The sequence below is a fragment of the Roseovarius sp. JB2-10 genome, from assembly GCF_055693585.1.
Genome location: NZ_CM146337.1, coordinates 1,365,197 through 1,422,867 on the forward strand (window position 1 = coordinate 1,365,197; position 57,671 = coordinate 1,422,867).

48 protein-coding genes, 2 pseudogenes and 2 riboswitches (2 of these 52 running past the window's edge) are annotated in these 57,671 nt (G+C 57.4%); of the genes and pseudogenes, 20 read left to right on the top strand and 30 right to left on the bottom strand.

The window, feature by feature from the left end:
* The 5 genes from ACZ1HJ_RS06830 to ACZ1HJ_RS06850 all read right to left on the bottom strand — a co-directional run.
* Positions 1–1,051, bottom strand: partial view of an ATP-binding protein gene (locus ACZ1HJ_RS06830; protein ID WP_472721561.1) — the 5' portion only. It extends 1,253 nt beyond the left edge of the window; only the first 1,051 of its 2,304 coding nucleotides appear in the window; its start codon is at positions 1,049–1,051; its stop codon lies beyond the left edge, outside the window.
* Positions 1,052–1,057: 6 nt separating this feature from the next.
* The gene (locus ACZ1HJ_RS06835) at positions 1,058–1,807 is read right to left on the bottom strand and encodes a substrate-binding periplasmic protein (RefSeq protein WP_472721562.1); all 750 of its coding nucleotides are present in this window, start codon (positions 1,805–1,807) and stop codon (positions 1,058–1,060) included.
* A gap of 241 nt (positions 1,808–2,048) precedes the next feature.
* Positions 2,049–2,369 (bottom strand): c-type cytochrome, encoded by a 321-nt coding sequence (locus ACZ1HJ_RS06840; protein ID WP_472721563.1) that lies wholly within the window; start codon positions 2,367–2,369, stop codon positions 2,049–2,051.
* A gap of 59 nt (positions 2,370–2,428) precedes the next feature.
* Positions 2,429–3,667, bottom strand: a complete 1,239-nt coding sequence (locus ACZ1HJ_RS06845; protein ID WP_472721564.1) for a PQQ-dependent sugar dehydrogenase — start codon at positions 3,665–3,667, stop codon at positions 2,429–2,431.
* A 322-nt stretch (positions 3,668–3,989) separates the two neighbouring features.
* Positions 3,990–4,910, bottom strand: a complete 921-nt coding sequence (locus ACZ1HJ_RS06850) for a LysR family transcriptional regulator (protein WP_472721565.1) — start codon at positions 4,908–4,910, stop codon at positions 3,990–3,992.
* Between the two features lie 203 nt (positions 4,911–5,113).
* Between ACZ1HJ_RS06850 and ACZ1HJ_RS06855 the strand changes: the two genes are divergently transcribed.
* Positions 5,114–6,781 carry a BCCT family transporter gene (locus ACZ1HJ_RS06855; RefSeq protein WP_472721566.1) on the top strand — a complete coding sequence of 556 codons (1,668 nt, stop codon included), beginning with the start codon at positions 5,114–5,116 and terminating at the stop codon, positions 6,779–6,781.
* An 85-nt stretch (positions 6,782–6,866) separates the two neighbouring features.
* Here ACZ1HJ_RS06855 and ACZ1HJ_RS06860 read toward each other — a convergent pair whose 3' ends face one another.
* The 5 genes from ACZ1HJ_RS06860 to ACZ1HJ_RS06880 all read right to left on the bottom strand — a co-directional run bounded on the left by ACZ1HJ_RS06860 (position 6,867) and on the right by ACZ1HJ_RS06880 (position 11,189).
* Positions 6,867–7,448: a hypothetical protein gene (locus ACZ1HJ_RS06860; RefSeq protein ID WP_472721567.1), complete on the bottom strand. Its 582-nt coding sequence runs from the start codon at positions 7,446–7,448 to the stop codon at positions 6,867–6,869.
* 81 nt (positions 7,449–7,529) lie between these two features.
* Positions 7,530–8,930 (bottom strand): selenium-binding protein SBP56-related protein, encoded by a 1,401-nt coding sequence (locus tag ACZ1HJ_RS06865; RefSeq protein WP_472721568.1) that lies wholly within the window; start codon positions 8,928–8,930, stop codon positions 7,530–7,532.
* A 216-nt stretch (positions 8,931–9,146) separates the two neighbouring features.
* Entirely contained in the window at positions 9,147–9,623 is a 477-nt protein-coding gene (locus ACZ1HJ_RS06870; protein WP_472721569.1) for a lectin MOA-related protein, read from the bottom strand.
* Entirely contained in the window at positions 9,616–10,797 is a 1,182-nt protein-coding gene (locus tag ACZ1HJ_RS06875) for a hypothetical protein (RefSeq protein WP_472721570.1), read from the bottom strand. Before ACZ1HJ_RS06875 ends, ACZ1HJ_RS06870 begins: the two co-directional genes overlap by 8 nt.
* Entirely contained in the window at positions 10,794–11,189 is a 396-nt protein-coding gene (locus tag ACZ1HJ_RS06880; protein ID WP_472721571.1) for a hypothetical protein, read from the bottom strand. The genes ACZ1HJ_RS06875 and ACZ1HJ_RS06880 overlap by 4 nt, the downstream gene beginning before the upstream one ends.
* Before the next feature lie 466 nt (positions 11,190–11,655).
* On the opposite strand from ACZ1HJ_RS06880, the gene ACZ1HJ_RS06885 reads away from it, so the two are divergent.
* The 11 genes from ACZ1HJ_RS06885 (at position 11,656) to ACZ1HJ_RS06935 (ending at position 29,730) form a co-directional block, all read left to right on the top strand.
* Positions 11,656–12,795 carry an SAM-dependent methyltransferase gene (locus tag ACZ1HJ_RS06885; RefSeq protein WP_472721572.1) on the top strand — a complete coding sequence of 380 codons (1,140 nt, stop codon included), beginning with the start codon at positions 11,656–11,658 and terminating at the stop codon, positions 12,793–12,795.
* Positions 12,792–13,499: a 4'-phosphopantetheinyl transferase family protein gene (locus ACZ1HJ_RS06890; protein ID WP_472721573.1), complete on the top strand. Its 708-nt coding sequence runs from the start codon at positions 12,792–12,794 to the stop codon at positions 13,497–13,499. Before ACZ1HJ_RS06885 ends, ACZ1HJ_RS06890 begins: the two co-directional genes overlap by 4 nt.
* A 391-nt stretch (positions 13,500–13,890) precedes the next feature.
* Positions 13,891–18,090 (top strand): amino acid adenylation domain-containing protein, encoded by a 4,200-nt coding sequence (locus ACZ1HJ_RS06895; RefSeq protein WP_472721574.1) that lies wholly within the window; start codon positions 13,891–13,893, stop codon positions 18,088–18,090.
* A complete protein-coding gene (locus ACZ1HJ_RS06900; protein ID WP_472721575.1) occupies positions 18,083–21,784 on the top strand; it encodes a non-ribosomal peptide synthetase in 3,702 nt (1,233 codons plus the stop codon). The genes ACZ1HJ_RS06895 and ACZ1HJ_RS06900 overlap by 8 nt, the downstream gene beginning before the upstream one ends.
* Positions 21,785–21,870: 86 nt before the next feature.
* On the top strand, positions 21,871–22,812 hold the full coding sequence (locus ACZ1HJ_RS06905; RefSeq protein ID WP_472721576.1) for a tetratricopeptide repeat protein: 942 nt from the start codon (positions 21,871–21,873) through the stop codon (positions 22,810–22,812).
* 104 nt (positions 22,813–22,916) lie between these two features.
* Positions 22,917–24,122 (top strand): HupE/UreJ family protein, encoded by a 1,206-nt coding sequence (locus ACZ1HJ_RS06910; protein WP_472721577.1) that lies wholly within the window; start codon positions 22,917–22,919, stop codon positions 24,120–24,122.
* Positions 24,119–25,603, top strand: coding sequence for a class I adenylate-forming enzyme family protein (locus ACZ1HJ_RS06915; protein WP_472721578.1), 1,485 nt, complete (start codon positions 24,119–24,121; stop codon positions 25,601–25,603). Before ACZ1HJ_RS06910 ends, ACZ1HJ_RS06915 begins: the two co-directional genes overlap by 4 nt.
* A 117-nt stretch (positions 25,604–25,720) precedes the next feature.
* Positions 25,721–25,849, top strand: coding sequence for a hypothetical protein (locus tag ACZ1HJ_RS06920; RefSeq protein ID WP_472721579.1), 129 nt, complete (start codon positions 25,721–25,723; stop codon positions 25,847–25,849).
* A gap of 14 nt (positions 25,850–25,863) precedes the next feature.
* Positions 25,864–27,018, top strand: coding sequence for an acyl-CoA dehydrogenase family protein (locus ACZ1HJ_RS06925; protein WP_472721580.1), 1,155 nt, complete (start codon positions 25,864–25,866; stop codon positions 27,016–27,018).
* Positions 27,019–27,205: 187 nt separating this feature from the next.
* The gene (locus ACZ1HJ_RS06930; protein ID WP_472721581.1) at positions 27,206–27,718 is read left to right on the top strand and encodes a hypothetical protein; all 513 of its coding nucleotides are present in this window, start codon (positions 27,206–27,208) and stop codon (positions 27,716–27,718) included.
* An 8-nt stretch (positions 27,719–27,726) separates the two neighbouring features.
* On the top strand, positions 27,727–29,730 hold the full coding sequence (locus ACZ1HJ_RS06935; protein WP_472721582.1) for a putative bifunctional diguanylate cyclase/phosphodiesterase: 2,004 nt from the start codon (positions 27,727–27,729) through the stop codon (positions 29,728–29,730).
* A 93-nt stretch (positions 29,731–29,823) separates the two neighbouring features.
* Here the strand turns inward: ACZ1HJ_RS06935 and cobF are convergent, their stop codons facing one another.
* The 7 genes from cobF to cbiE all read right to left on the bottom strand — a co-directional run bounded on the left by cobF (position 29,824) and on the right by cbiE (position 35,991).
* Complete coding sequence (gene cobF / locus ACZ1HJ_RS06940) at positions 29,824–30,579, bottom strand: precorrin-6A synthase (deacetylating) (protein WP_472722172.1); 756 nt, start codon at positions 30,577–30,579, stop codon at positions 29,824–29,826.
* Positions 30,580–30,641: 62 nt separating this feature from the next.
* Positions 30,642–31,319, bottom strand: a complete 678-nt coding sequence (locus ACZ1HJ_RS06945) for an energy-coupling factor ABC transporter permease (protein ID WP_472721583.1) — start codon at positions 31,317–31,319, stop codon at positions 30,642–30,644.
* Between the two features lie 73 nt (positions 31,320–31,392).
* Positions 31,393–31,604, bottom strand: a riboswitch (cobalamin riboswitch).
* A 17-nt stretch (positions 31,605–31,621) separates the two neighbouring features.
* Positions 31,622–32,347: a uroporphyrinogen-III C-methyltransferase gene (cobA, locus tag ACZ1HJ_RS06950; protein WP_472721584.1), complete on the bottom strand. Its 726-nt coding sequence runs from the start codon at positions 32,345–32,347 to the stop codon at positions 31,622–31,624.
* Positions 32,344–33,657, bottom strand: coding sequence for a cobyrinate a,c-diamide synthase (locus tag ACZ1HJ_RS06955; RefSeq protein WP_472721585.1), 1,314 nt, complete (start codon positions 33,655–33,657; stop codon positions 32,344–32,346). The genes cobA and ACZ1HJ_RS06955 overlap by 4 nt, the downstream gene beginning before the upstream one ends.
* Entirely contained in the window at positions 33,654–34,439 is a 786-nt protein-coding gene (cobM, locus tag ACZ1HJ_RS06960) for a precorrin-4 C(11)-methyltransferase (protein WP_472721586.1), read from the bottom strand. Before cobM ends, ACZ1HJ_RS06955 begins: the two co-directional genes overlap by 4 nt.
* A complete protein-coding gene (locus tag ACZ1HJ_RS06965) occupies positions 34,436–34,849 on the bottom strand; it encodes a cobalamin biosynthesis protein (protein WP_472721587.1) in 414 nt (137 codons plus the stop codon). The genes cobM and ACZ1HJ_RS06965 overlap by 4 nt, the downstream gene beginning before the upstream one ends.
* Positions 34,804–35,991 (bottom strand): precorrin-6y C5,15-methyltransferase (decarboxylating) subunit CbiE, encoded by a 1,188-nt coding sequence (cbiE, locus tag ACZ1HJ_RS06970; RefSeq protein ID WP_472721588.1) that lies wholly within the window; start codon positions 35,989–35,991, stop codon positions 34,804–34,806. The genes ACZ1HJ_RS06965 and cbiE overlap by 46 nt, the downstream gene beginning before the upstream one ends.
* Here cbiE and ACZ1HJ_RS06975 point away from each other — a divergent pair.
* A complete protein-coding gene (locus ACZ1HJ_RS06975) occupies positions 35,990–36,739 on the top strand; it encodes a cobalt-precorrin-6A reductase (RefSeq protein WP_472721589.1) in 750 nt (249 codons plus the stop codon). The genes cbiE and ACZ1HJ_RS06975 overlap by 2 nt on opposite strands.
* Here ACZ1HJ_RS06975 and cobJ read toward each other — a convergent pair.
* From cobJ to ACZ1HJ_RS07010, 7 genes are read right to left on the bottom strand one after another with little or no spacing between them, the layout of a single operon-like run.
* The gene (gene cobJ, locus ACZ1HJ_RS06980) at positions 36,715–37,452 is read right to left on the bottom strand and encodes a precorrin-3B C(17)-methyltransferase (RefSeq protein ID WP_472721590.1); all 738 of its coding nucleotides are present in this window, start codon (positions 37,450–37,452) and stop codon (positions 36,715–36,717) included. The two genes, ACZ1HJ_RS06975 and cobJ, sit on opposite strands and share 25 nt — an antisense overlap.
* Complete coding sequence (gene cobI, locus ACZ1HJ_RS06985) at positions 37,449–38,165, bottom strand: precorrin-2 C(20)-methyltransferase (RefSeq protein ID WP_472721591.1); 717 nt, start codon at positions 38,163–38,165, stop codon at positions 37,449–37,451. Before cobI ends, cobJ begins: the two co-directional genes overlap by 4 nt.
* 2 nt (positions 38,166–38,167) lie before the next feature.
* On the bottom strand, positions 38,168–38,797 hold the full coding sequence (locus ACZ1HJ_RS06990; RefSeq protein ID WP_472721592.1) for a precorrin-8X methylmutase: 630 nt from the start codon (positions 38,795–38,797) through the stop codon (positions 38,168–38,170).
* On the bottom strand, positions 38,797–39,930 hold the full coding sequence (cobG, locus tag ACZ1HJ_RS06995) for a precorrin-3B synthase (protein WP_472721593.1): 1,134 nt from the start codon (positions 39,928–39,930) through the stop codon (positions 38,797–38,799). Before cobG ends, ACZ1HJ_RS06990 begins: the two co-directional genes overlap by 1 nt.
* Positions 39,927–43,172, bottom strand: a complete 3,246-nt coding sequence (gene cobN / locus ACZ1HJ_RS07000) for a cobaltochelatase subunit CobN (protein WP_472721594.1) — start codon at positions 43,170–43,172, stop codon at positions 39,927–39,929. Before cobN ends, cobG begins: the two co-directional genes overlap by 4 nt.
* Before the next feature lie 3 nt (positions 43,173–43,175).
* Entirely contained in the window at positions 43,176–44,210 is a 1,035-nt protein-coding gene (gene cobW, locus ACZ1HJ_RS07005) for a cobalamin biosynthesis protein CobW (protein WP_472721595.1), read from the bottom strand.
* Positions 44,211–44,214: 4 nt separating this feature from the next.
* Complete coding sequence (locus ACZ1HJ_RS07010; RefSeq protein ID WP_472721596.1) at positions 44,215–44,595, bottom strand: DUF1636 family protein; 381 nt, start codon at positions 44,593–44,595, stop codon at positions 44,215–44,217.
* A gap of 86 nt (positions 44,596–44,681) precedes the next feature.
* Positions 44,682–44,903: riboswitch (cobalamin riboswitch) on the bottom strand.
* Between the two features lie 36 nt (positions 44,904–44,939).
* Between ACZ1HJ_RS07010 and cobO the strand changes: the two genes are divergently transcribed.
* Positions 44,940–45,560 carry a cob(I)yrinic acid a,c-diamide adenosyltransferase gene (gene cobO / locus ACZ1HJ_RS07015; protein WP_472721597.1) on the top strand — a complete coding sequence of 207 codons (621 nt, stop codon included), beginning with the start codon at positions 44,940–44,942 and terminating at the stop codon, positions 45,558–45,560.
* Between the two features lie 271 nt (positions 45,561–45,831).
* Here cobO and ACZ1HJ_RS07020 read toward each other — a convergent pair whose 3' ends face one another.
* Together ACZ1HJ_RS07020 and parE are read right to left on the bottom strand one after the other, a co-directional pair.
* On the bottom strand, positions 45,832–46,536 hold the full coding sequence (locus ACZ1HJ_RS07020) for a DUF4145 domain-containing protein (RefSeq protein WP_472721598.1): 705 nt from the start codon (positions 46,534–46,536) through the stop codon (positions 45,832–45,834).
* Positions 46,529–48,487: a DNA topoisomerase IV subunit B gene (gene parE / locus ACZ1HJ_RS07025; protein ID WP_472721599.1), complete on the bottom strand. Its 1,959-nt coding sequence runs from the start codon at positions 48,485–48,487 to the stop codon at positions 46,529–46,531. The genes ACZ1HJ_RS07020 and parE overlap by 8 nt, the downstream gene beginning before the upstream one ends.
* 122 nt (positions 48,488–48,609) lie before the next feature.
* Between parE and ACZ1HJ_RS07030 the strand changes: the two genes are divergently transcribed.
* The gene (locus ACZ1HJ_RS07030) at positions 48,610–49,275 is read left to right on the top strand and encodes a DNA-3-methyladenine glycosylase I (protein WP_472721600.1); all 666 of its coding nucleotides are present in this window, start codon (positions 48,610–48,612) and stop codon (positions 49,273–49,275) included.
* 22 nt (positions 49,276–49,297) lie between these two features.
* Here the strand turns inward: ACZ1HJ_RS07030 and ACZ1HJ_RS07035 are convergent, their stop codons facing one another.
* On the bottom strand, positions 49,298–50,236 hold the full coding sequence (locus tag ACZ1HJ_RS07035; protein ID WP_472721601.1) for a glucokinase: 939 nt from the start codon (positions 50,234–50,236) through the stop codon (positions 49,298–49,300).
* Positions 50,229–50,999 carry an HpcH/HpaI aldolase family protein gene (locus ACZ1HJ_RS07040; RefSeq protein WP_472721602.1) on the bottom strand — a complete coding sequence of 257 codons (771 nt, stop codon included), beginning with the start codon at positions 50,997–50,999 and terminating at the stop codon, positions 50,229–50,231. Before ACZ1HJ_RS07040 ends, ACZ1HJ_RS07035 begins: the two co-directional genes overlap by 8 nt.
* Before the next feature lie 114 nt (positions 51,000–51,113).
* On the opposite strand from ACZ1HJ_RS07040, the gene ACZ1HJ_RS07045 reads away from it, so the two are divergent.
* From ACZ1HJ_RS07045 to ACZ1HJ_RS07055, 3 genes are all read left to right on the top strand, one after another.
* Complete coding sequence (locus ACZ1HJ_RS07045; protein WP_472721603.1) at positions 51,114–51,674, top strand: DUF2585 domain-containing protein; 561 nt, start codon at positions 51,114–51,116, stop codon at positions 51,672–51,674.
* Between the two features lie 42 nt (positions 51,675–51,716).
* The gene (locus tag ACZ1HJ_RS07050; RefSeq protein WP_472721604.1) at positions 51,717–52,586 is read left to right on the top strand and encodes a DMT family transporter; all 870 of its coding nucleotides are present in this window, start codon (positions 51,717–51,719) and stop codon (positions 52,584–52,586) included.
* Positions 52,587–52,701: 115 nt separating this feature from the next.
* Complete coding sequence (locus ACZ1HJ_RS07055) at positions 52,702–53,076, top strand: hypothetical protein (RefSeq protein WP_472721605.1); 375 nt, start codon at positions 52,702–52,704, stop codon at positions 53,074–53,076.
* 16 nt (positions 53,077–53,092) lie between these two features.
* Here the strand turns inward: ACZ1HJ_RS07055 and ACZ1HJ_RS07060 are convergent.
* Positions 53,093–53,711 (bottom strand): annotated as a pseudogene (locus ACZ1HJ_RS07060) (MlaC/ttg2D family ABC transporter substrate-binding protein).
* A complete protein-coding gene (locus ACZ1HJ_RS07065; RefSeq protein WP_472721606.1) occupies positions 53,689–54,396 on the bottom strand; it encodes an MlaA family lipoprotein in 708 nt (235 codons plus the stop codon). Before ACZ1HJ_RS07065 ends, ACZ1HJ_RS07060 begins: the two are co-directional and overlap by 23 nt.
* Before the next feature lie 272 nt (positions 54,397–54,668).
* On the opposite strand from ACZ1HJ_RS07065, the pseudogene ACZ1HJ_RS07070 reads away from it, so the two are divergent.
* A pseudogene (locus tag ACZ1HJ_RS07070) lies at positions 54,669–56,403 on the top strand (type I secretion system permease/ATPase).
* Positions 56,400–57,671, top strand: the 5' portion of a protein-coding gene (locus tag ACZ1HJ_RS07075) for an HlyD family type I secretion periplasmic adaptor subunit (RefSeq protein ID WP_472721607.1). Its footprint extends 36 nt past the window's final position; the window shows 1,272 of its 1,308 coding nt (coding positions 1–1,272); the start codon lies at positions 56,400–56,402; its stop codon lies off the right edge, out of view. The pseudogene ACZ1HJ_RS07070 and the gene ACZ1HJ_RS07075 overlap by 4 nt, the downstream one beginning before the upstream one ends.

The window sequence follows — 57,671 nt, forward strand, 5'->3', positions numbered from 1 at the left end:
CGTCATCCAAAACGATCACGCATCGCAGGTCGCTGGACGGGTCTTCGACCAGAGCACTCGACACCCGCACATACCGGTTTTCCTGGGGGTCGTCTTTCGTCATCAAATGGGTCTCGCCAGTCAGGACCTGCCCGGCCAGCGCCCGATTCACAGGATCGGAAGACGCATCAAGTGGATGCATGTCGACGACATCCAGGAACTTGATGGCCTCCGGCCACGGAAAGGGGGCCTTTTCCGACTTCCCGCCCAACATATGTCGGGCCGCGGGATTGATAACCTTCACGATGCCGTTTTGGTCAAGGCCGATGATACCATTCATTGCGGTGTCGAGTACGGCGCGCAGTTGCACCGAAGTGGCCCGCAGATCAGCGGTGATATCGAGGTTATGAGACCGCGTTGCATTGATCGCATCCGAAATCGCATCAAGATCATCAGGCGACGTGCTTGGCTCTCTGTTCAGCACAAGCGCTCTTTCACTGGTAAGCCAGTCGGGCTTGGACACATAGGGGGAGATGTCCCGTAAATGGCGGCTGACGAGGCGCGAAAAGATCGCCAGAATGGCGATCGACGCGAAACATGTCTTGGCCATGTTCGACAAAAAGACATCCAGTGCTTGCGCATAAAGACTGGACCAGATCCGTGCCCGGCTGAGGCCCAATTCAAGTGTGCCAAGCAACGAAACGCCGAGCACCGGGTCGTCATGCGTCAGCTCAATGGAGGAAAACTGCAACTGCTCGTCGGGATTGTAAGGGCCCAGTTCCCAGACTTCCCCAGTCTCGGCGACAAGCTTCACAGACGCAATGTCCAAGCCGGCGACGATACCATCCAAAATCTGGCCAACTTGCTGCACATCAAATGACCACAACGCGGCGCTGAGGCTTTTTTCGAACCCCTGCTGTACCTGCGTCGTTATCGCCTGCAGGGCTTCATCTTGCCGCTGGAAATTCAGATAAAGTTGCACGGAGGTTGCAATCAAAGACAACACCGCATTGAAGAGCAACACCCAGAGCAGGAGCTTTATCGCCAGGCGGTTGTTCCACAGGTTCGTCATGGATACCTAGTTCACTTCATGTTTTCGAAGCAGGGCATCCAAACTGCCATCTGCCTGCATGTCCAACAAAGCGGCGTCGAAGGCGGCTTTAATGTCCGCATGGTCAGATCTCTTGCGGGACACGGCCATATGGATTTCCTGATCTGTCAGCGCGGGTTCAAGAAATTCGATGCGCTCCAACAATCTGGGATCACCGGTCCGGATGGCATGAGTCAGAACATGCGTGCTGTCCAATGTCAGATCAACGCGACCGGCTGCAACCATCTGAACGCCTTGCAAGGCAGTGGTCACCTCAAATTTGTCCAGAAAATCGGCTGTGTCGAAGGTCGGTTCATACAAGAAACCGGCGCCAACTGCGATTTTGTAGGGGCGTAGCGAGTCGAGCCCGTCAAATTCGATGGCATCCCCTTTTTTGCGCACGAATTGAACCTGCGTTTGAAAAAAGGGGATGGAATAGAGCAATGATTTTTGCATTTCCGGGTCGAGGAACAAACTTGTGACAACATCGAATTCGCCGGCTTTCGCACCACTGACGACGCGCGACCATGGTAAAATGGCGGTTTGCACATCGTAACCGGCGCGCTCGAGTACGGCCCGTGTGACGTCGAGCGATATACCTTTGCCCGGCAGGTCAGAGCCTGAAAAGGGGGGCCATTCATCCGCGACGACAAGCAATTTTTCATTCGCTATTGCGGGGTGACAAAAGAAGGTGAATAAAGCCAGAAGACAGGCGAACCATTTGGTGTCTGAGGACATAAATGCTCACCCTTTTCAGCTGCATATTCTAGCGAAAGATTATGCACCTAATCCAGAACGTGTTCAAGTCTGGGTTGTTAAGAATTACTGTATGTAATGCATACCGTGTGCGATTTCGCGTCGGCTTTTGAGGCTCTAAATTGTAAGCGGTGTTTGAATTGTAGCAATGCCGGTGACAGATGTCCCTGCAACCATCCATGCGTCTGCACACATTTTGGCAAAGGATTTACAGGCCTGCAGATTATTCTTCGGGTGGTGTTACCGTAACCGTGAATGCCGCATACCATGCCGCAACATCTTTGATGTCCTCATCCGACAGCGGTTGGGCAATCAACGTCATTCTGCGGTCTTCCCGGGCGCCGGACTGAAAGTCCTTCATGCTCTTTTCAAGGTAAAACGCAGACTGTCCAGCCAGGTTCGGCATTTCCGGATCGTTCGCGATACCCTGCTTGCCATGGCAAACCGAACACTGCTTGGCAATCTGCTTGCCGCGATCAAGATCGGCCGCAATACTCGAAGCGGGTGCGGCAAAAAACAATGGAACAATGGTCAGAAAGCGCAACACGCATCATCCTCCAGGGGTAAGACCGGCCAAGCTGTCACACGGCCGGTCTGTTTTGCTTATTGTGAATAGGTGATCCGATAGATCGCATTGGCGAAGTCATCCGACACCAAAATCGATCCATCTTTCAGCTGTGCGACATCTACTGGCCGCCCATCATATTCACCATTCTCGTTGAGCCAGCCCTCGGCAAAGGGCTCGGTTGTGGCATTGCCTTCCTCGTCGATGAAGGTGACCATGACACGTCCACCCACAGGCTCGGTACGGTTCCACGATCCATGCTGGGCCGAGAAAATGGCGTTTTTGTACTTCGCCGGGAACATTTTGCCCGAGTAGAATGTCATTCCAAGATCAGCCGCGTGCGCCACTGTTTCAGAGGCGGGCATGACCACGTCAACCGGCACTTCTTGTCCTGCATACTCGTTCGTGCGGGTTGAGCCGCCCCCATACCACGGATGACCAAAATGTTGCCCCATCTCGGTCTGGCGGTTGATCTCACCCACTGGGATGTCGTCCCCCATGCCGTCAACCTGATTATCTGTCCACCACAGCTCACCGGTTTCTGGATGGAAATCATGTCCAACCGAATTACGAACGCCGTAGGTATATACTTCGCGTCCCGAACCATCCCGGTTCATCCGGATGATGCCGCCAATGCCGACCTCGTTGTAGAGGTCCAGCTTTTCAGGGGGTGCCACGTTAAACGGCTGGCCCAATGAGATGTAAAGTTTGTCATCAGGGCCGACTTTGACCACCCGGGCGGTGTGGTTGTAGCTCTCTTCCTCAACCGGGATGAGGGTGCCTTCAGGTACAATTGGCACCGCCACAACATCAGGACTTTCATGGAAGAACTCCGCCGCCGGGTACATCATCACGCGGTTGCGTTCCGCGATGAACAAAAAGCCGTCCTTCGAAAAGGCCACGCCATTGGGCACATCGAATTCCAGTGACGGCGCAAAGTCTTTGACCTCATCGGCCATCTTGTCCCGGTTGCGATCCATCACAGACCAGACTTTGTTTTTCTTCGTGCCAACAAACAACACGGTTCCCTGCGGAGCCATGGCCATATGGCGGGCGTCAGGGACCAGCGCATAGAGGTCAATGCTGAACCCTTCTGGCATGGTGATGTTTGCCAGTGTCGCGCGAATGGCATCCGCCGCGGGGTCGCTTTGGTCCACATAGGTGTGATCAGTTGTGCCGGTGACCTTGAATGCCCCCAGTTTCTCTAGGTTGGATTGGCTCCATGTTGGAGACGCGATGAGCGCGCTCGCTGCCACAGTCCATAAGAACTTTTTCATTTTTTCCCTCCTGTTTCTGGCTTCCAAATGAGCCCGCATCTTTCAGAGGCTGGTTTTGAAAACCGATTTCTCTCCCTGGAATGTAGCCACCCCAATACGATCGCACCGACAACAGGCGTAGACGCCACACAAAGAGCGCCCCGTTCGCGAGGGCGCGCTGACATGGTCCAAAGGCAGCTTCAATTCATAAGTGTAGTTGAGGCTAGGTGATCTTTTTCAGGTTCAGGTAGTACAGGAATACTACGATCATGTTTCGGACTAAGACTTTAGTTGCAGGCATCTTGCGCCCATGCACCCGTTGTGCGCTGGCCCCACGAACGTCTCAAACGGCATGCGCCTCGCGTAGTCTGTTCAGAAATTCAAGGGTTTTTCGGTCGGGCTTGGGTTGCTTTCGTGTGATGGCGGCAAAGGTACTTTGATAGCTCGTCTGTTCCGGAAGAACGGGTTTTACCTTGCCTTTCGACAAGAACGTCTCGGCAACATGGTCCGCCAGAAAACCCAGATACCGCCCTGATTGTATCAACAACGACAACGCCTCTTCTTCTTGCACGCGGGCCGCCCGGCGCAGGCCCAGGTTTTGCCCGGCTTTCATGTTGGGAGAATTGAACCCGAAACCGGCATATTTGTAAGCCCGCAGGTCAGTGTCTTTGTGGAGCCTGGTTGGTGCGTCAAACAGCGGATGGTCTTCGCCACAATAGAGCGTCATCTTCTCATCATAGAGCGTGGTGTAGCTGAGCGACGAAGATTGCCGATGGACTGGTACGACGCCAATGTCGATTGAGCCATCGACCACCCGGGCCTCCAAAGTGTTGGGGGGCAGCAGGGCAATCTCCAGCGAAACCTCGGGCGCTGTAAGGTCGAATTGTCGGATGGCCTCGTGAAGGCGGGCGTTTGGATTGGTGGTAGATTGATCAAAAATCCCCAATCTCAGCGTACCGGTCAGCGTGTGATGGATATCGTCAACTTCGGATTGGAACCCATCCAGTGAGGCCAGCAACCGGTAGGAGGCATCAAGAACTTTGGCCCCTTCGGATGTCAGTGAAAAACCGGCCGGCCCGCGGTTGCAGAGCTTGAGCCCGAGGCGCAATTCAAGGTCTGCAATGTGCCGCGAAATTGTAGACCGGCCAATGTTGAGTTCCAATTCAGAGGCGGCAAATCCCCCACATTCGGTCACCGCCACAAAGATGCGGATCAGGCGAATATCGATATCGCCCAGGCTTTTGAGGAGTGCACGTTTTACCAACCAAAGTTTCCTTTTTATGAAACTATACTCTTAATTGTTTCGTCTTATCAAACCAAACTGAGGCTCTAGGCTGTGCGTGGGACGGAAGTCCGCGCTGTAGGGCGGCGCGGCACCAAAAAGGGCAAAAGCCCCACAACAAATCTGTTTGGACGCCACACTCGCGACGTGCCGGACCAAATGGGTTACCAACGAGGAGACGCTTTATGGCGATCAAACCCCCCTTATCAGACTTGCCGATCAAGACCGCGGATAGCGGTTTTTATCGCGGGTTCAGCCTCGACGTGACCGTCGTGAGTAAGATCATTATCAGCGCATTGGTTGTGTGGTGTATTTATGATCCGACAGAAGCTGGCCGGATCTTGGGTGTCTGGAACGAGATCATCCTGAGGAACTTTGCCGCATGGTATATCTGGACTGTTACGCTGTTTGTGATGGTCTGTATCGGGCTTGCAATCTGGCCAACGGCTGGACGATTAAACCTGGGTCAGGACGGCGAAAAGCCTGAGTTTTCAAACTTTTCCTGGTTCTCGATGATGTTTGGCGCCGGTATCGGCGTGGGCATGCTGACTTGGGCCGTGGCTGAACCGGTCGCGCATTTCGGCAATAACCCCGAGGTGATCCAAGGCATCACAAATCCCAAGGATGCTGACAATGTGCGGATGGCCTACAAGTGGTCGTTCCTGCACTGGGGTCTGGGGGCCTGGGCGTGCTATGCGATTGCCGGTCTGGCGCTGGCCTTCTTCAGCTACCGCCGCGGCCTGCCACTCACGATCCGGTCTTCGCTGACGCCGCTCTTCGGCAAATCGCTCTCCGGTAAACTGGGTCACCTGATCGACATCGTTGCTGTGGTTGCCACCATCCTTGGTGTGGCACAAACACTGGGCTTTGGGGTTGAACAATTCGTTGCGGGTCTCACCCGAATCGGTATCGGCGGATTGGCAGATGCTGATGGCGCGGTGACGACGATGGGCGTGATTGTGGCACTTCTTGTCATCATGGGCGCGTCGACACTGTCTGCTCTGTCCGGTGTTGGCAAAGGCATCAAATGGTTGTCGAACATCAATATGGTGCTCAGTATCTTCCTGCTGTCATTCTTTATCATCTTCGGCGCGACCTTCTTTGGTGGCAAGGCGATGATCCTTGGATTGTGGGACTACCTGATTGCGCTGCCTGAGCTCAGCTTCAACGTCTGGCAATCAGATGGTGTTGAAGGTTCCGAATCCTTCCTGTTGGCACAATGGCAAGGCTGGTGGCCGGTATTCTACTGGGCCTGGTGGATCGCATTTGCACCATTCGTGGGCCTCTTCCTGGCGCGCATCTCACGGGGACGTTCGATCCGTGAATTCGTCCTGGGCGCCATGATTGTGCCGTCGCTGATGTGCTTCGTCTGGTTTGCATGGGCCGGTGGAACAGCGATCGATCTGGAACTGAACGGCGACGCCAACGGTGTCATCTTTGATGCGGCCAACGGCGACAAGATCTTCGCCATGACCGAGTTCATGCTGGCACCGATCGCACAATTCTTGGCCTGGGCTATGGCTGTTGTGATCGTGGTGCTTCTGATGACGTTCCTTGTGACCTCAGCGGACTCCGCCGTTCTGATCGTGAACACGATCAACGCGGCCGGTGACGAAGGTCCAAAGGCCCGCCCCCATATCATCTTCTGGGGTGCGGCTCTGGGTCTGGTGGTCGGCGGATTGCTGATCTCAGGCGGGACAGGAGCCATTCAGACCGCAATGGTGATCGGCGCGTTGCCCTTCTCCTTTGTGATGGTGCTGATGTGCGTCGCGCTGATCAAGGCGATCTGGAACGATGGACGCCGCGAAGCTGCCGGGGTTCCGACCCTGTCCCCGGCGCCCGCTGCTGAGTAGAGGTGTCGCGACCTCTATGACGAAAGACCCCGGCTTCTGGCTGGGGTCTTTTTTCGTGTCACTTGGGAAATTTGCGTGCCAGTTTTCAATGCAGGCTGAGCAGGGCGACACCACCCACAATTATCAAACTAAACGCCCATACGATGTCCAGGTTGAACCATCCTTTGGACAGGAACTTGAGCCCAAGCCAATGGTAAACGCCAACAGCCAACGCGCCACCGGTTGCGGTCATAGCGAGCGTATGGACGACGGCAACCACCAGCGCGATCCCAGCATTGCTCTGCATCAGGTCAAAGGCGGCGGCGTGTCCTGTGTCCGTTTCCAATGTGCCGCAAATGCCCAGATAGATGGGCACCAGCATGAAGCCCGCACCGTGGGCCATGGCCGCCAGAAATGACCATAGCGCCAGCCGCGATGGCGGCACGCGGGCCAGGAACCGGGGATGGCGACGGTTGATCAGCAGGTAGATCCCAAGGGCGATGACCAGAGCCGCGGCTGCAATCTGAATCTCCCGCTGCCATTCGACCAAAAAGAGCAGCGCGGCAAAGGGCAACAGGATCGCCGTCATGGCCAGCAAGTGACCCCCCGCAAGCGCCAGAAGAGCTTTGTAGAGGCTGCCGTAATTGCGTTCCATCAGTGCCGATGAAACCGCTAGCGGCCAACCCATCCCTGGGTTAATGCCGTGATAGATGCCAGACGCGACAACGGCCCACCAAAGGGCCGCTGTTGTGCTTAAGTCTGCCACGCGTCAGACGGACGGGTAGCAGAAGCTGTCTGTGGAACAATCACCGCCTTCAAGCCGGATTTGGTGGCTGCGGTATCCTTCAGGAAAATCGACCCAGAAGTCTTTGTCGAGCGTTAGCCCGCCCTTCGCGCCCACATTGGCCATAACCATCGCAGCGCCCCGATCGCCGGGATAAAACTGGTCGTCCCATGTGGAATAGAGCGAGTTGGTCCAGTAGACCCGTTTGCCGTCGCGGCTGATCTCGACCATCTGCGGGCCATAGCCGAATTCGCGGCCATTGGGGTGTTTGTGTTTGGCGACAATCCCGCCAATTTCCACCTTGCCCGCCAGTTTGGGGTTCATCGGATCGGAGACATCGTATTGGTGCATCTCGCCCAAGCCCCAACACGCCACGTACAGGAATTGATCATCAAGGCTCAGATCGATATCCGTGACAAGCGGCGGGACAGCCTCAAAACCCTGAAGGAGCGGAGGTAGATCCTCTTTCGCCGCAGGAACCGGATCAATAGTCACGGTCTTCTTGGCCTCGAACGTGCCGTCAGCATTGCGCCACCACGTGAAAATCGCACCCTGCAGATTGGTTGTGTCCACCACAACACCACAGAAGCCATATTCCTTGGCCGGGTCATGCGCCGGGCGGATTTCAAGCGCCATCTGGTGGTTTTCGCCCAGATCAATCGTCTGCATGTTCTTACGTCCGCGCAAATCCCAGAAATGGATCGAATGGCCATATTTGTTGGACAGCAAATCCTCGGGGACAACACCATTTTCAAACTGCGGCGGCAGGCCCCATTCAGAGCTGACCATGTAGTCACGCGGCAGGTTCCACCAGAAATCGTAATGTTTGTCCTGTGCACCGCGATCCATCTCGTACCGCCCCAGAATATCAAAGGTCTCACAATCCATGATGAAAATACCGGGAGGGCCGTCTGTGCCATCCTTGCCGCCGCCGCCAAGGGTCGAAACGTAAATCCCTTCGGGGCCACAGTGAATGGTATGCGGGCGTGAATAGCCGGTTTTGGCAAACAGCTCTTCGGGTTCAATGATCTTGTGGATCTTGGCCTTCAACGGCTCTTTCACGTCGATCACATAGATTCGGCTGGATCGGATGCCCGGAATAATCAGGTAGCGTCGTTCCAGAAAGGCATGGCCCGTGAGTGGTGACAATGCAGAGGAACACGCGTTCCATCCGAAATGGTGAAATTCATCGCCCTTGTTGGGCATGAAGAGGCTATGCACAATCTCGCCATAGGTCTTCGATTTGGGATCAACATCAACAACCGCCAGGCCATCGGGTTGAGAGCCATCGGGGCTCAACATCAACGTGAAAGCCAGCGTTTCTGCCGGGGCCTCCATGGCCAGTTTCGGTGTGGCGTGAAAAGTCGGGTCTGGTCTTAAATTCATTTTGCGTCCTCCCTGAGGCTTCTGGTGTTGGGTTTTCTAAGCCTCCACCAGAAAAGCTTGCACAGATTCAAATGTCAGACAATTGAATTTTTTCGTCCTTTAGGGGCTCTTGACAGAACGGCATTCTGAAAATTTACGATTCGACAGGATATGTTTTCGCTTCGTTTGCGTTTCGACTGGCAACTGCCAACCTCAGCGGTCAGGTGGCCTGAAGCGTTACACCATCAAGAGGTTCACGCGGTCCCGTTGCTGGTGGAACCGGCGTATGGCTTCATCAATCGTTTTTTCTGCCACGAATTGCGGTTCAATCCAGTAGAGACGGCTGTCGTCCAGAATGACCCAGTTCAGAGCATGGTAGAGCCCGTTGCCAAAGCCGGCAAAGACACCCCAGCTGATGCCGGCAGCAATTGGCGCAGCATTGGGTCGCGCTTTTTGATACCACTTCGCCGTCAGGCCTTTGAAAATGAAAGAATAATCGTCGCAGTCAAACTTGCCGTCCGTTGTGTAGGCGCTGGCAGGCGGCATATCAGCCTTTACCTTTTTGACGACCTCCTCGAACAACTCGGGACTGGGCAATTCCATTTCCGGATCAGACGCCTGAACCAATGGCGACGTCAACCCGGAACCGGGCACGGTCGAGATAAAATCACGTGCGTATTTCGCCAGCGCTTGGTTCGAGATGAACTTACCCATCTTCTGAGGAGAAGACAGGACAGTCACCACCTTCGCAGGCCTGTTTTCCATCTTCCGTCAAAGTCGCCGCCGCAGGTGAGCTTGAGATCGCAGGCGAGAACGGATCCACGTCGCTCCCGGTGGTCTCCAACACGACCTGCCGGTAGCTGGCAAGCGCCTTGAGGTATTCCGCCTGAGCGTTCAGCAAATCGACCGACCCCTGCAACTCACTCTTCTTGACGCCCAACAGGCCCTGTATGGCCTCTCCTGTGCCGCTCAAAACCGCATCAATGATCTGGATCGGAAGAAGAGCTGCCGCCGCAATTTCGCTCGGCTTGGACATGTCGACTTTTTGCAGGGAGCCACCCGCAAAGGTCAAAACCGTATTGCGTTTTACAAAGGCCGAGCGTTCCAGATCGATCCCTTCGATCTGATGCGGGTCAGGAACCTTGACGACAAAATCGGTGACGTTACCGGAATGGGGTTCTTCAAAGCTTACCGTGACGCTTGTTAGTGGCCGGTAGCAAACTGAATGATTGCAGGCAAAGCTGTGCGTTACTGGCCGGGGCGGCGGGTAAATGCGCAGGTTCATGTAGCGGCCCAGTCGGTTCTGGGCCCGCTTGACGCTGTGCACATCTGTCGGATCAAAGGATAGTTGAACCACTTCATGCACCGGCTCGGTATGTGGTCGGTCTGATTCCAATAGTCGGTTGCCGCCTCCGCCGGGCGTATTACCGAGACCTTGCGTCAGACGTGCGATCTTTGCCGCTGCCTTTGCAAAATTCACCAAGGCCAGACCGCTCTGATCGTCGGTGGCGATGGTGACTGAGGATAGCAATTGATCCGTGAATTCGAAATCCAGATCGTCATTCGAAAACCGGGAAGGCGAATAGTTCAGCGTGTACCTGAAGGCACTGCTGGAATCGGGCACGATTGACTGCGGGGTATCTGCGGGGCTGACCTTGAAATGGGTGGCTTCGCTGAAATGCAGGTTGTCAGCGAGGATTTTGAAGTTCAGGTGCTTGCGTGGCAGAGAATACGTTCCTTGAAAGTTCGTCCGCTTTTGCACCCCGTTTTGCGATGCAAAGGAGGCACCCGCCTGATTGCTTTCAACCACTGTGCATCCGGTCAGGAAAAGGCCCATAAATGCAGCGAGGAGCGTTTTTCCAACGGCTGGATGGCGCTGAGTTGTCATTTGTTTGCCCCTTTCGTGTAGCTTTCGATTACGGGATCATCGGTGTCTGCGGAAAAAGGGGCTTCGTTGCCAAAGTCGGGTTCGCCGATCAGATTGGATTCTCTATGCACGGTTTCCGCGTTGGCGCCGGGCGTCGGCGGGTTTTCGGGATAACCGGTGCTTCGATTGCCAAACCAGAACCCTGCGATGCTGGCCGAAAGTGTGGACAAGCCGGAGAAAACGCCAAGCGCAAGCTCTGGTTTCTGGTATCCCACCAGCAAAACGAATGTCAGGATAACGGCCGTCGTGCAGTATACGAAGACGACGAAATAGGTGACGACAATCCGCACATTGCTCTTACGCACCCTTTGGCGCGTGGCCATTCTGGGGCCATATGCTTCGTTTTCGTCCATAAATGTATTCCAATACAAAATTCGGAATGAAAAATCGAAATAGCTAACAAAATTAAGGTGGTAGTTTTGGTGTCAAATTTTCAAAATGCAACATTTTCGGCATTTTGAGAGCGCGATACACCCTATGCGAGTGCTTTTGCGGTTACGGTTCATCACCGGCTCACGAGAAAAACCAGCGTCCTGAAAGAGCTAAAACGCGTCTGTAATCAAAGAGAAAATGCGGATTTATTCTGGTGCGTCGCTGATTTCCGTTGAGATACGCAGGTACAAAACAGCACGCCACACGTGGCGCGGCAGGTTTGTCTTTGGTCCGGCGACCGGCCGCCGAATCGACAGAAGAGAGGCAGGCAAACGACAGGGTTGAACTGCCTGCACAAACGACCACGGCTTGTTTATTCAATTGACGCCGTCATCATTTGGAACATTTGATGCGCGTTACCGATTAACGAATGGAAAGTGGGGGCCAATGGGACGTGAGAAGACAGCAGATATCGCTGACTTTCTGGCAACCGTTGGTTTAGGTACATCAGGCCCCATTGATGACCAGTCGTTGGATCACGCCCTGTGCTCGGCCATTTCTGACCAAAACCTTGATCCATTGCTGGCTCATTTGCGGGAAAGGACGGCGGATCTCACTGTCGCGGGGCAGGCAAAGATTGCAGAGGCTGAGCAAGCCTTAGCGCGGATCCGGCAGGACAATGTTGCGTGCAGTGATGAACTCATCGCGGCGTTTGCATCGGCGGGTGTGTCGGCAAAATTGACCGAAGCTTCTGTTCAGTTTCAAGCCCTGCGGGTGATGCTTGCGCCCAAGGATGTTCCGGCGGCGATTGACGTTGCGCGGGCCAAAGGGTTCGTCTTGGCAGAGAATTTCAGTCAAGGGGCTGCGGCCGCCATGGCGCGTTTCGAAAATCAGGTCGTGCTGATGCGCCGCGATGCAACGACGGTTCGTCTGACACTTACATGGCGTGATGCGACCACGAAGCGCCGGATGCCCGCAAAGTTCCGTCCCAAACTCACGGACTATAGTTATTTAGCATTGCCGCGCGGGCTCTGGTGGCTCTATCCGATGGTGAAACCCATCCGACTGCTGGCTGATAAACTCGGCGCTGGTCGCCGTGCCGACGCGCTTGATGCCTATCTGGCCACTGTCAATCTGGGCACGCCCCTTTCGCTGGTGCAGCCTCTCTTTGACGCGGTTGAACTTGGTCCAGAGGACGTGATCGTTGATGTGGGATGTGGCGATGGCCGTGTTCTGATCGAGGCCGTTCGGGCCACAGGGTGCCGTGCCGTGGGGATCGAGCGCAATATACCTCTTGCATCGCGCGCTGCTGCCGCAGCGAGTGCGGAAGGCCTGTCTGACCGCATCGATATCCTGCCACGATTGGCCGGGCCCGCGGACCTGGCAAAAGCAACAGTTGTTTTCCTCTTTCAACCGCCCGCAGTTCTGCCCGGTTTGTTGTCTTTGGTTTTGTCGAGCCGGCCTGACAATTGTCGCATTTTGGTGCATGAGCAGGCTGGTTTGAAACTACCCCAGCAACCGGATGTATCTGTGCCCGTGTTTGCAGAAAACGCGGTGACCGTTGCACATCTGTGGCGGTCAAAATGAGCAGTGCCGTCGACCCGAATGAGAGAGCTGCGGCAATTGAGCAGTGCCTGCGCACCCTGCTGCCCTCGTTTGTTGAGGTAATCGCGGCACCTGTTGCTGATCACACCAACGATCTTTTTCCGTCGGAACAAGACGCCATTGCCCGTGCGGTGGATACGCGGTGCAATGATTTCTCCACCGGGCGCATTTTGGCCCGCAGGCTAATGGCGCGTCTTGATATCGATCCTGTTGCCGTGCCGCCAGACGATCAACGGCGGCCATGTTGGCCCCAAAGCCTTGTGGGCAGCATCACACATAGTTCCGGAATATGTGCTGTTGCCTTGTCCCGCAGACCAGAATGTGCAGCGATCGGTATAGATATCGAACGGACGTCCAAAATCCCTGAAAATATCCTTCATTCGATTGCACCCGCAGAGGAGCTTGAACAGCTACGTGGGACAATGCCGGATGACATGCTCACGGCAATTTTGTTTTCCGCGCGCGAGGCTGTCTACAAAGCCTACAACCCTGTGACAGATGCGTTTCTGGCGCACCGCGAAGTTTACATGCAATTGGACGATCCGCATTTCACGGCGACGTTGCAAACCGCTGATGCTCCCCGCTTCTTGGGTGGGGATACGATCGAGGGCGCGTACGCCTGTACATCGTCCATGGTGGTATCCGCGGTTGCATATCCGGCATGTAAGTTTCCGGAAAGTGGATAGAGTTGATCATCACGCCTTTCCGTTTCGATTTGGGAAACTTAGGTCGGCAGGCCAATTTAATTTTAGTTCCAACGTAACCGCCTGTTAAATCAATAAAAATACGAGTTTATTGGGCTGTATTGGCGTGGAATACCACGTTGTTAGCGCTGCCAAATTTGCCTTGGTTAACGTGCGACATATAACCAACTAAGTCGGCTTCGTGAGAGCTTAAAGGTATGTTGTTTAACCCGGTGGTAGCCCACACATGGCGCGTTGTAGAAAAATCAGTCGAAAAAGCGACGCGCAGTGTGGTGGGTGATTTTGGTATTATAGGACCAGAACCGACAGGTGCTGTGGTTGTGCTGTCTCACGCATGCGCGGGCGAGCGTGAAGGGGGAGTATGGCATAGGTGATGGGTTTTGATCACCAGAGAAACGCCGGGGAACCTGTAGCGGTTTCACACGCCCAACGGATGATTTGGGCGGGCAATCAAATTGACCCTAGTGTCCCCATCTACAATACGGCATGGCGGTTCGATCTGCGCCAACGCATTGATCCTCAAAAGTTTGAAACGGCGTTCGAAACCGTTGCAGCACAATGCGATGGGCTGCGTCTAATCGTTCAGCTTGGAGCAGATGGGGAGCCCTTGCTGGTGGATACCGGCAAAATAGCAGGACGCCACGAAACGATACTGCTCTCCTCCGATGCCGACGCGTCGCGGTGGATTGAAAGCGCGGTTAAACGGCCCTTTGATCTTGCGCAAGCCACCCTGCACAGTGCGCTGATCCGTGTCGCGGATGATCACTGGATTTGGTACCTGAACCAGCATCACATCGTAACGGACGCAAGTTCTGGCAGCTTGGTCTTTCAGGCCATGGCACGCGCTTATGCCGGCGACGATCTGGGTGATTTGCCGCCCTATGTTGACCACGTGCGCAGAGAAGCTGGCAGAGTTAACGCGGACAATGCGGCCCATTGGAAACACGCTTCTCAGACACCTGTGCCGCATCCTCGCCTTTACGGACGTACCATCAATGGAACGGATGCGGCCGCGGATGTGCAATCCGTTTACTTGGACCCGGCGCGCCTGGAGCGCCTTAACACGTTGCTCTCATCGCCTGGCTTCAATGCGCTGAGCCGTCAGCAAGCGGTTTTCAACTTCTTTACAACCGTTTTGGCCGCGTGGATGCACCGCGTGTCGGGCGAAAAACAGATACCGATTGGCGTTGTTGGTCATGGCCGTTCAGGCCCCGCTGCGCGACAAACCGTTGGATGTTTTATCGAACTTTTCCCGATGCATCTGGAACTGCCGGAGGGGATTTCTTTCAAGACCGCCCACAAGCATGTTGTTGAAAAATCCCTGTCCCTTTTGCGCCGGGCAACGCCGGGCACAAGCGCGCCGCGGGGTTTGACGCAGTTCAATACGGTGATCAACATCATGCCGCCCCGGTTCGAGGATTGGATGGGCACGCCGGTCACTGTCAGTTGGGTGAACACCGGATTTATCGATCAGCGCCATGCCTTCAGGCTCAACGTAATGGAACTGTCCGAAGAGGCTGGCATAACACTGGCCCTCGCATTCAACACGTCTGTGTTTGATGCCTACCAAAGGGCAGCCGCGGAACGACATCTGCTGACGATCATGGATGCGTTTCTGGATGATCCGGAACAGGCAATTGACCGGGTTTCACTGGGTGCACCCACGGATGCCGCAACGGCGTTGGTCAATTCACATCCCGATGAAACCCCAACCGCACCTGAGGATGTAATAGTAGCCTTTGAAAACCACCTGCGCCGTGATGGTTCTCAGATCGCCATTCGCGACGGCGCGCGGGACGTATCACGCGCGGAATTGGCAACGCGGATGGACGCGATTGCTACGGCGTTGGCGGCCGAGGGCATCCAGCCGGGCGATCGGATCGGTGTCCAGATGACCAGATCTGTGGATTTGGTTGCCAGTGTCTTGGGCGTCTTGAAACTGGGCTGCAGTTTTGTCTTGCTTGACCCATCGCAGACAGCGGCCCGTCGCGCAAAGATCAAGGAACAGGCGGATCTGAGCCTTGTGCTTTTTGAGGCTGACGTCGCTGATGACCCTATGGCGGAAGAAGCGACCCTAGACGTTTCGGAAGTTGCTCCAAAAGCGGGCGCTGCACCTTCTGCAGATCCGACAAACCATCCGGCCTATGTGATGTTCACGTCGGGCTCCACTGGTGTGCCCAAAGGCGTTGTGGTCGGCAGGTCTGCACTTGCCCGATACGCGCAATGGGCGCAGGTCACGTTTGCCGGTCCGGATCCGGCGACATGGGCGTTACACTCCGCAATTGGTTTTGATCTGACACTCACATCGATTTTTGCGCCATTGGTCAGCGGTGGCACGATTGCGATCTACCGCGAGCAGGGGGCCGCCGGACATTTGTCTGTACTGGACGTTTTCCGGGACAATTCTGTTGATGTTGTCAAGCTGACCCCCGCCCATTTGCGGCTGGTGGTAGAAATGCCATTGGCTCCGGGCAACATCCGATCTCTTGTATTGGGTGGTGAAGCATTGCCCGTGGAGCTGTGTGCAAAGGCCGAGGCAAAACTGGGCGCGCATGTGCAGATATATAACGAATACGGGCCAACCGAAGCCACCGTGGGCTGCATGGTACACAGGTTTGATCCTGCCCAAGACACCGCCTTGAACGTGCCGATAGGACGCCCGGCAGTGGACACGTCGATCTATGTGCTGGATCACGGCCTGTCGCCGGTCGCTGACAACGTGGAAGGTGATCTCTACATTGCCGGGCCTGACAGACTTGCGGAAGGGTACCTCAACCGGCCCGATGAAACAGAACGCGTTTTCATCAATAACCCGTTTGCCGCCGGGAAAATGTACCGCAGCGGCGATATTGCAACGGTTCGGCCAGACGGGACGGTGCTCTACCATGGCAGAGCGGATGATCAGCTCAAGATCAGCGGTGTTCGGATCGAGCCTGCTGAAATCGAAGCTGCAGTGCAAGACATCGACGGGGTTGAGCATTGCACGGTCCAGCTCTTTGATCCGGAGATTGCCGGTCGGATGTTGTGCAAGACGTGCGGGGTGCCGCGATCATTGCCCAACATTACATTTGTGGGTGACGATCTGTGCAAGACATGCGCCGATTTCGAAGACGTCCGCACCAAGGTCGATGCTTACTTCGGTGATCTTGATGAGCTCCGCCATATTCTGGCCAGCCGCGCAAAGGATCGCACCGGTCCCTATGACTGTGTGATGCTGCTATCCGGCGGCAAGGACAGCACATATGCGCTCAGCAAACTATCGAACATCACCAGCCGTGTGCTTGCCGCGACATTGGACAATGGTTTCATTTCGGATGAGGCCAAAAGGAACATCGAAATCATCACTCAACGGCTGGGCATTGATCATCGCTTTGTCAGCACGCCCGCGATGAACGAGATTTTTGTTGATAGTCTCAAACGTCATGCCAATGTCTGCAATGGCTGCTTCAAAACCATCTACACACTCTCGCTACATCTGGCCAAGGAAGTTGGCGCGCCGACCGTTGTGACGGGCCTGTCGCGCGGGCAACTCTTCGAGACGCGCCTTGCCCCGGAGCTTTTTGACGACCCGGCCGATGCCCGCGCCCGCGTCGACGATATGGTGTTGGCCGCGCGCCGCAGCTATCACCAGTTTCCCGATGCCGCGTCGCGTGCACTGAATGGGGATTTATTCGATCAGGGCGATGTTCTGAAGGACATCTCCTTTGTCGATTTCTACCGGTATTGCGATGTGTCCGTCAGCGAGGTGTACCAGCACTTGGAAGGGGCGGTCGGATGGTCGCGCCCGATGGATACTGGCCGATCCACGAACTGTCTGATCAACGACGTCGGTATCCAGGTGCATAAGATCAGACGTGGTCATCACAATTACGCACTGCCCTATAGCTGGGATGTGCGTCTGGGCCACAAAACTCGCGATGAAGCTGTCGACGAGTTGGATGATGAGATCGATGCCGCGCGCGTCGACGAAATCCTTGCGCAAATTGGCTTTGACGAGCCGGTCGAACAGGGTGCGGTCGCCGGGCCGCAACTTGTGCTCTACTACACGGCGCGATCGGATGTCGGGGCTGCTGACATACGCCGCAAATTGCTGGGTGTCTTGCCGCGCGAAATGGTACCAAAGCACCTGTGTCAGATGGATGACATTCCTCTGACGGCAAATGGCAAAATCGACAAAAATGCCCTGCCGTCGCCAGACGTGGCGCAAGATGTCGTTGATGTCTCGGCCGCGCCAACCGATCGGGCAATGTCAGACTTGGAAAGCAGGCTGGTCGAAATCTGGCGGCGCGTTCTGGCAAAACCGTCGATCAGCGCCGATTGTAATTTCTACGATGTGGGCGGCGACTCGCTTGGTGCGATCCAGATTGCGACGCAATGCGTCAAAGCCGGATTGTTCGTCACGCCGCAAGACATCTTTCAACACCAAAGTGTTGCGCGCGTTGCACAGGAAATCGACGCGCGTACCCAAAATCCAAAGGTCACAGCCCCGGCAAATGAAGCAAGACGGCCCGCACTGAGCGGTCGCAACAAGGCCCGCCTTGAGGCGCTGTTTGGGAAGAAGTCCGATGGATGACAGCACTCTGAACCTTGAAGGTGTCGATGATGCATTCGTACTGAATGCCTCGCAGCAAGGTATGCTTTATCATTCCGAAGCGGAGCCCGGCACAGGTGTGTATGTTGGCGTTCTGGACTGTGTGCTTCCGGACGACGTTGATCTGGTCAAATTCAAGCAGGCCTGGGCGCATGTGGTGGCACGTCACGACGCGTTACGCAGTCTGTTTGTCTGGCATGGCGTCGATGATCCGCTGCAAGTCGTTCGATCGGAGTGCACCATCGTGTGGGAGGTCATTGACGAACCCTTGCCCGAATTGGATGGCGCGCTTGAGCGTGGGTTTGTTGAAAAACTGCGTCAAGATGGCATTGATCTTTCGACCGCCCCAACCATGCGGTTTATCCTGGGCAAGCTTGCATCGGGCAAACAGTGTTTTCTCTGGGTGTGCCACCACGCTTTGATCGATGACTGGTCGCAGGCGTTGGTGCTCGAGGAGGTACAGGATACCTATCATCTGCTCATGGCGGGTCAGGTGCCGGCGGATGAGAGCAGCTTCGCCATCGGAAGCTTTGCGGATTGGATTGCGGCCCGTGATGCGGATGACGACGAAGCCTTCTGGCGCAATATATTTGCAGGGTTCTCCAATCCTACTCGGCTCCAGTTAGACCGAAGCGCCAGCGCAGCGCCGGTCGATACCCTGCACGGTGAGATCAACCGTGTTTTGGACAAATCAGCGTCGGATGCGTTGCGAGAGGCTGCGACGCAGCATCGTGTAACCCTTGCAGCCGTGGCAACGGGTGTCTGGTCGGAGGTGTTGCATCGCCTGACGGGCGAACCTGATCTTGCCTTTGGCATTGCGGCCACACAACGCCCTTCTGATTTGCAGGATGCCGACCGGGCAATCGGAAACTTTGTGACAACCATGCCAGCTCGGGTTGAAATCAACCGCTTCGAAAATCTGGCTGCATTGATCACCGCGAGTCACGAGACAGTCCAAGACGCGCAGCCGCGCAGCAGCATTGCCTTGTCGCGTCTGCAGGACATTCTGAAACTGCCGCAAGACAGCCCGATGATCGATACAATCCTGTCGATCAAACAGGATGCCATGGCGCGTCTGGACCAAGCCGGGGATACGCTGTTTCAATCCCCCACGATCCAGTTCAAAAGCAATTTCCCCTTGGCTGTGGTCGTACTGCCCGGCGATCGCATCGGCCTGCGGGTCATCTATGATCCGGGGGTCTACGGAGCTGAAGCGGCCGAGCATGTCATCTCAGCCTTCGAAAATGCACTAAAGGCCGCCCATGACGCGATGGGCGCACCACCCGGCAGCGTGCCGATCATGTCGCCCGAAGCAGAAGCCCAAGCCATTCAGGGCATGACGTGCCAAACACCTTTACCGGCTTTCGCGGGCATCCTTGACAGCATCAAAAAGCAGGCCGTGTCGCAGCCTGACAAACCCGCGATCGTGGCCCAAGGGCAGACCCTGACATTTGCCGAGTTGTGGAACCGCGCCCAGAACCTTGCGCATCACTTGCGGTCTCAGGGTTTGGGGCGTGGTGATCGGGTTGGTGTGTATCTGGATCGCTCCGGTGACGTGCCTTTGGCCATGCTTGGGGTTTTGTTGGCGGGTGCTGCCTATGTACCGTTCGATGCCGCCTTCCCGGAAACCCGTCTGGAACGGATGATTGAGACCGCTCAACTTTCGGCCATCGTGACCAAGCGTGATCATTTCGGACGGTTGGCGGGGCAATCCAAGCACCTGATAGAGTTGGATGAAGCGTCTTCCCGTAGAGGCACCGATGAACTTCTGCCGGAGATCGATGAGGCTGATATTGCCTATGTGATGTTCACCTCCGGCTCAACCGGGGCACCCAAGGGTGTTGTGGTGTCGCATGCCAATCTGAGTGCTTCAACGGCGGCGCGTTTCAGTTGGTATGACAGCACGCCGGAGCGGTACTTGCTGTTGTCGTCACACGCTTTCGACAGCTCGGTCGTCGGGCTCTACTGGACACTTTGCGCAGGCGGGACGCTTTTCGTTGCGGATCACGATGAAGCCCGCGACGTGGGGGCCCTGAAGGATATCATTCAGGACAACGAGATCACGCATTTCCTGTGCCTTCCTTCGCTCTACCGTCTTCTTCTGGAGACATGTGCAGATGCCCTGACATCACTCCGGACGATTATCGTTGCCGGTGAAGAAGTCACGCCGGACTTGGTCAATATGCATGCTGTGCACGGGCTGCAGGCAGACCTGGTGAATGAATATGGACCTACGGAGGCCACCGTTTGGTGCGCTGCGGCACGCCTTACCGATGTCACCGCTGATGGAACCGTGCCAATTGGCGGCGCCATCCCGGGCGGGCATCTTTACCTGCGTGATACGGAAGGTCGCCCTGTCCCAGATGGGGTCAGCGCCGAGTTGCTGGTGGGCGGTCCTTGTGTGGCTCAGGGGTACTTCGACCTGCCGGAAGAGACACAAGCGCGCTTTGTGGATGACCCGGTTGTTCCCGGCCAGAAAGTATATCGCACCGGTGATCTGGTGCGGCGGCGATCAGATGGGCAGTTGGAGTATGTCGGCCGCGTTGATGAACAGATCAAACTGCGCGGGTACCGGGTGGAGCTTTCGGAGATCGAAGCGCTTTTGACTGGCAGGCCAGATATCCGCGATGCTGTGGTTGCAGCCAAAGGGGCGGGCATGGCGGCGCGATTGGTGGCCTATGTCGTTTCCAAAGAGGACGGCGCTCTCAGCCCCGATGTGCTGACAGGTTTTTGCAGGTGCGCCCTGCCGGATTTCATGGTGCCCGCACAATTTGTGCAGATCGCTGACCTGCCACGCACACCCAATGGCAAGGTTGACCGCAACGCATTACCTGACCCGCAGGAACCGGTCCGAGGTGGGGAATTTGTAAAAGCATCCACACCAACAGAGTCTGTTCTGTCCGAGCTTTGGCGCCAGGTCTTGTGGCTCGACCGCGAAGTGGGCGTGCATGACGATTTCCATGATCTTGGGGGGCATTCCCTGTTGGTCATGCGACTGGTGAATGAAATCGAGCAAACTTTCGACCTGCGCCTGCCACTTGCCAGTCTGGGCCGTCTGACCACCGTGGCAGAGCAGGCGGTGCTGATCGAAAAAATTCGGCGTGATGCCGATACGGATGAGGGCCCAATCGCACCCAGTTCTGGTGCGGTGCCCAGTGTGCTGGCGGGTCTGGACGCAGAAGAAGAACGTAAACTCACTACTCTGACGTCGAACTGGAGTGCACCTGCCGCCCGCGAGGGTTCCAAAATCCGCGTGCTGAATGCACAAGGATCAAAGCCACCGCTGTTTTTCTGCTTTCTGACTGAATTTTCGTTCATTCAAATGGCGGAATATCTGGGGAAAGATCAGCCGCTTTATGGCATCCGGGCCGCAAATGCGGTGGTGCCGATGACGGGTGAAGACGCGTACGAAGCCAATATGCGCCGCGCCGCGATCAGCTACTTGCCTGAGATCATCGAACTTGCCGGCGATCAACCGATCATGCTGGGAGGGTATTGCCAGGGTGCAACGATTGCGATGCACCTGGCCGCGTTGCTCACCGCACTGGGGCGACATGTGGCAACGGTGATCGTGATCGAAAAAACACCCCCGTCAGATACCCCGGCCATGTCGATATCATCTTCACCAAAGACAGTTTTCTCAATCCCTATCTGGAATTCGAACAGCCTGAACTGATCTGGTCACGCCGCTACGGCTCACACCAGTTTCAGATTATTCCCGGGGATTATGGCAAGGTTTTTGTACCCCCTTTTGCGATGGGTTTGTCTGTTGCGCTGAACGAATGCCTTGAGCGGGCACATCAAGCGGCAGGTGTTGCGTTGCCGCGCAAGGGTCAGGCCGTGTCATGGGGCGCTGTGGATGTGCCGGGGCATTTGGGGATCGGTCAAGTATTTGACCTTGATGTGAATTTTCAGAATGACGGTGCGTGGACATGGCACCCGACGACTGAAAGCGGTTTGCGTGTGCGCGCGGATTGGTGCGCCGTTGACAGCACCGAAGACACGATGGCGCCGGTTCATGCGGCACTTGACCAACCTGTTGGACCGGGCGCAAGCGCCACAGCGCGCCTGAAACTGCAGACGCCGACACGCCCTGGATCCTACCGATTGGAAATCGACATGGTCGAAGAAGGCATTGCGCGGTTTTCCAAAATAGGCTGCCCGAAATTTACCGCACTATGTACGGTTTCAGAACAAACCGATGCGCTGCCTGAACAGCCGGAGCAGATGGATGCTCGAATAGATGACGCGGCAAAGGCGTGGTTGAAACAGGCTGCGGATCTGTCCGATCTGACGCGCACGACGTTGCGGCGCGACGGAATATCCGGCAACCGCATTCCCGATCAGGCGACCGATCAGATCAAGGCAAGAACGTCTGAAATCATGCGTGAAATCGGAGCACTCCGTTTTCGTCAAAATGACTTGGCAGCAGCCGAGCGCGAGTTTGCATCGGCTTTGGCGCTGGATGCCACAGATACAGAAAGCCTGTTGGCGCTGGCCCGGATCAATCTGGAAAAAGGGCGGATGCTCAAAGCGTATCGGTTGGCCCGCCGCGCACAAAACGCAGGCTCGTCCGACGCTGCCACGATGGTGTCGGTCATGTTTACGCCGCACGGCATAGCCCGCGCTCTCAAACGTCGCGTCCGGTCCAAGTTGGGCATGACCACCGGGCGGATCAGCAAAAAGCGGAGGGTTTTGAAATGAACCACTGTGACACGTCTTTGCTGCCGAACCGGCGAAATATGAAACACCCCCATCAACGCGGCAAAACTGCCGCTAAATCACTGTACCAAAGGAAAGTTTTAGATATGAACCTTACCTTGATTTACCGATTTCTCTTTACGGCGATCCTCTCGTTTTTCTTGGCATCGCCGTCCATGGCGCATCGTTCGAACGAAAGCTATGTCTATTTCGATGTGACCGACGATTCACTGTCGGGCCGCTTCGAAGTCACGCTAAAAGACCTCGATGCGGTTCTGGGCATAGACGCGAATGGCAATGGAACCGTTGAAGAAGCGGAATTCATCGCGGAAAAAGACCGGATTTTCTCGTATCTCTCAGAGCGCCTGTCGGTCACCCATGAGGGTCAAAATCTGCAGTTGGAAGCGGGTTCGGTGGAAACTCTGGATGCGGGATGGATTGGTGTATTCGGGCAAATTGGATTCAATGTTCTGGGTCTTACCTCGGTACCGGAAGAGATTTCGATCAAATATGATCCACTCACGGAAATCGATTCAAACCACGCTGGCCTGATCCTGATCGGCAGCAACACCCGCGTCGGTATCGAAGAAAATGAATCGTATGTCTCGCTGACCTTTACCCCGGGTGATGACCCCAAGATGCTGTCACTGGTTGGAGAACCCTGGCTGAATGTTTTTGTGGATTTCGTCATTCACGGCATTTGGCATATCTGGCTTGGGTTCGACCACGTGGTCTTTCTTGTGACGTTGCTCTTGCCATCGGTCATGATGGCGCAAAGTCGCAAATGGGTGCCCGAAGAAGCGTTCCGCAGTTCCTTCTGGAACGTTGCAAAAATCGTCACGGTTTTCACGCTCAGCCACTCGGTGACCTTGACCCTCGCGGGGCTCGGTATCTTGCAGATGCCCGTGGCACTGGTTGAGGCAATTATCGCAGCCTCGATCATTGCTGTCGCGGTGATGAACATGTTCCCGAGCGTGCACCGCCACATGTTGTGGATCGTGTTCGTCTTTGGTCTTTTCCACGGATTTGGGTTTGCCAACGTTCTGGAACCACTTGCGCTTGATCCAAGCCGCAAGGTGGTAGGTATTGCGGCCTTCAACATAGGAGTTGAAATTGGGCAATTGGCCATTGTTCTGGTGGCATTCCCGCTTCTCTGGATGGTGCGGCGTTGGGCGCTTTATCCCTTCATGGCCTTCCGTGTGGGCACCGCGATTTTGGTGTTGGTTGCGGGCATATGGTTCCTGGAGCGCACAACAGAATTTGAGTTCAACGTGCGTGGAACCGTCAAAACCATCACAGGCATCCAATTGTGAGCTATCTATCGCTGGATAGCCCCTTGGCGGAAGCGGCGCGTGCGTATCCTGATCGGGTGGCATTCCGCTTCCGCGGTGAGGAGCTCTGCTACACCGCACTGTGGCAGAAGACGCAGGTCCTTGCGACGCATCTTGTGGCGCAGGGTGTACAAAAGGGGGACCGCGTCGCCATCGCAATGACCAAAGGGTTGGAAATGCCCGTGGCCATTTATGGCATCTGGCTGGCTGGCGCTGCTTTTGTCCCGCTTGACCCTTCGGCACCGGTGGATCGACTGACGTGGATCATAAAGGATTGCGACATTTCCATCGTGGTCGGCGCCGACCGGAACAAGGGTTTGCTGGAGGCACTATCGGCGTCAACGCCCGTTCGGGTCATTGGGGTTGATGGCGCATTTGGGTCTGACGGCAATGGTGTGGATGACCCCAAACCGCTGCTGCCCGTGGCGAACACATCGGATGATTTGGCATATATCATTTTCACGTCAGGCTCGACCGGCACGCCCAAGGGCATTTGCCACACCCATGGTTCGGGCTTGGGTTTCGCCATGGCGTGGATGGCGCATTACGAACTGACGCCAGAAGATGTTTTTTTCTCCACCGTCCCTCTGCACTTTGACTTCTCTCTTGCGGATTTCCTGACGCCTGCCATGCGGGGCGCAGTGACCGAGCTGGTACCAGAGCAGGTCTTGATGTTCCCTGCCAGCCTCGCGGAGCTGTTGGAAACGAGCGGCGGAACGATTTGGAGTTCCGTGCCCTATACCTTCATTCAGCTTTGCGAACGTGGCGCGACGGAGGCGCGTGATCTATCGCGGCTCAGATGGTTGATCTATGGTGGGGAACCGATGCCGCCCTCAAGCCTGCCGGTTCTGCGCGCGACATTTGATGCCGCCATTTCCAACTCCTACGGGCCTGCGGAGGTCAATCAGGTCTCTGAATACACGGTGCCGGTCGATCATCCTGCAGATTGCGCTATTCCGATTGGTGAAACCATGTCTCATGCGAGGTTCTTGCGGCATGAAGACGGGGAATTGTTGGTGGCTGCACCTTCCATGATGCGCGGCTATTGGAATCGCCCTGATCTGGATGAAACGGTTTTTGTTGAACAGGATGGCATGAGATACTACCGCACCGGCGACCGTGTTGAGAAAGACGAACAGGGCCTCTGGGTGTTCATGGGCCGCGAAGATCGACAGATCAAGATCCGAGGCTATCGGATCGAGTTGGACGAGGTCGAGATGGCGATGGCATCGCACGCTGACGTGTCTGAGGCCGCAGCAGTGGTTTCCCCGGATGGTCTGAGTATCCACGGGTTTGCGACGCTGGTCGAAGGCGCCCGGATCACGGCCAAGGATGTTCTGGCGCACGTGACAACCAAGCTGCCGCGGTATGCGGTGCCGGATCAGATCGACATCCGCCAGAAATTCGCCAAGACAAGTACCGGAAAGATCAACAGAAGAGCGTTGCTGGAGGATGTAAAGTGACTGCCGTAAGTGAAAATATCGTCCAGGGTTTTATTTCCGAGCGGTTGCTCGATGGGCAGGCCGTTGCCGCAGATGAAGATCTGCTGTTGTCGGGGCGTTTGGATTCTGTTGGGCGTCATGTCTCTTGTCGCGCATCTGGAAAAACAGTTGGGCAAGAAAATCCCAGATCAGGACATCACGATCGACAATTTTTCGACTGTGAATACGATCATGCAGTATCTGAACGCGCTTCAGGCCGCCGGTTAACAGGAGAAACCCTAATGACGGAACCGCTTGAAGACTTGATGGGGCGATACCTTGCTTTGGGCCGCGATGTCCTGAGCCGCGACGTCGAAGGACGAGACAAGCGGGGCGCCAAAGACATCGAAGATTGGTTGCCCCTGTGGCAGGCAGCGGCGGAAGCGGATGTGCTTCGGTTGGTGTTACCGACCGAATATGGCGGTCAGGCGCGGCCCATGATGGATGCGGTCAAGGCGCTTCATGCTTTGGGCGAAGGGTGTTGCGATAACGGCATGCTGCTTGCGCTGAATGGCCAACTCTGGGCGATGCAGATGTCGGTTCTTGAATTTGGCAGCGCCGAACAAAAGGCACGTTTTCTACCCGGCATGGCCGATGGGTCTCTGATTTGCGCCCATGCGGTAACCGAAGAAAATAGTGGCTCGGACGTCACCGGCATTCGTGCAACAGCCGAGAAAACCAAAGACGGCTACATTCTCAATGGCGAAAAAGTATGGATCGGTATGGCCCCCGCGGCGCATGTGGCGCAGGTCTTTGCCATCACCAATCCGGACCACGGACATTGGGGAATGTCGGCCTTCTTGGTGGACATGAAAACACCGGGCATTTCGTGCAGCGCGCCATTCGAAAAGGCCGGTCACCGCACAGTACCAGCCGGGCGGATCGCGTTCGAAGACGTGCATATCCCCGCAGATGCACTGATCAATAAGGAGGGCGCAGGTCACGCGATTTTCACCCGGTCCATCGCGTGGGAGCGCCGGTTCATATTCACCAGCCATCTGGGCGCTATGAAGCGTCAATTGGATGAGACCATTGCCTTTGCCCGTTCCCGTGCGCCCAATGGAACACCCATCATCAACCACCAAACAGTGGCCAACCGGTTGGCCGATATGCAGCTGCGATATGAAACGGCCCGACTGATGATCGAAAACGCAGCACGCGAAGCCGATCAGGGTACCGAAAACAGGATGTCGGCACCTTTGGTCAAACTTTCGGTCGCTGAAAACTTGCTCAGCAACGCGTTGGATGCCCAACGCATAAGGGGCGGGTCCGGTTACCTGGTCGGTGAAACCGAAAGGATGGTTCGCGACATGTCAGGCACAATCACCTTGGGTGGCACATCGGACGTACAAAGGTTGTTAATTTCCGCGTTCCAAAGGGCGGCCGTATCAGGCTGATGAACCTGCAAAATGTATGAACGTTACAACCGTTTAGGGGCGTCTCATCGAGACAGTTCCTTATACCTTCAGTCAAATTGAAGAGTTATTTCCTGCTTAAACAGCGCGGATAAGCGGCTGCGTAAAGCACACATTAAAGCCTTGCCGGGTACGAATTTACGTGAGTGTAAAAGGTATGAGGTAGGCTATGCAGCCCAAGATTTTAGCGTTCATTTCAGCAGTTTTCCTAGGGTGCCAGGCTGCCATTGCCGACCCGATCACAGCGGTTGAATTACCGCCAATCACGCATAACGAGGCGCAATTGGTGATTGTGGCATCCGATGGTTCGCAGGTTTCCTTTGATCCGGCGGAACTCGAAGAAACGATGCCCACATACAGCTTGACGACAACCACGCCGTGGCGCGAAGAGGCGGCCGAGTTTTCAGGCGTTCTGCTGGCTGATTTGTTGCGTGCCACAGGATTGGACGCGACTAACGCGATCCTTGTTACGGCCGAAAACGATTTCTCCGTCGTGATTGAGCGTCAGGTTTGGGAAGAGTTGGAAATTCTTGTCGCCACCCGTGTGAACGGGCAAGCACATAGCAGGCGCGCCCGCGGGCCGATCCAGTTTGTGTTTGATATGGACGCATTCAACGCCTCTGATGTGGCGGAGGAATCTATCTATGTCTGGATGGCCGCACGGATTGAGCCGCAGAGCTGAGATTTGGAATGATCCGGGGCGAGAAACATGCGGGCAGGCTTAATCGCATCTTGGATGCGGTGGCGTCGCGTGGCGGTATTTTTGCCGTTTTCGGATTTCTTGTTCTGGTCTGTTTTGGCGCAGGTTTCCACGTTCAGTCTGTTGTTACTCAGTTAGAGAAAAACCACTCTACCTTCAAAGACAGCGATGCGCGAAACGGCTATGTCGCGATGAGTGATATTCAGCGCCTTGTATTGGTGTCGCAACGGGCCGTTGCGTTGGGCGGGATGAGTAGCATTCTGGAAAAAGAGTTTCGCGATGCAACGGATGTTTTGTATGTGCGGACTGAAACCTTTCGGCACAAAATGAACATGCATTCCACGATGGCGTCGGGCGATGTTGCCGTCGCTGCCCTTGAACGGATTACCGAGATTGCGGATCGTGCGATTGCAAATGGCTTTCCAGACAATGGCCGGTTGGTTCTGACGCTGCTGGCCGCATCCGCAGATGCCCGCAGCAAGTTGGTGCTCTTTCTCGATGATATGCGCCGTAAGGCTGACCGCATTCTTGAAGCCCAGTCCCGCGCCGTGCGTAAACAACAAAGGGTTGTTCTGGGCAGTAGCATCAGTCTTGCGCTTGTGGGCTGCGTTGCCCTGCTTTTACTCCGTCGTGAGGTTCTGGGAAGGCGCGCCCGTGAAGTGGCTGAAAAGCGCGTCGAATTTTTGGCGTTTTATGACCCTCTGACAAACTTGCCGAACAGAACGCAGTTTCAGGACCGCCTGCAAAGCATGCTGGATGAGGGTGAAACGCTGGCGCTTCTCTACATCGATCTGGATGATTTCAAACTGATCAACGACACATACGGCCATGCGGCCGGTGACGCTGTTTTGGGCCACACTGCCAGTATTCTGGACAAGGTGTCACACGGTTTCGGCGGTTTTGCCGCGCGCTTGGGGGGCGATGAGTTTGCGGTCGTGATCCCGGGGGATGGGAGCGAAAGATCAACGCAGCTTTGCAAGAGCATACTTGCCGAAACCAGTGAGACGTTTTTTCATGATGGCGAGGCCGTGGATATTGGCCTCAGTATAGGGCTGGCAACAACCACTCAGGTTGGCATGCAGATGACCGTGTCATTGGATATGCTGTCCCGTGTGACTGATTTTGCATTATATGCGTCCAAATCGGCAGGGCGGCGCTGTTACACATTCTACGATCAAGACTTGGAAGAACGCTTCCAACAGCGACGCGCGATGCTTGATGAACTGCCGCTCGCAATCGAAAATGGTGACCTGGAAGTTCATCTGCAGCCCAAGGTGGTCCTGTCGGATTGCTCTGTTTTTGGGTTCGAAGCGTTGGTGCGCTGGCGGCGTGGCCCAGAATTGGTGCCGCCCGATGATTTTATCCTGATCGCAGAAGAAAGCGGGCTGGTGGTTGATATCGACCACTACGTTTTGCGTCATGCCACAGCGGTCATTGCTGACTGGAACGCCGGTCACGGGTCGGATTTTTCGGTCAGTATCAACCTGTCAGCACTTCACTTCACGTCTCTGCGGGTTGTCGAATGGGTTCAGGACGCACTTTGGACGTCGGGCCTTAGGCCCGAATTACTCACGTTGGAGATTACGGAAACCATGGAAATGCGGGATTGGACCCAAGCCAGCAGGGTCATTTCGCGGCTCAGAAGCATCGGTTGCAAGATCTCGATTGATGATTTTGGCACCGGCTTCTCTTCTCTTGCCTATCTGCGTGCGACAAATGCGGATGAGCTAAAGATAGATCGTTCCTTGGTGGTGCAGCTTGAAACCTCCGACAAGGCGCGCCTGTTGTTGGGCCCGGTATTGGAGATCGCGCGCAACCTTGAATTTGCTGTCGTGGTTGAGGGGATTGAGACAGAGGCGCAAGCAGAAATTGTGCGCGGAATGGGTGCATTCTTTGGGCAGGGGTTCTTGTATGGCCGCCCCAAAGAGCCAAACATCGCGCTGAAACATGCCATGCTCAAAAATGCGAATGCTGGCGATTCAATCGCGTCTTGATACCGACGTGTTTTGCCATCGATGCGGGCATTACTCGCACTAACGCGCTTGTGTCCAACGACTTGGCGAATACTGAACCCCAAGGCTCACCCTCTACGTTTTGCGCCGTAGCATGTAGATATCCATGATCCATCCATGACGCTTTTGCGCCGCTGCACGGGTTTCCATGATTTCTTCCATCACGTCGGCAATTGGACCGGCAAGGGAAATTTCCTGCGGCATACCCGCATAGGCCGTCCACCAGATGTAAAAGGCGTCGGGCGCAAGCGTTTGAAAGGCACATCCGCCGTCAAGCATGACCACCAGTGTTTCCGTATCTGCAGGCCACCCATTGTCGCGCAATTGGCGACCGGTTGAGATTGTGACCGGCGCGCCGATTGTGTTCAATGGGATCGCATGGCTTGCTGTCATCGCCTGAATGGACGTGATGCCCGGCACCACATTCAAAGTGATCGAAATCTGCGAACGCAACCGGTCGACGATGCGCAACGTACTGTCATAGAGCGATGGATCGCCCCAGACCAAAAATCCAGCGCGCCCACCGTTGGGCAAACCAGCAATCAGTTCGGCAGCCCAAACCGAGGCAATCGCATCATGCCAATCATGCACGCCGGCATGGTAATCGGGGTTTTTCGCATCGCGCACCGGCAAATCAAACTCGCGGATGACAGGACCATCGGGTTTGAGAACCTGCGCGCAGATTTGGCGCCTTGCCTCGGCAAGGTCATCCTTTTGTGCGCCTTTGTGTGGAATGAGAATGACGTCACATGCATTCAACGCATCAATCGCCTGAAGGGTCACATGCTGCGGGTTGCCTGTTCCGATACCGATCAGTGAAAGCGCAATCATCGAGACCTCAAAATTCAAGTCGTGACCCCGCACACCGCAAGGCCACGTCTTCGTGTACGGGGTTAACCCGGTTGATGCAGGCGCTGATTGAAGAGACCGCTCTTTGTCAAATCACGCGCGGATTTCGCACCGGCTAGAATGGCAAGGTCGACCAATGGTTCAATCAGAACAACCAGCATGTAAGCCCCGCCAAACGCGCCGACGGATGCGAGAGTTTCGGCACCAAAACCCTGCCCATAAAGTGCCCAGAAGGCCACCCATGCTACAACACCACCTTGATACGCGGTCGAAAGCGCCAAGGTTTGTCCGTATGTCAGATCCACATAGGCTGTGTCAGGGGCGATCAGACGTTTTGCCAATGCCTGCACGGCGAATAGAGGCACCAACAGTGTCGTCACATTGATGAAATACTGAGGCAAATCCGCCGGGGCGAAAAACACACCTTGTGCCAGCAGGCCAAGAGCCAGTCCAAAGGCCGCGGGCGCAGCGCCCAACAGCAAGAACAGCGTGGAGCCGAGAATAAAGTGTACCTCACTGACGCCCACGGGATAGTGCGGCAGTACCTGGAAGAAAACGAATGTGAGTGCGCTGGCGATTGCAATCCGTCCCACAAATGACAGCGCGCTGCTGTCGCGCAGCGCGTCCCACGCCAGTTTTGCGCTGACGCCGACCGCGCCTGCGGCAGTTGCATAGGACAGCGCGAGTTTGGCGCCGACGACGATACCGGGTTCAATATGCATGTTTTGATCTCCTTGCCGTCTTCCCCGACGGCCATGAAATGACGATTTAGCCCTCTTTGGGGCGGGTTGTGTTGGGGCGTGCCCCGCGACGGCAGGTCTCCTGACTTCACGGGTCGATGCGTGCCGCGCCTTCCCAAACCATTGGTTCAGTGGCATTGCGGTCTGCTCGCCGTTTACAGTTGCGGGGGCAGTCACGGATTTGGCGCCTTTTGGCTACACCGCACCGTGTTCCCTTTTACCCCGAGCGCTTGGCGCTTGATCGGGACCGTCACCGCTTGCGTCTCATACGACAGACAGTGCTGTCAATCCTGCTCATCGGCAAGTGGGCCATATAAAATAAGGGCAGGGGCGGTTCCCGACGCTTCAGTCAGTGTCTCCGACAGACTGGCAATTGTGTGTCGGCTCAACACCTGTTCAGGGGTTGTAACGGCTTCGGCCAAGAGCGCGGGTGTATTCGGTGGCAATCCGGCCTCGATCAACAGTTTGGCCATTTGTGTGAATGTGCGCCGCCCCATATAAACGACCGTTGTGGCCAGCGGGTCAGCCAGAGCAGCCATGTTCAAGCCGTCAGGCAATTGGCCGGTCACGTCGTGACCCGTCACGAATTGCAAGCGACGGGCTGTCAAACGGCGCGTTAAAGGGATGGCCGCCGCCGCCGCCGCCGCAGATGCCGATGTGACACCCGGGATAATTTCGAACGCGATGCCCGCTTGTCGTAGGGCTACAATTTCTTCCTCCAGTCGCCCGAACACACCTGCATCCCCGGATTTGAGACGTACGATATGTAATCCAGCGGTGGCATGATCCACCAACAAGCGACTGACATGTTCCTGTTTGGGCGAGTTGCGTCCGGCGCGTTTGCCTACGCCGATCAAATCGGCGTCGTCGCGCGCGTGTGACAGGATAGGCCCGGAGGAGAGATCGTCAAAAAGTACCGCATCGGCCTCTTCCAACCGTTTGACGGCTTTGACCGTCAGCAACTCCGGATCGCCAGGACCCGAGGAGACGAAAGAGACGAATCCGCTCATGTGGCGCGGGCGATCATGTGAAAGAAAGTGCCGGTTGCGTTGCCCCGGCACGAACCTGTTTCCGGGACTTCCAAGCCGTTGGAGTCCGACACCAATGCAAGCGGCGTATCCGGTTGTGCAAGTATGGTCGAATAGTGAAATTCGTGCCCCCGCAACCGCGCGCCCTTTTCATGTCCGAGCATCGGCGCGTGCAACGTGGCCTGACGATAGCCCAAATGCATTTTCCGCTTCTCATAGGACGTCTCAAGGCCCAGCAAACCAGCCATTTCATGGCGAACACCGTCTTTGTCGACCAAACCAGCACCCATCGCCATGTAGCCACCGCATTCGCCGTGCACAGGTCGGGTTGCGGCGAAGTCTCGAAGGCTTGAACGGAAATGCGCCGCGGCGGCCAGTTTTCCGGCATGCAATTCAGGATATCCACCGGGCAACCAGCAGATATCTGCGCTGTCATCCGGCGCTTCATCCGCTAGGGGTGAAAACGGCAGGATTTCCGCGCCAGCTGTGCGCCAACTGTCCAGAAGGTGCGGATAAACAAAGGAAAATGCTGCATCGCGCGCCAGTGCAACACGTTGTCCGGGCGGTTGTGATTGCTGTTTTTGACCTTGGCCAAGCCGCGTCTCACCTGCCGCTTGCAACAAGGCATCAAGATCCAGGTTTTCACTGATAAACGCGCCCGCTTCGTCCAAAAGCGCCTGCAATTCCGGCTGCTCTTCCGCCTGAATAAGGCCCAGATGTCGCTCGGGCAGTTCGACAGCACCACGACGGGGCAGCGCGCCCAGAACACGTACGCCCACCTGCTCCATGCCGGCGCGCAAGAGCGTTTCGTGGCGGGGGCTTGCCACGCGGTTCAGCACCACACCGGCAAGGGGCACATCGGGTCGCATACTGGCGAACCCGAGTGCTGTCGCGGCTGCAGATTGCGCTTGCCCGGACACATCGAGGATCAGGATGACGGGCCACCCGGCCATGGCAGAAATGTCCGCGCTGGCACCGCTACCGGTTTCACCGGGCACAGCCACGCCGTCAAAGAGCCCCATAGAACCTTCGGCAAGGGCCAGATCAGCGCCGGAAGCCGCACCAACAAGATGCCCGAGCAGATCGGGGGTCATGGACCAGCTATCGAGGTTGTAAGATGGCCGACCGGATGCGGCCAGATGAAAGGCCGGGTCAATGTAATCCGGCCCGCTTTTGAAGGGCTGCACGGTGACGCCACGTTTTGCAAAGGCACGCAGCAGTCCCAGCATCAACGTGGTTTTGCCGGTGCCAGAGGCCGGGGCGGAAATCATCAATCCAGGGGGCAGGGTCATTCTTGTGTCTCCGGAAAACGCGGGTCAGTGCCCACAGGTCGAAAGCGGCGGTCATAGTCACCGGCATAGAGGCAGCTTTCGTCGAAATCGTCAGAAGCGAGTGCGCGACCCACCATGATCAGTGCGGTGCGTCCGCGTTCACCTTCGGTTGCGTCAATCACAGTGTCCAACGTGGCCCGAACGATGCGTTGATCGTGCCAGGTGGCGCGCCAGACCACGGCCACCGGGCAATCCGTGCCGTAGAGGGGAGACAGCCGCGCCACCACATCTTCCAGCACATGCACCGATAAGTGGATCGCAAGCGTGGCACCGGTTGCCGCAAAGTTTTCGAGGGTTTCGTTATCGGGCATGGTCGAGGCGCGACCGGAGGTTCGGGTCAGGATCAGGGATTGCGCAACGCCGGGCAGGGTCAGTTCTGCACCAAGCGCGGCGGCGGCGGCGGCAAAGGCCGGAACACCCGGGGTCACGTCATAGGGGATGTCCAGCGCCCGCAGTCGACGCAACTGTTCGCCCATCGCAGACCAGACCGACAGATCGCCCGAATGCAAGCGCGCAATGTCGTGTCCTGCCGCATGGGCGGCCTGAATTTCTGTCATGATCTCATCCAGTGACAGTGGCGCTGTGTTGACGATGTGGGCATCCTTGGGGCAGTGGGTCAACAGTGCCTCAGGGACCAGCGATCCAGCATAGAGGCAGACCGGGCACGATGCGATCAGGTCGCGCCCGCGCAGCGTGATCAGGTCTTCGGCGCCGGGACCCGCGCCGATGAAATGCACCGTCATGGGGTTATCCTTTCCGCGATGGCGGCGGTGGCCATGCCGTTTTCTGTTTGAACCCGGGTGACCAGAAGGCGGGATTGCGCGTTGTGATCTCGTGCGCCTATCAGGGCCGCAGCCTCGCTCAGACATCCGGTGCCAAAGCGGGCATGGATTCGATCGGATTGCGTGGGGGTGATGGTGTCGCGAATGTCATCCGGCGCCAAGGCGATGACTGGCAGATTCAAGTCTCTCGCCAGTTCGGTCATTTGGATGCCCTGCGCTTTGGTGTCGATACTGGCCAACGCGTCAGGCCCGACGCCGGTCAGCGCCAGCGCCTCTTGTAAATCAGCCAGCGTCGCCGCTGCGCGATACCCGATCCCGGCCACGATCATCTGGAAACGCTCCATTGGAGTTGCGCGCGTGATGCCTTCCATCCGCGCATCCGGCCCAAGGGTTCTGCCTGCGCCAGATCAACACGCCATAGATCGCCGCCCTTGTCCGCGTGCCATTGGCTGAGCAGGGTTTGGCTCTCAAGCGTCACCGCATTGGCCACGACCCGCGTGCCGGGGGCAAGCCTCTCCCAAAGCGCGGTCAGAAGGGCCGCGTTCGCGCCACCGCCAATGAACACGGCATCGGGATCTGGCAGGTTTGCCAAAGCGTCCGGTGCCCTTCCTTCGACGATGGTGATCCTATGCGCGAGGCCGAAGCGCGCTGTGTTTTCGCGGACCATTTCCAACCGATCATTCCGGGGTTCAATGGCCGTGGCCGTGCATCCCGGTGCGCTGAGTGCCCATTCGACAGAGATTGAGCCGGATCCGGCCCCGATATCCCACAGATGCTCGCCCGCATGGGGCGCCAGTGCCGAGAGCGTCAGGGCGCGCATCGGACGCTTGGTGATCTGTCCGTCCTGCGCAAACAGCGCATCGTCCAGACCAGAGGCGCGGGAAAGCCCTTTGCCCCCCTTGAGTGTAAGAGCGGCGGCAACAGGTGCCGCAATTTCAGTGAGATCAAAGGCCTCTGCGGGTGCTGTTCGGATTTTTTCACGCGGACCGCCCAGAGCTTCACACACGGTGATGTCTGTCGCGCTAAACCCCGCCTGACACAGCCACTCCGCCAATTGCGCCGGGCTGTCGCCGTCGCGCAGCGTGCAGATGATATTCTGGGCGGGTGCGATAACGGGCATCAGGCGGTCGAACGGGGCCGCGTGCAGACCTATGCATAACGTCTCTTCGAGCCGCCAGCCCATGCGCGCGGCCGCGAGGCTGAAAACAGATGGCCCGGGCAAAGCACGCCATTCATCGGGCGACAAATGTGCCGCCAGCGAACCGCCAGCGCCGTACCAGAACGGATCGCCCGAGGCCAAGACCGCCACCTTTTGCCCGCGCAACGCCAGAACCGGATCGACCGAAAACGGAATTGGCCACTCGCGCGCTTTCGCACCTGCATTCACCAGATCCAGATGGCGTGGACCACCAAAGATGATTTCTGCCTGCGCCAGTGTTTCGCGGCTTGCATCTGTCAGGCCCGCCGGGCCATCTTCACCCAAACCGATGATGGTCAACCAGGGATCAGCCATGCCACGCACCCTCATTCTGGGCGGGACCAGCGAAGCCTCGAAACTGGCCCGTGCTCTGGCGGAACAGGGAGCGGATGCCGTCTTTTCCTACGCGGGGCGCACCAAAACACCCGTGGCACAGCCCTTGCCGACGCGCGTGGGTGGCTTCGGCGGTGTCGACGGGTTGGCTTGGTATCTTTCGGCTGAACAGATCGAAAAGGTTGTGGATGCCACGCATCCCTTCGCCGCGCAGATGAGCCGGAATGCGGTTGCGGCCTGCGGTGCGGCGGGCATTCCGCTCTGCGCGTTTGAGCGTCCCGCGTGGCGCGCCGGATCGCGTGACAGTTGGCAGCATGTGGCGGATATTGCGGGTGCCGTCACCGCACTGCCCAACGACGCGACGCGGGTGTTTCTGGCCATCGGCAAGCAGAACCTCGCGGCTTTTGCAGACCGGTCGCAGCATCACTACCTGGTGCGACTGGTCGATCCGCCTGATGACCGGCTGCCCTTTGAGAGTGCCGAGGTCGTGATTGCGCGTGGGCCGTTTGATGTGGCGGATGATCTTGCATTGATGCAGGCCCATCGCATTCAGTTGATCGTCGCCAAAAACTCCGGCGGTTCGGGGGCGGAGGCCAAGCTGGAAGCCGCGCGGCAACTGGGCATCCCGGTCATCATGATTGACCGGCCTGCAGTGCCCGACCGTACCGTCTTTGCAGAGCTTGAGGATGTGTTGGGCTGGCTGGGTCATTCCACGCGCCTCGGGGTGTAGACATGTGACCCAACGCGGCGGGTATCGGCGTTGCCAACGATAACAACCGTGCGCATGTCGGCCATGTCGGGCGTAGCTTCAGACAGAGTCACGGTGCGCAGGGTTTCGTCGTCCTTCGATACATTTCGGGCAAAGGAAATCAGCGTTTGCGGGCCGCATTCCTCTCGCAGGATCGCAAGCGCTTCGCCAAACTGGTGTGGGCGCGACCCGGAGCGCGGATTGTAGAAAGCCATGGCAAAACCGGCTTGAGCCGCGAGCCGCAGGCGATGTTCGATCAGAGACCAGGGTTTGAGATTGTCCGACAGGTTGATGGCGCAGAAATCATGCCCAAGGGGTGCCCCAAGGCGCGCCGCAGCGGCCAGCATGGCGGTGATACCGGGCAAGACGCGGATTTCGAGGTCAAGCCAGTCTTTCGGTCCGGCCTCAAGCGCCTCGAAAACCGCACTTGCCATGGCAAAGACGCCTGGATCACCCGATGAGACCACAACAACGCGTTTGCCCTCAGCGGCCATTTCGAGCGCATGGGTAGCGCGCTCGACCTCAACGCGGTTATCGCTTTCATGCAGGGTCAGGCCCGGGCGCGGGGTGACACGGCGGACATACGGAATATATCCCACGATATCAGTAGCTTCAGCCAATGCCGCGCTGACATCTGGCGTGATCAGCGCCTCATCGCCCGGCCCAAGCCCCGCTATGATGACCCACCCCGTCATGGGCGGCGTCCGTGCCCGTGAACAAGCGCGATTGAGAAATAGGGCACCTTGTCGGGCGCGTCGATCAGGCGTTGCACGGTTTGCCCCGGCATGGTGCCTTCTTCCACCAGCCAGGCATCGTCCAATCGGCCTGCGGCAGTTAGCGCACGGCGTAGCTTGTCGATATTGCGGCCGATTTTCATGACCACAAGTGCGTCGGTATTCTTGGCACGCGCAGTCAATTCTTCTTCGGGCAAGGTGGCCATGGCCACGGTCAGTACGTCATCGCCCCAGGTGATCGGCAGGTCTGTCGCAGTCCAACAGCCTGACATGCCGGTAATACCCGGCACCACATCCACCTGCACGCGGTCACGCAGGCGGCTGTGCAAATGCATGAAGGAGCCAAAGAAAAACGGATCACCTTCGCACAGCACGATGACATCTTCGGTCTTGGCCAAATCGGCCAGCCGGTTGGCCCAGTCTTCGTAGAAATTGGACAAAAGGCGGTTGTATTCGGGGTCATCCAGCGGAATTTCGGTAGTGACCGGGTATTCCATCGCGTGTTCAACGACATCCGTGGCCAACATGCCGTTGACGATCTTTCGGGCCTGGCCCTCGCGGCCTTTCTTGCGGAAAAAGGCCACGTGACGTGCCTCGGATACAAGGCGGTGGGCGCGCAGGCTCATCAGATCAGGATTGCCGGGGCCAAGACCCACACAGGTGACGATGCCCATGGCTATTCCTTCCAACTGGCCAGCGCATTGACCGCGGCTACGGTGATGGCGCTGCCACCCAGACGGCCCTGCACGATCATCGAGGGCACAGGCAGGTCCTGCATCAGTGCATCTTTGGATTCGGCCGCGCCAACAAACCCCACCGGGCAGCCGATGATAGCCGCCGGGCGCGGGCAATCGGGATCTTCAAGCATATTGAGCAGATGAAAAAGTGCCGTCGGCGCGTTGCCGATGGCCACGACGGCCCCGTCCAGTTTCGGCCGCCAAAGCTCCAGCGCGGCGGCAGAGCGGGTGTTGGACATGTCCTTCGCGATATCCGGCACGCGCGGATCACGCAGGGTGCAAATGACCTCGTTATCCGCGGGTAGGCGCGGACGGGTGATGCCTTCGGACACCATGTAGGCGTCGCACAGGATCGGCGCGCCTTTTGCCAGAACTGCGCGCGCGGTTTCGGCCATGCCGGGTGAAAACCGCACATGTTGCTCCAACCCCACCATGCCGGCGGCGTGGATCATGCGCACCACAACGCTTTCCTCATCGCGCGAAAAGCGCGCCAGCTCAGCCTCGGCCCGTATGGTGGCAAAGCTCTCGGCATAAATCGCCGCGCCGTTGGTTTGATAGGTGTGCGGCATCAAAGTTCTCCGCCGATTAGGTCAGGCACGGTCAGGCCGGTGCGTTTGGGTGTGTCGGTCGTGCGCCCGTCCACTATCAGATCGAAACGGCCCTGTCCCGTGGCGACCAACGTGCGCGCGGAAGGGCCGGGATGCGCGCATCCTTTGGCGCAGCCGGAGACATGCAAAGATGTTTGCGCATGTGATGCCAATCTGCGGGCAATGTCGCGGGTGCTGGAGAGCGCTTGTCTGCACCCCGGCGCGCCGGTGCAGGCGGTGATGCGCAAGCGGGGGTCTTCGGGATCGGTAATCAGGGTCTCGTGCTCCGGTGCATCACCGGCCCCTGCGATCAAGATCATGCGCCACGGGGTCAGGCGTAAAGGCCCATAGGCAGCAAGTGATCGAAGCGCATCCGCCGTCATTTGACCAAACTCCAACGCTACGAGCATTCCTGTTGTTGAGGGGCCGGGGGCGGGACGCGTTGCGGTTTTCTCGGATTTCGTAACGTCGCAATTTTCCGGAGCGCCATGATTCTTGACGTGCTGTGCCATGCGTCCGCGCCCGTCCGGTGCGCCACCGGTCTCCAGAAACCAGTGTGCCATGGTCAATGCTGCATCGGCGGCGGTTTCGGATGTTGCTGAAACGCCGGTTGTCGAACCATCTGGACGGCAGATCAACCCGTTTTGCGCGCGCTCGATCCGGATATCTGCGGACGCATCGCGCAGCAGAGGTTCATTGTCGCAATCCACGGCAAAGCCGAATTTCCCCGGCAAATCGGGTGCTGACGGGGCACAAAGCGCGGCGGAGATGGCGGTTGCTATGTTGTGCGTTGCGTCTCCGGTGGTCCAAAACGGTTGGATCATCACGTTGCGGCGGGTTTCTGTGGCGACATCAGGATCAATCAGGTCCAGGTCACGTAGCCCATCAATCAGTACCTCATGCGCCTCGGGGTCGACACCGCGTATCTGAATGTTGGCGCGCGAGGAAAGGTCAATGACGCCGCTGCCGTGGGTTTCGGCCAATTTTGCGATCCCGCTTGCCTGATCCGGTGACAGAACACCAATGGGCGCGCGCACCCGTACCACCAACCCATCGCCCGACATCATCGGGCGCAGGGCGCCGGGGCACCAGCCAAAGACCTTTGGCGCGCTCATGCCAAGCGCTCCAACTCGGCCGTGACGGAGTTGCGCCGGGTCTGCCAGAGGCCGGCATCACGCAGGGCGGCAAACCGGTCGCGCATCGCATCGAGCGCTTGCGGATTTTCGGCATGCATAAAATCGACCAGTTCGGCGCGGCCCAATGTGGCCTCGAAGTAAAGGTCAAAGAGATGTGCGGGCACCACGTCGGCCAGATGGGCAAAGGCCGCCATGTGATCGAGCGTGGCGGCGATTTCCGCGGCACCGCGGAACCCGTGATCCATCATGCTGGTGATCCAATCCGGATTGGCGGCGCGGGCGCGGGTGACGCGGGCAATCTCTTCGCTCAGCGTGCGGGCGCGAGGGGCATCCGGGCGGGTGGCGTCCAGATGATAAAGCGCTGGTGTCTGCTGTCCCAGACGCGCCATTGCGGCGGCAAATCCAGCCTCATGTGCGGCATAGTCTGAGGCCGCGAGAACATCGGTTTCGGGCAGGTCCTGCAGATGCACAAAGGCGTCGGCCCCGCGCAGGCGACCCTCCAGTGCATCGCGGGCATGTGTGACGGTCCCGCTCACATCAATCGCAAAGGAGGATGCGGTGATCCACGCCTCACCGGCGGCGGCGCGGGCCTCTTCGGTGTAGTCCTCGAGCGTTGCGGTCATGTTCAGGCCATAGAGCCCGGGGCGCGGGCCAAAGACGCGCGGCGTCGCGGCAAGGTAAGGGTTGTCGGCTGCGGTTTCTTCGCGCTCGGCCAAGGCCGCGGCTGCGGCTTCGAACATCTGTGCCAAACCGGGGAACACATCGCGGAACAGCCCAGAGACGCGCAAGGTCACGTCAATGCGCGGACGGCCCAGAAGGGCCAGCGGAATGATCTCAAAACCGTTGACGCGGTCCGATCCCTGATCCCATTGCGGCGCGAGTCCTGCCAGATGCAGCGCCATGGCAAACTCTTCGCCCGCCGTGCGCATCGTGGCTGACCCCCAGAGGTCAACGACCAGCCCGCGTGGCCAGTCACCGTGATCCTGCAGGTGCTTGCGCAGCAATTCCTCGGCCAGTTTCACGCCCTGCGCATGCGCGGACCGTGACGGCACGGCACGCGGGTCTGTGGTAAAAAGATTGCGCCCAGTGGGCAGCACGTTGGAGCGGCCACGATAGGGTGAACCTGACGGACCGGGTGCTACGAAACGCCCAGCCAGCGCGTCAAGCACGCCGGTCAGTTCTTCGGTGCTGCAATCGCCAGTGCCAAAGATATGCAGACCCTCACCGTACTGGCTCTCTTTGATGTCGCAGACAAACCGGTCAATCCTGGTGATGGCTTCGGCCATGCTGGCATCTTCTGGCAGGCCCAGATCATCCTCGACGCCGCGGCCCTGTGCCTCGGCCCGGATATCGGTGATCAGGCGGTCGCGACGTGCAGGATCAAGCCCGTCGGCGGTGGAATATTCATCCAGGAGCGTTTCGAGGCGGCCCAGGCCTTCGGGCATTTTGGTTTGTGCCAAGGGGGGCGGCAAGTGACCCAGAGTGACCGCACCGATGCGGCGCTTGGCCTGCGCGGCCTCGCCCGGGTCATTGACGATAAAGGGGTAGATCACCGGGGTCGCGCCGATCAGCACCTCCGGCCAGCATTCATCTGACAGCGCCACGGATTTACCCGGTAACCATTCCACCGTGCCATGCGCCCCCATATGCACCAGCGCATCAATGCGGGAGGTCAGCCAAAGGTAAAACGCCACGTAGCTGTGGCGCGGGGTGCGTGACAGATCGTGGTAGTCATCATCGCGACAGGCCACGTCGCCGCGTTCAGGTTGCAGCGCGATAGTGGCCTTGCCCGACTGGATGGCAGCAAAATGAAACGTGCCGTCTTGAGCCAGCGGGTCGGTGTCCGGCGCGCCCCAGGCGGATTGAAGATCGTCTTGCAAAGTCTGTGGCAGGGCGGACATAGCGGACCGGTACGCATCCAGCGACCAGGCAATGCGCGCTTCAGTCAGCTGTTGTCCTAAGTCTATTGGCGCTGCGATATCATACCCCTGCCGGGCCAGACCATTTGCGATCCCCGCAACCGAGGCCAAAGCATCAAGCCCTACCGCATGGGCCAGCTGATAGGTCTTGCCGGGGTAGGTCGACAAAACCACGGCTAGGTGCTTTTCCGCGTTGGGTTTCGTTGCAAGCCGGTGCCACGCGGCAACTTTTTCGACCACGGCGTTGATGCGGGCGGGCTCGGCGCGGTGCCCAAAGCGGCTGTATTCAAGATCGGGGTCGCGTTTTTCGGGTTGTTTGAAGCTGACAACGCCGGTGAAGAGCCTGCCGTCAACCTCGGGCAGGACCACATGCATGGCCAGATCGGCGGGTGACAGACCCCGTTCAGCCTCCGCCCAGTCTTTCTTCCGAGCCGTCGACAGGGCAACCTGAAACACAGGGCACCCGGCAGCATCGAGCGGTGAAGGCCCACCATCACCGGTCTTGGCGGAAAACGCGGTTGCATTGATGATGGCAACGGGTGACAGGCGGGTTATCTGATCGGTCAACCACGGCACGCAACTGGCCGCCTTCAAGCTGGGCGCAAAGAGGCCCACGGCGTCAAATCCGCGGTCCTGCAACGCGGTGATGATGGCATCGATGGGGCCGGTATCGGCGGCGGTCAGGTAGGAGCGGTAGAAACTTACGATGACCAGCGGTTTGTCACCGGGTTCTGGTGCCGGTACCACACCGGACCCCGGTGCATAGAAACCGGCCTCGGGGATGGTTTTTGCCCCCACGACCGGTCCTGCATAGAGCCCGGCGGCAAGGGAAAGCTGCGCAAGTGCAGCCTGTGCCGCTACCGCACCGCCCGCGTCGCACAGCGTCTGCAGGCGTCTCAGGGTCGAAATGGGCAGGGTGGAGAGCGCATCGAGCCGCTCATCCGGTTGACCGTTTGCCGGCAACACGGCTAGCGCAATCTGCTGACGTCGTGCCATGTCCTGCAACGTGGCAAGGCCGTAGGGCCAATAGCTTTCGCCGCCGATCAGCCGCACCAGCACGGCCTTGGCGCCCGCAAGGGTTTGCTCGGCATACGTATCGACCGAAAGCGGATGCTTGAGCGCCACCAGATTGGCCAGACGCAGCGACGGCAATCCGCCGCTAGCCCTATGCCAGCCCGCCGCGAAAGCGCCCAAGTCACTATCGGAAAACGACAGCACCACCAGATCAGCCGGGCTTTGGCCCAGATCCTGGGGGGTGTCGGTCTCCTCTAACCCGTGGCTTTCGCGAAAGACGACATGCATGGATCAGGCGGCCAGAACCGCACGGATGGCGTCAGGATTGATGTCATCATGCTCGGCGATCACAACCAGTTGCGAGCGACGTGGCGTGTCGCCCCAGGGCTGATCAAACTGCGCGCGCAAACGCTCGCTGACGGCCTGAACCAACAGGCGCATGGGCTTGTCCTTGACCGCAACATAGCCCTTGACCCGCAGGATGTTCTGTTCGCGGGCCAGGCGCACAATGGCCTCCTTCAACGCTTCGGCATCCTCGACCTCGCCCAATTCGATCACGACGCTTTCAAAGTCATCATGCTCGTGATCGTCATGGCCGTCATGATGTGATGGACGCGCGTCCAGATCATCTTCGGCCGCGGCACCAAGGCCCAGAATGACACGCGGATCGATCACGCCATCGGTCATCGGCAGGATCGGCAGGGTCCGCGGCGTTTCCGCCTCAATCACGGTGCGCGCCTTTTCAAGACCGCTGTCACCAGCCAGATCGGCCTTGGACAAAAGCACGATATCGGCGCAGGAAATCTGGTCTTCGAACACTTCCGACAGGGGCGTTTCGTGATCAAGGCTCTCATCGGCCTCGCGCTGCGCCTGCACCGCATGTTCATCTGGCGCAAATCGGCCGGCAGCCACAGCCTCGGCATCGGCCAATGCGATCACGCCGTCCACGGTGATGCGCGAGCGGATCGCGGGCCAGTCAAAGGCTTTCAAAAGCGGTTTCGGAAGCGCCAGTCCGGAGGTCTCGATCAGGATATGATCCGGCGTCTCGGGCAGGGCCATCAGCGTTTCGATCGTGGGGATGAAATCATCGGCCACGGTGCAGCAGATGCAACCATTGGCCAGCTCGACGATATTTTCCGCCGGGCAGTTTTCATCCGCGCAGGTTTTCAGAATGTCGCCATCGACACCTGCCGTCCCAAATTCATTGACCAGAACGGCGAGGCGCTTGCCCTGCGGGTTCTGCATTAGGTGGCGGATCAGCGTTGTCTTGCCCGCCCCCAGAAAACCGGTGACGACAGTGACGGGAATTTTCGTGAGATCAGACATGGGGTTACTCCTGCGGGGGGATACGGGCGATGGATTGTTTGCGGAACACTTCGGGACGTTCGCGCCAGGGCACGATGCCATCTTCGGTGCCCGCATAGGCGCGGATGCCTTCGACGATTTGCGGCACGTGGGCGTCGGGGTCCATATCGCCGTAGATATACGTCCAGCGTGCGGGACCACCGGCCACGATCATCGAGCAGCCGCGTTTGCAGGCCGACAGGCACTCGACCGGGCGCAGGCGCACACCTTCGGGCAGATCCTCGGCCGACAGCGCCTCGTAAAGGCGCGAGCCGGGGCGCGGCCCTTCGACGTCGGTCTCCTGACCGGCGCGGCAGGTGGTACAGACGGTGACGACAATCTCGGCCATCTCATCCCTTTCATCCATAGGGGCGAAGTGAGGAGGGAGAAGCTGGCCAGCAGGGAAAGCACGACAGGCGATCCAACAGCCGGTCGCGAAACACCCCGTTCGCCCGTCACAAAACTGCGCTGGTAGGTCTCCCGGCTTGCGAATTTCGGGCTTGGGCCCGGCGGCTTGCCCACCTTCCCAGCCATTTGGGCCAGTGGTCGGGCATCCTCTTCGGTCACGGTCGCGGGGGCGGCTGCGCTTCGGCCCAAACCCGCAAAGGGTCGTTAGGCGTATCGCATTCCCTCTTAATCTGCCCTAAGACAGACACCAACGTATGCCTCACCTGCGGCATTGCGCCCCTTATTGTCAAGAAAGGATACGCCGTGTCAGATGCCGATACCGACGACAACGCCCGCCACGCCACGAAAATGGCCAAGAAAAAAGCCGCGCGCGACCGTATGATGGAAGACAAGACCGGGGAAAAGGGTCTGATCATTGTCCATACCGGCCCCGGCAAGGGCAAATCATCCTCTGGGTTTGGCATGATTCTGCGCTGTATCGCCCATGGGATGCCCTCGGCCGTGGTGCAGTTCATCAAGGGTGCGTGGCAAACCGGCGAACGCACGCTGATCGAAGAGAATTTCAGCGATCTCTGCCAATTCTACGCCATGGGCGAAGGTTTTACGTGGGAGACGCAGGACAAGGCGCGCGACATCGCGGCGGCACAAAAGGGCTGGGAAAAGGCCAAGGAGCTGATCCGCAATCCGGACATCCGCATGGTGCTGCTGGATGAGATCAACATCGCCATCCGGTATGAATACTTGGATATCGCTGAGGTGGTGGAATTCCTGCAGACCGAGAAGCCCGAGATGACCCATGTTGTCCTGACCGGTCGGAATGCCGCTGAGCCACTGATTGAGATCGCCGATCTGGTCACGGAAATGGCCGTGGTCAAACACCCGTTCCGAGATGGCATCAAGGCGCAGAAGGGCGTGGAATTCTGATCCGGAATTTCTGCCAAACCTGTTAGTTGTCCCTGCCAACGCGGGACTTTCCTTTGCGCGGCTTAAAGATTTGTCGGATCAGCGCGGTTTTCACCACGCCCGTGGCGCTTGCGACACGGGCAACGCCTGACCGCCCCCGTCACACCAGAGGTGTGCCGACTATGCTGGCGCGCCTGTGGCGCGACGGCGGGCTCTTCGCTTCCGCCCGCGGTCAGGCGATGCCCTTTGGGTGGGCAGCGGTGCGTGAGAGCACGAACCCTATGCGCGAATTTTAGCTTTCGGTGCTTCTTGGTGGAATACTTTTCTTAATTTTGTCGGTTTCGACCTTCAAAACGAAATGATCGCGAATGATGCTCTCCAAGATATCGACCATAGTGTCCAAGTGTTCCGGCTTTGGCATCCAACCTCGATGTGCTGCAGCGCTTCCAGCATCGATCAAAACTTCCAAGAATCCTTTTTGAACATCGCTTATATGTCCTCTCTTTCTAAGAGCATCGAGTTTTTCGGCGAACGAATGCTTGGTGTTTACTCCTAGCAATTCAGATGTTCTGTCGAAGGCAGTGCGAAGACCAATTGCAGCAAAAACTGGCATATCGTTTTGCAGGCATTTGTAAATGCTGTGCAACAAATCATACAAAGTTTTGTCAGCGGATACCAAACGGAAATGTGACCAAGACGGAATAGGCCTACTTTGAATTGAAGGGAAATACGCTTGCCTTTTGTAATATACTCGTTCTTCCCTACCAGTTTCGTAGTCCATTTCGTACCCGAAATCTTCTGTATCTGAGGAAGATTTAGCAAAGAAAACAGTTTCACAGCCCCTGCAGCCAAACACATAATATTCATCAACTCCCGAGACATCTGGACCATCCCATTTGTCGATCTTTTCGAACAGTGTATCTACGCGTCGTTCTTCCCTGCAGTTTGGACAAGGTCCTTTACGCGAAGAAACGTCACCAAAAGCTCCTTTATACATCCAACTCCTCCACGAACCGGGCATTCTCCTGGATATACTGGAACCGCAATTCGGGCTTTTTGCCCATGAGGCGTTCGACGAGGTCTCCGGTCTCTCCCGGTTCGTCCTCGTCTATCGTCACACGGATCAGTTTGCGGGTTTTGGGGTCCATCGTGGTTTCCTTGAGGTCCTTGGCGTCCATCTCCCCCAGGCCCTTGAACCGCTGCACGTCGATCTTGCCTTTGCCGCCCAGACCTTTCTCCATCAGCGCATCTTTTTCCGCGTCATCGGCCACGTAAACCCGCTTGGCCCCTTGGGTCAGGCGATAGAGCGGCGGGCAGGCCAGATACAAATGCCCGGCGTCAATCAGCGGGCGCATCTGGGTGAAGAAGAACGTCATCAGGAGCGATGCGATATGCGCGCCGTCCACATCCGCGTCGGTCATGATAATGATCTTTTCATAGCGCAGATCGTCGATATTGAAGCGCGAACCCATGCCACAGCCAAGGCTTTCGCAGAGGTCCGAAATCTCGGCATTCGAGCCCAGTTTCGACGATGCGGCACCAAGCACGTTCAGGATCTTACCCTTGAGCGGCAGCAGGGCTTGCGTCTTGCGATCCCGCGCGCCTTTGCCAGAGCCACCTGCTGAATCGCCCTCGACGATAAACAGCTCCGTGCCCTCGCGGTCTTTAGACGAACAATCGGTCAGTTTGCCGGGCAGGCGAAGTTTTTTCGTGGCGGATTTGCGTTGGGTTTCTTTCTCCTGTCGGCGGCGCAGGCGCTCTTCGGCCCTGAGCACGAGAAAATCTAGGATGGCGCCTGCGGATTTCGTATCGGCCGCCAGCCAGTTGTCAAAGTGATCGCGGACGGAGTTTTCCACCAGCCGTTGCGCCTCGGTCGTGGCCAACCGGTCCTTGGTCTGACCCACAAACTCCGGTTCGCGGATGAAGCACGAAACCAATGCGCAACCGCCTGTCATCAGATCATCGCGGGTGATCTGGCCCGCCTTGCGGTTGTTGACCAGCTCGCCATACGCCTTGATGCCCTTGAGGATCGCGGCCCAGAAGCCCGCCACATGGGTGCCGCCTTCGGGCGTGGGCACGGTGTTACAGTAGCTTTGCAGGAAACCGTCGCGCGATGGTGTCCAGTTGATCGCCCATTCGACCTTGCCGGGCTGCTGGAACCGTTCCTGAAAATCGACCGTGCCCGCAAAGGGCTGATCCGCATAGGTCGAGGCGGGGCCAAGCGTTTCCTTGAGGTAGTCGGAAAGCCCACCGGGGAAGTGGAACGTGGCCTCCTGCGGGGTGTCGCCATCGGCAATCGCGGATTTCCAGCGGATTTCAACGCCGGAGAACAGGTACGCCTTGGAGCGGATGGATTTGAAGAGCCGCGCGGGTTTGAACCGATGGTGGCCAAAAATCTCTTCATCGGCGTGAAAGGTCACCCTGGTGCCGCGACGGTTGGGGGCGGTGCCGACCTTTTCGACCGGGCCCAGGGGGATGCCACGCGAAAACCGCTGTTCGTAGATTTCCTTGTTGCGGGCGACCTGAACGACCATCGAATCGCTGAGTGCGTTGACCACTGACGCGCCGACGCCGTGCAGACCACCAGAGGTCTGGTAGGCTTTGCCACTGAATTTTCCGCCCGCGTGAAGCGTACAGAGGATGACTTCGAGCGCGGATTTATCTGGAAATTTTGGGTGCGGATCAATCGGGATGCCACGGCCATTGTCGCGGATCGTTACCGCGTAGTCGTCATGCAGTTCGACTTCGATCCGGGTGGCGTGGCCTGCAACGGCCTCGTCCATGGAGTTGTCCAGCACCTCAGCCACCAGATGGTGTAACGCGCGCTCATCCGTGCCGCCGATATACATGCCAGGACGTTTCCGGACGGGTTCCAGCCCCTCCAGCACTTCGATGGAATGGGCATCGTAATCGTTTGGGTCGGGCTGCCCGGAGAGGAGATCATTCATACCGCTGCTCTTTGTTTTCTTGGTTTTACGCTAGTATGGCAGAGCGGAGCGCGTGGGAAAAGCGGCTTCCTGCAGGAAACTGTCAGTGGCAGGGTGTATCTGCGGACATCGAGGAGGATGGGATGCGTGATTTTCAGGAAATTTTCGAAATCAGTGCGGCACGGCATGGCGGGGCTGCGGCGTTGGAGGCCAAGATGAGCCCGTCCAAGTCAGCTGATGAGCTGGCCGCTATTCCAGAGGACCGATGGCTGGCGGAGATGTCGAAATTTGTGTTCCGCACCGGCCTGAACTGGAGCGTGATCGAAAAGAAATGGCCGGGCTTCGAAGAGGCATTTCACGGGTTTGATGTGGGTCGCTGCGCGATGATGGATGACGAGATGTTCGACAGCCTGCTCACGGACACACGCATTGTGCGCCATGGGGCCAAAATTGCATCCGTGCGTGACAACGCGGCCTTTATGTTGGAGCTGCGTGAAAAGGGTGGCATAGGGCGCGTTATAGGCGAGTGGCCGTCTGAGGAATATGCGGACCTGCTGGCCATGCTCAAAACCCAAGGGTCACGGTTGGGCGGGACGACAGGCGCTTATTCTCTGCGTTTCATGGGGCGTGATGGATATGTCCTGTCCAAGGATGTTGTCGCGCGTCTGGTGGCGGAGGGCGTTATCGACAAAGCGCCCACGTCCAAACGGGCAATGGCCGCGGTGCAAGAGGCGTTTAACACATGGCGCGTGCAATCCGGCAGGTCACTGAGTGATATCAGCCGCGTCTTGGGGATGAGCATCGGTTAGTGTTTTGGGCGCTGCGTTCCGATCAAACTATTGCTTGCCGCATGTAGCGTGCGCACCCGTGTAACGCGGCAAAATCATCATCGATCAGATAAATCGGGATATCTTCTACAATTGGCGTGTACGGCCCTTTGGCCGTGAAATGCTCCAGAAACTCCAGATCAAGCAGATGCGGCGCCAATCCGCGGGCCAGACCGCCGATAAAATACACCCCGCCCATCGGTAAATGCGCCAGAGCGATGTTACCGGCAACCACGCCCAAAATCTCGGTCAAAACCCTCAGGGCAAGCGTCGCTTCGATATCGCCGTCCCGGTAGAGGTTAATGATTTCCGGCGCGGACATTGTCTGTCCTGTGAAGAAGCGGAAGATGCGCGGAAGGCCGGGGCCGGAAAGGGCCGCCTCGATTGGTTTGTGAAACTGGGTTTCCGACAAATGGGCGATCACATTACCAGCATCGCCCGCCATATCTGGCAGGCTGGTATGGCCAGTTTCCGATGGCGGCACAAAGAGATGCGAACCTCGTTTGTGGACAACCGCGATGTTGCATCCGGTGCCAAGCCCCATCACCAGGCGCGTGGCGTCGGGCGGCGGTGCTGTTCCCGGAACCAGCTCGACAGTGTTCTCGGCGGGTAAATCATCCAACGCAAATCCTTGCGCCTGCAAATCGTTGATCAAAGCGATCTCTTGTGCGCCTGTGGCGGATCTGAGTTCTGTTGCGTCGATTGTCCAATTGAGGTTGGTCAGTTGTGCCTTATCGCCTCGAACCGGTCCGGCGACGCCCGCACATATGGCAGTGATCGGGCCTGGATGGAGTGCGGTAAAACCTGTCACAAGCTGGGTAAAACTTGCATGTGCGGAATTCGGTATGGTGGCAATGGTGCCAGGATCAAGGCCATTGGGCGTACCAAAACCGATGCGCGTGTTGGTGGCGCCAACATCTGCAAGCAAAAAGCGTTTAGTCATTGCGCCAGCGGTTGATGGTCGCCCGCGCTGCGGTGGCCAGCATCAACACGTCTATTCCAACGGCCAGAAAACGCGCGCCCCACTCCCGGTATGTCTGCGCTGTGTCGGGATCGACGGCCAAGATGTCGGGTGCCTTGCCGGATGCCGTGATGCGCGCGAGCGCGTCGCGGATGGCCTCAACAACATCGGGTTTTGTACTGTCGCCCCGGTGGCCCATATCCGCCGCCAAATCCGACGGTCCGATAAAGACACCATCAACCCCGTCCACCGCGCAAATGTCATCAAGCGCTGCAAGCCCTGCGACCGTTTCGACCTGAACGATCAGGCACATCTGGTCATTGGCTGTGGGAATGTAATCGGGGATGTCCGAAAAGCGCGATGCCCGCGCCAAAGCCGCGCCGGATCCACGGATACCCTCAGGCGGGTACCGCATCGCTCGGACGAGGTCACGCGCTTCGTCGGCGGTTTCGACCATCGGGATCAACAATGTCTGCGCGCCCGTATCGAGCACCTGTTTGATCAACCATGGCTCGCCCATTGGCAGTCGCACAACAGATGCCGTGTCTTTGCCGTCCAGCACCTGAAGTTGTGCCATGATGCTGCGCAGATCATTCGGGGCGTGTTCACCGTCGATCACAACCCAATCAAACCCCGCACTGGCCAGAACTTCGGTTGCATACGGGTCTGCAAACCCGGCCCAACAGCCATAAAGGGTCTCACCTGACGACAATCGGTTTTTCAACGTGTTTGTGGGCGCGGGCATCGGAATTCCTTTTCCTTCGGGTAAATCACAAAGATGGCTGATCCGGAAGAGTACCGGACCCGGCCCATAAACCAATCATGGACAGAGTGCAGACCTTGTGATTCAAACAGGCCCATGTTGACGAATGGAAGAACTCCCTATGTCGTGACGGCCGCATTGGTATTGGCCACGCTATGTATTCTGCTCTGGATGGGCCGCGTCCCCTGGTGCGCGTGTGGGTATGTTGACCTCTGGGGCACGGTCGGCACCTCCGAAGGCTCGCAGCAGGTATTTGACTGGTACACGCCCAGCCACCTTTTGCACGGTTTCCTGTTCTACGCTTTCCTGTGGCTTGTGGCGCGACGGTTGGATTTGGGGTGGCGATTGGTGATTGCCACTCTGGTGGAATGCGCATGGGAGATCGCGGAAAACACCAATGCGGTGATCGAACGGTACCGTGAGGTCACGATTTCACTCGATTATTATGGCGACAGTGTTCTGAATTCAGCCTCGGATATTGCGGCCATGTTTTTGGGGTTCTGGCTATCCCGAAAACTTCCGGTTTGGGCCAGCGTCGCCATCGTCATCGGTTTTGAAATATTGACGATGCTGATCATCCGGGACGGTCTGACGCTGAACGTGATCATGCTGCTCTACCCTCTGGATGTCATCCGCGATTGGCAGGCAGGTCTGTAACGTGGCTTTACTTTCCATGCGCCAGCCCGCACTGATTTCCACATGAATGACCACCTCAAAGGATTGTTGATCACCACGTTGGGTGTCCTGTTTGTCGTACCGGATTCATTGTTCGTGCGATTGATTGTGGCTGACCCGTTGGTGGTGGCCTTCTGGCGGGGCATGACGTCGGGGCTCTTTATCCTGTTCGGGCTGTTACTGGTGCAAGGCACGAAGGGATTTGGGGATGTCCTGAAAAGCGGCTGGCCCGGCGTGATTTACATGTTTCTGATTGGATCCACTGCACCTGGTTTCGTGATGGCCGTCACCCAGACCAGCGTTGCCAATGTGGTCTTCATCTTTGCGTCGATGCCGGTCTTTTCCGCGCTCTTCAGCCTGATTTTCCTCAAGGAACCCATCCGTCTGCGCATGGTTCTTACCATGGCAGTTGTTCTGATCGGACTGGGGATCATTGCCTATGGGTCCGAAGAATCGGCCATCGCATCATGGAAAGGGGATATCTGGGCGCTTTATGTGACGATTGCCTATTCCGGGGCGCTGACGGCGGTGCGAATGGTCAAGGACATCTCGATGATCCCGGCCATACCGATTGCCTATATCGGATCGGCATTGGTGTTCTGGCCTTTTATCGCGCCGATCGCCGCGTTTCCGGATCAATGGCAATTGTTTTCCGGGCATGGCGTTTTCATCGCTATCGCCACCTGTTTCCTGACTCTGGGGCCGCGTTACATCAGCTCGGCAGAAGTGTCTCTGTTGATCTTGCTGGAATCGGTTCTTGCACCGATTCTGGTTTGGGTCGTGATCGGAGAAGACCCGGGAACATGGGCGTTGATTGGCGGTGCCGTGGTGATTGGCGCGCTGATCGTATCGAACATGATTGTTTTGATCCGGCGACCGGCCAAGCAGGTTTAAATCCAACTTTCCCGGCAGCGGATTCTTGCAAAAGGGCAGGGAGGCTGCCTTGTTTCATCAACAGTTCTTGCGCAGTCTGGGTGCCTGTTTTGCTGTTCACCTGTGAGGCCAAACAATGAAATTCTTTCTGCCAGCCATTTTTCTTGTCGGTCTTTGCGCCCCAATACCTTCCCTTGCCGCGGACCCCGTGACCGTGATGTTGGGCGAAGAGATTTATGTGCTTGAGATCACAAGCTGCCGTGTCGGGGACGGGTATTACCTGATTGATGCGAAGGCGGACGGGTTGAACCTCAGTCTGGTCGGCGCATTGGCCGGTGACCCGACCTACACGACCATCGATTTCTTTTTCACACATGCAGGCGAGAGTAAGCGCGCAAGCACTCAAGTGGATGCCATAGCACTCCAGAATGGAATGTTCGCTTACGATGGTGACGTCGACGTTTCCGATGGTGGCACGCAAACGATGCGTATCACCATGTCTGGATGCTAAAACCCAGGGTGCCCAATCAGCCCGCTGATTTCAGGTCTGCGATCAGTTTGTCGATATCGCCATTTCGACGGTCCAACATGGCACCGATTTCGGTGCGCTCACTCAGCCGCAGGCTGACACCTTCGATGATCATGTCAAAAAACAGATCCTTGCCGGACCGATCAGAGACCAGGAAGCGGACATCGAATGGGGACGAGCCGCGCAATTGTACCGTCGACAAGACTTCGTGCCAGGATTTGACCTTGCGCACGCCGTTCACCTCGATCTTGCCGCCGATGAATTCCCGGAAACGTTTGCCGTATTTGCGGGCAATGTAGCCCCGGAACACGGTCGCATACGCCCGTAACTGCCCGCTGCTGGCCCGGCGCGAGATCTGCGCCAAGGGTCGAACGCGCAATCACGTTCACATCCGCATAGCGGCCAAAGATGCGCTCGAAATCTGCAACCATCGCCGATTGCGACTTGCCCGATGCAATGACCTTGTTGATATCACCGACAACGCGGTCGACCAGTGATCGCGCCCGCGCATCTGTCAACGCAAGTGCCGAAGTTGGCAGGCCGGAAATGGCTGCCGCGCTTATACCCGTGGCGATAAAATGCCGACGGTTCAGTTTATTCGTCAAATGTTTCATCATAAGGATCCCCACCCGGTTCCCCAAAAAGCTCATCATAAGGATCGAGAAACGCGTCGCTGCGACCACCGCTGAGCTTGAAACGGCGGTTTTGCAGGTAAAGTGACCGCGTCGCTGCGTAACTATCTTCGCTTTCATATAGCACTGAATCGATGGTGTCGGAATACCGTGCCCGATCACTCAATCGCGAGGCCAGAGATGCAGCCGTACCGTAGTATTTTTCAGGGTCCGGCAGCACGTAAGTGAGCGGATTTGTGAACACGTCCACAATTTTTCCCGCAAAGGCGCGGTTGGTGCCAGGGCCCAAAACGGGCACTTCGCCATAAGCGCCCGCAGGGACGCCCCATGTGTAAAGTGTCTGGCCGAAATCAGCGTCGGTTGGCGCGGGCATACTCAGCTCACTGGCGGGGTCAAAAAACCCACCGAGCCCCACAGTCGAGTTCACAGCAAAGCGCGCTGTATCTTCGATCGCACCCTTCATATTGCCCTGCAACACGTTGTTTACCACGGCGCTCGGGATCGACAGGTTGAACGCAAATCGTCCAATCACCGTTTCCAAATCATCGGGAATGGCGGCGCTGTAGCCCTTGCCCGCAGGGCGGATCAGAGCCCGGTCCAGTCCACGGTTGAAATTGTGGACTTTCCGGTTGAGATTTTCATGCGGATCATATGGATCGCTTCGTGTCACGCTCTGTTCAGGTTGTGCGCAAGCCGTTAACAGGCAAATTCCCGCCAAAGGCAGCACGGACCGTGTGAAGCGCCGTAAAAAACTGGATGCAGGCAGCAATTTCTTTCCGTCCTAAGGTTGTAGAGGCGTTATTTAGCCTATCACGGTAAAATGCCCAGCACAGGTACGGAATTCCGCACCTCGTTGTGGCAGAATGGTGACAATTACTGTAATGCAGTCTCAACCGGATGGAAAACGGATCTGGCAGGCAATCGAGCGGAACTAAAATAAAAATGGACAAAAGAATTCTTGAGGCGGGCCGGGATGAATTGCGAGCAGCCCGCAAGGAAAGCCGACGTTTATACTGGTTCGTGGGGATTTTTGGCTTCTTTGCCAACCTTCTGATGCTGACGGGCCCAATCTACATGTTGCAGGTCTATGACCGCGTGTTGGGCAGTCGATCCGTTGAAACCCTCATCGCGTTGTCGGTTCTGGTGCTGTTTCTCTACGGGATCATGGGGCTCTTGGATTATTCACGCGGTCGAGATCATGGGTCGCGTCGGGGCACGCTTTCAGGCGCGTCTGGATCGGCGTGTTTTTGATGCGGTGATTCGTAAATCTGCAGTGGCGCCGGATGCCAGTACAGCGACCGGGCTTCGTGATCTTGAATCTATCCAGAGATTGATGAGTTCGCCCGTTTTGACGGCAATATTTGACATCCCATGGACGCCCTTCTTTTTGGCAGGCATTTGGATATTCCACCCTTGGCTGGGCATTCTGGCCCTGTCTGGCGGCGCATTGCTGATCCTGGTGACGCTGATCAACCAGATGGTAACAACCCGTCCTCAGGCGCGGGCTAATGGTGCCGCAGTGGCAGCCGAAGCCATTTCGACGCAAATCCGGTCCGAGGCTGAAATGGTGCAGTCCATGGGCATGCGCGGTGCGGCCTTTGACCGGTGGCAGGTGGCGCGGGACAAAGCCTTGAAAGAGCAAATTCATTCGGCGGACCTTGGTGGCACGTTCACGACGTCCACCAAGACATTCCGGCTCTTTCTGCAATCGGCCATGCTGGGTCTGGGTGCGTATCTTGTGCTGCTCAATGAATTGACGCCGGGTGCAATGATTGCAGGCTCCATCCTGCTCGGCCGTGCGCTGGCCCCAATTGAACAATCCATCGGGCAGTGGCCCTTGGTTCAGCGGGCGGCGAAGGGCTGGGAAAATCTGGCTGGCCTTTTGGGTCAGGTTCAGCCCGAACCACCACGCACCCCGTTGCCGCAACCGCGTGCCTTGCTTGAAGTGCAGCAGGCATCTGTTGTGCCCCCCGGCGAGCGTGTCGCGGCTTTGAAAAACGTGACCTTCACGGTGAAGCCCGGCCAGGCGGTTGGCGTGATCGGCGCATCTGGTGCTGGTAAATCGACGCTCGCACGGGCGCTGACAGGCACGTGGCGCACAGCGGGCGGCAAAATCCGTTTGGATGGCGCTGCTTTGGACCAATACGAACCCGAAGTACTGGGTCAGCATATCGGATATCTGCCGCAGCGCGTGCAGCTTTTTGAAGGCACAATCGCGGAAAACATCGCCAAACTGTCGAAATCTCCTGATGCGGAGCAGGTTGTGATTGCCGCCAAAAAGGCCGATGCCCACGAAATGATCCTGCAATTGCCCGAAGGGTACGATACCCGCGTGTCGCCCAACGGCGGGCGTTTGTCCGGTGGGCAGATGCAGCGTATCGGACTGGCCCGGGCGATGTATGGCGATCCGGTGATTTTGGTTCTGGATGAGCCGAACTCGAACCTCGATAACGAGGGTAGCGAGGCGGTAAACACCGCCATCCGGGGCATGAAAGCCGAAGGTAAGGCGATCCTGATCATGGCGCACCGACCAGCGGCGATCAAAGAATGCGATATGTTGTTGATGTTGGAGCACGGCGCATTGCGTGCCTATGGCCCGAAAGACAAGGTGCTGAAAGATGTGGTTAAAAACCACTCCGAAATCTCGAAATCATCCGGCCCCGGAGGTGTGCAATGAGCAGCGACAATAACGCAGGCTGGTCAGCCCGCGCCCCAATGACAGTGGGTATTCTGGGTCTTTTGGTTTTGGTCGGCGGCTTTGGTACGTGGTCTGTGATGACCAACATATCCGGCGCGATCATTGCCGGTGGGCGGATCGAGGTAGATCAAAACCGGCAGGTGGTTCAGCATCCTGACGGTGGTGTTGTGGCAGAAATTCTGGTGGATGAAGGCGTGGCCGTCGAAATCGGCGACGTGCTGATCCGGCTGGACGATACGCAGCTTCGGTCTGAATTGGCGATTAACGAAAGTCAGCTTTATGAATTGATGTCGCGGCGCGGCAGGCTTGAAGCAGAGCGCGATGATCGCACGACAATCACGTTTGATCCCTTACTGCTCGAGGCGGCGGAAACCAATGCCGACGCGCCAGACCTGATTGCAGGCCAGAAACGTTTGATGACGGCACGCATCGCATCCACGGAAAAAGAGATTGAACAGCTGAACAAGCGCCGCAGTCAGATTGCCAATCAGATCGATGGGATCGATGCTCAGCAGGTGTCCTTGACGAAACAGCTCGAATTGATTTCCAAGGAATTGGTTGATCAGCAACGGCTGCTGGATCAGGGGTTGGCGCAGGCCGCGCGGGTTCTGAGCCTCCAACGGGAAGAGGCCCGGCTCAGCGGCACGATGGGTGATCTTGAGGCGCAAAAGGCGCAGGCCGGTGGCCGCATGACCGAGATCGACATAGAAATTCTCAAGCTGGGAACCGCGCGCCGTGAAGACGCCATTACGCGTTTGCGCGACCTTCAATATCGCGAACTGGAATTGCGCGAACAGCGCCTTGCTTTGATCGAACGTTTGGCGCGGATGGACATCAAAGCGCCTGTATCCGGCGTGGTCTACGGCTTGCAGGTCTTTGCCCTGCGGTCCGTGATCCGACCAGCGGATCCGGTACTTTTTATCGTGCCGCAGGATCGACCTTTGATCATCAACGCCCGCATTGAGCCGATCCATATCGACAAACTCAGCATCGGTCAGGAAGTGAACCTGCGCTTTTCTGCCCTCGATCAACGCACCACGCCTGAATTAATCGGGCAGGTTGTTCAAATTTCGGCAGACGCGTTTGAAGACGAACGCTCGCAACTGTCCTTTTACCGCGCCGAGATCGCGTTGAGTGAGGGTGAGCAAGCAAGGTTGCCGGAAAATGCGGTATTGATCCCGGGCATGCCGGTGGAAGCGTTTATACGAACCGATGACCGCACACCGCTGGCCTATCTGACCAAGCCG

Coding starts and splice junctions, on each gene's coding strand:
- ACZ1HJ_RS06945 (WP_472721583.1), bottom strand. CDS start 31,319: ATGCATATTGAACCCGGTATCGTCGTCGGCGCCAAACTCGCGCTGTCC.
- ACZ1HJ_RS06890 (WP_472721573.1), top strand. CDS start 12,792: ATGAGCAGTGCCGTCGACCCGAATGAGAGAGCTGCGGCAATTGAGCAG.
- ACZ1HJ_RS06990 (WP_472721592.1), bottom strand. CDS start 38,797: ATGCCGCACACCTATCAAACCAACGGCGCGGCGATTTATGCCGAGAGC.
- ACZ1HJ_RS06845 (WP_472721564.1), bottom strand. CDS start 3,667: ATGAAAAAGTTCTTATGGACTGTGGCAGCGAGCGCGCTCATCGCGTCT.
- ACZ1HJ_RS06935 (WP_472721582.1), top strand. CDS start 27,727: ATGATCCGGGGCGAGAAACATGCGGGCAGGCTTAATCGCATCTTGGAT.
- ACZ1HJ_RS07050 (WP_472721604.1), top strand. CDS start 51,717: ATGAATGACCACCTCAAAGGATTGTTGATCACCACGTTGGGTGTCCTG.
- ACZ1HJ_RS06925 (WP_472721580.1), top strand. CDS start 25,864: ATGACGGAACCGCTTGAAGACTTGATGGGGCGATACCTTGCTTTGGGC.
- ACZ1HJ_RS07055 (WP_472721605.1), top strand. CDS start 52,702: ATGAAATTCTTTCTGCCAGCCATTTTTCTTGTCGGTCTTTGCGCCCCA.
- ACZ1HJ_RS06965 (WP_472721587.1), bottom strand. CDS start 34,849: ATGGAAGGCATCACGCGCGCAACTCCAATGGAGCGTTTCCAGATGATC.
- cbiE (WP_472721588.1), bottom strand. CDS start 35,991: ATGGCTGATCCCTGGTTGACCATCATCGGTTTGGGTGAAGATGGCCCG.
- ACZ1HJ_RS06870 (WP_472721569.1), bottom strand. CDS start 9,623: ATGGGTAAGTTCATCTCGAACCAAGCGCTGGCGAAATACGCACGTGAT.
- ACZ1HJ_RS07035 (WP_472721601.1), bottom strand. CDS start 50,236: ATGACTAAACGCTTTTTGCTTGCAGATGTTGGCGCCACCAACACGCGC.
- ACZ1HJ_RS06880 (WP_472721571.1), bottom strand. CDS start 11,189: ATGGACGAAAACGAAGCATATGGCCCCAGAATGGCCACGCGCCAAAGG.
- ACZ1HJ_RS06895 (WP_472721574.1), top strand. CDS start 13,891: ATGGGTTTTGATCACCAGAGAAACGCCGGGGAACCTGTAGCGGTTTCA.
- ACZ1HJ_RS06920 (WP_472721579.1), top strand. CDS start 25,721: ATGTCTCTTGTCGCGCATCTGGAAAAACAGTTGGGCAAGAAAATCCCA.
- ACZ1HJ_RS06855 (WP_472721566.1), top strand. CDS start 5,114: ATGGCGATCAAACCCCCCTTATCAGACTTGCCGATCAAGACCGCGGAT.
- ACZ1HJ_RS06955 (WP_472721585.1), bottom strand. CDS start 33,657: ATGACCCTGCCCCCTGGATTGATGATTTCCGCCCCGGCCTCTGGCACC.
- ACZ1HJ_RS06975 (WP_472721589.1), top strand. CDS start 35,990: ATGCCACGCACCCTCATTCTGGGCGGGACCAGCGAAGCCTCGAAACTG.
- cobN (WP_472721594.1), bottom strand. CDS start 43,172: ATGCATGTCGTCTTTCGCGAAAGCCACGGGTTAGAGGAGACCGACACC.
- ACZ1HJ_RS06860 (WP_472721567.1), bottom strand. CDS start 7,448: ATGGGTTGGCCGCTAGCGGTTTCATCGGCACTGATGGAACGCAATTAC.
- ACZ1HJ_RS06885 (WP_472721572.1), top strand. CDS start 11,656: ATGGGACGTGAGAAGACAGCAGATATCGCTGACTTTCTGGCAACCGTT.
- ACZ1HJ_RS06865 (WP_472721568.1), bottom strand. CDS start 8,930: ATGAATTTAAGACCAGACCCGACTTTTCACGCCACACCGAAACTGGCC.
- cobM (WP_472721586.1), bottom strand. CDS start 34,439: ATGACGGTGCATTTCATCGGCGCGGGTCCCGGCGCCGAAGACCTGATC.
- ACZ1HJ_RS06835 (WP_472721562.1), bottom strand. CDS start 1,807: ATGTCCTCAGACACCAAATGGTTCGCCTGTCTTCTGGCTTTATTCACC.
- ACZ1HJ_RS06910 (WP_472721577.1), top strand. CDS start 22,917: ATGAACCTTACCTTGATTTACCGATTTCTCTTTACGGCGATCCTCTCG.
- ACZ1HJ_RS07030 (WP_472721600.1), top strand. CDS start 48,610: ATGCGTGATTTTCAGGAAATTTTCGAAATCAGTGCGGCACGGCATGGC.
- ACZ1HJ_RS07010 (WP_472721596.1), bottom strand. CDS start 44,595: ATGGATGAAAGGGATGAGATGGCCGAGATTGTCGTCACCGTCTGTACC.
- cobW (WP_472721595.1), bottom strand. CDS start 44,210: ATGTCTGATCTCACGAAAATTCCCGTCACTGTCGTCACCGGTTTTCTG.
- ACZ1HJ_RS06900 (WP_472721575.1), top strand. CDS start 18,083: ATGGATGACAGCACTCTGAACCTTGAAGGTGTCGATGATGCATTCGTA.
- cobG (WP_472721593.1), bottom strand. CDS start 39,930: ATGAGCGCGCCAAAGGTCTTTGGCTGGTGCCCCGGCGCCCTGCGCCCG.
- cobJ (WP_472721590.1), bottom strand. CDS start 37,452: ATGACGGGGTGGGTCATCATAGCGGGGCTTGGGCCGGGCGATGAGGCG.
- cobI (WP_472721591.1), bottom strand. CDS start 38,165: ATGGGCATCGTCACCTGTGTGGGTCTTGGCCCCGGCAATCCTGATCTG.
- ACZ1HJ_RS07040 (WP_472721602.1), bottom strand. CDS start 50,999: ATGCCCGCGCCCACAAACACGTTGAAAAACCGATTGTCGTCAGGTGAG.
- cobF (WP_472722172.1), bottom strand. CDS start 30,579: ATGATTGCGCTTTCACTGATCGGTATCGGAACAGGCAACCCGCAGCAT.
- ACZ1HJ_RS07045 (WP_472721603.1), top strand. CDS start 51,114: ATGTTGACGAATGGAAGAACTCCCTATGTCGTGACGGCCGCATTGGTA.
- ACZ1HJ_RS07020 (WP_472721598.1), bottom strand. CDS start 46,536: ATGTATAAAGGAGCTTTTGGTGACGTTTCTTCGCGTAAAGGACCTTGT.
- ACZ1HJ_RS06875 (WP_472721570.1), bottom strand. CDS start 10,797: ATGACAACTCAGCGCCATCCAGCCGTTGGAAAAACGCTCCTCGCTGCA.
- parE (WP_472721599.1), bottom strand. CDS start 48,487: ATGAATGATCTCCTCTCCGGGCAGCCCGACCCAAACGATTACGATGCC.
- ACZ1HJ_RS06930 (WP_472721581.1), top strand. CDS start 27,206: ATGCAGCCCAAGATTTTAGCGTTCATTTCAGCAGTTTTCCTAGGGTGC.
- cobA (WP_472721584.1), bottom strand. CDS start 32,347: ATGAGCGGATTCGTCTCTTTCGTCTCCTCGGGTCCTGGCGATCCGGAG.